A 57,671-nucleotide genomic window follows, 5' to 3' on the forward strand; every position below is an offset into this window, starting at 1 on the left:
AACAATATTGTTTAATTTTTTAATTGCTTCATTATCTTTATATATAATTGGTTCTCCACTAATATTTGCACTAGTCATCACTAAACTATCTAATTCATCATCAAATAACATATAGTGTAATGGTGTATATGGTAACATAACCCCAACTTTTTTATTATTTGGAGCCAATATTTCAGAAAAACTATATTTATCTCTTTTTTCTAAAAGTACAATAGGTCTTTTATTAGATTTTAATAGTTCCTCTTCTTCTTTTTTTATATTACAATATTTTCTTACAGACTCTATATTTTTTATCATTACTGCAAATGGCTTAGTAGGTCTATATTTTTTTTCTCTTAATAATTTAATTGCATCTTCATTACTACTATCACAAACTAAATTAAAACCTCCAATGCCCTTAATAGCAAATATTTTTCCTTGCTTTAATAAAGCTATAGCAGTATCTAAAGGATCATCAGTTATTATTTCATTATTATTCTTATCAACTATATAAGCTCTAGGTCCACATATAGGACAAGCATTTGGCTGAGCATGAAATCTTCTATTTTCAGGATTATTATATTCAGCTTTACAGCTATCACACATTTCAAAGTCATTCATGGTAGTAAAATCTCTATCATATGGTAAGTTTTTAATTATAGAAAATCTTGGTCCGCAATTTGTACAATTAGTGAGTGGATATCTATACCTTCTATTATTTTTATCGAATATTTCCCTTTTACATTCAGAACACAATGAATAATCTGGAGAAATATATGTTGTTGCTTTTAAATCAGAATTGCTTTCTTTTATAAAAAAATCTTTATAATTAATAAGTTCTTTATCCTTTATATCTATTAAAGTAATTTTTGATAATATAGGTGGATTAATTTTAATTTCACTTATAAAATAGTTAAGAGATTTTTTATCTCCTTCAATATCAATCATTACTCCTTGACCGGTATTATTTACCCAGCCTGATAAATTATTCATTTTAGCCAGATTATAAATAAATGGTCTAAATCCAACTCCTTGAACTATTCCTTTTATCTCAATAAATTTCCTGTATTTATCCATACATTTTACCCTCTAAATACATTCTCAATTTTATAATTACAAATCAATTATACCATTTTTTATTTAATTTTACATTTTAAGGTTTAATAATAAAAAAAAAAAAAAAAAAAAAAATAAGACTCTATAAATAACATAATAATTTTTAAGCTTTTATGTTATCTAATAAGTCTTATTATAACTTTAGTTTTCTTTCCACTCTGTCTTATTAATTAAATCATTAACTAATTCATTACTCATAGCTGGATTTATAGTTTCCTCATGAGTAATTGTTATTATTGACATAGCCATTGAATATTTTAATGTATCTTTTATACTTAAGTTATTCATATATCCATATCCAATTCCGGCTACAAAAGAATCTCCAGCTCCAGTTACATTCTTTACATTAATACTTTCACAACAAGCTAATGTTCCTTCTTCACCTTCACTAGTTATATAGTAAATTCCATCTGAATCTAAACTAATAAATACATTTTTCACACCTTGTTCTATGAAAAATCTACCTGCTTTTTTTAAATCATCATCAGTTTCAATTTTAAATCCACATAAAGCTTCTGTTTCGAATCTATTTGGCTTTACAGTATGGAAATATTTAATTAAATGACGAATTTTTCTTGCTTTCTTTGCTGATACTGGATCTAAGATAAATTTACTTTTTCCTTCATATTTTTTTAATATATACTCTAATAAAACTGGATTATCTGAATCAACAATTGTATATTCAGCATTTGCAAAGACTTCATGTTTTCCCTCTATAAATGCTTCGTCCATCTTATTTAAGCTTTCCATATCTACAACTGCAGATTCCATTTCACCTTTGTGATTTAATATTGCCATATATGTAGGAGTACTTTCTCCTTTTAAGAAAAGAGAATTCTCCATATTATATCCGAATCTTCTAGAGTGCTCTAAAATGCTCTTTCCATTCTCATCGTCACCTAATGTAGAAATAAACTCTGTATTTATACCTACTCTTGCTAAGTTTTCAGCAATATTTCTACAAACTCCCCCAAAAGATATTTTTATATGCCCTGGAATTGAATCCCTTTGTGCATAGCTTCTTCCACAGAAACCAAAAATATCAACTATTGATGCCCCTAAAACTAATATATATGGATTGTTTTCATTCATACTATCTCTCCTGCTACAAATCTAACGTAATAAAACATAAATACATTATAGTAAAGACATGAAAAAAAATAAAGAGAAAATTTAAAGATTTTGTCGAATATTTTTATTTCTCTTTATTTTTAACCACTTTTAACCTATATGTTGTTTGTTCTTAATTTATTTATATCTATTTTTATCTCTTTTCTACAATTATATCCTTCTTGAGTTAAATTCATATTTTTAAATGCAACTGACATCATTAATTTAATTCTGTTTAATTGATTAACCTCTGATGCGCCTGGGTCATAATCCACTGCTATAATATTAGCAAATGGATATTTAGCCTTTAATGCTTTTATCATTCCTTTTCCAGTAACATGATTAGGTAAACATGCAAATGGTTGAATGCACACTATATTATTTATATCACTCTCAATTAATTCAACCATCTCTCCTGTTAATAACCAGCCTTCACCAGTTTGATTACCTAATGAAACTACTTTTGAGGCTTTTTCTGCAAGATTACTTATTGAGGTTGGATTACCAAATCTTTCACTTTTTTGTAACTCTCTTATAACACACTTTCTAAATAATTCAATATAAGTAATAGCAATATTACATCCTGTTTTAACAATACTATTTCCTGATAAATATTTTCTTTTAAACTCTGAATTATAACAACAATACAAAAAGAAATCTAATAATTCTGGTACTACAACCTCTGCTCCCTCACCTTCTAAAACCTCAACAATATTATTATTAGCTGTTGGATGATATTTTACAAGTATTTCTCCTACAACTCCAACCTTAGGTTTTTTAATATCTTTTATCTCCAGCTTATCAAATTCTTCAACTATATTCTTTATATTTTCATCCATTTGCCTTTTATTTCCATTGCAGACATTTTCAAGAGCTTTTTCTCTCCAACGGTTATATAATTTATTTGCAGAACCTGGAATCTTTTCATAAGGTCTTACTCTATAAAGCACTCTCATAAATAGATCCCCATATATAATTGACATCATGAGCTTTTTAATAAATAAATAACTAACATTAAATCCTGGCTGTTTCTCCATTCCTAATAAATTTAATGATATTATAGGTACATATTCAAATCCAGCTTCCCTTAATGCCTTTTTTAAAAATCCAATATAATTAGTAGCTCTGCAGCCTCCACCTGTTTGAGTTATTATCATAGCCGTTTTCTTAGGATCATACTTTCCAGATTTTAATGCATTTATCATTTGTCCAATTACTAAAATTGATGGATAACATGCATCATTATTAACATATTTTACACCTTCTTCTATGGCTTCTTTATCATTTTCAGGTAATACATGAAGATTATATCCACATGACCTAGCTGCTTTTTCTATAAACTGAAAATGTATAGGAGACATTTGTGGTGCAAGTATTGTCCAATCTTTTTTCATTTCTCTTGTAAATAAAACTTTTTTATATCTATTATCAATAGCCTTTAATTGTATTTTATTTTTTTCTCTTTCTTCCATAGCAGCTTTTAATGATCTAATTCTTATCTTTACTGCACCTAAATTACTTCCTTCATCTATTTTTATTAAAGTGTACATCTTACCTTTTGATGCAAGTATTTCAGAAACCTCATCACTTGTCACAGCATCTAGTCCACATCCAAAAGAAGTAAGCTGTACCAATTCTAAATCATTTCGCTCTTTAACAAATGCTGCTGCTCTATAAAGTCTTGTATGATACATCCACTGATCAACAACTCTAATAGGTCTATCTAAATCTCCTAAATGTGCAATACTATCTTCAGTAAATACAGCCATATTAAATGAAGTAATTATATCTGTTAATCCATGGTTAACTTCTGGATCGATATGATAAGGTCTTCCACTTAAAACTATTCCCTTAATATTGTTTTCTTCAATATATTTTAATGTTTCTTCACCTTTTTTTCTTATATCATTTATTACACTTGCTCTTTCATCAAAAGCTACATCTACAGCTATTTTAGCCTCTTTCATAGTTATACTATAATCTTTAAATATATCATATATTCTCTTATACAACTTTTCCTTATTATCAAGAGATAAAAATGGTGAAATATATTTTATATTATTAATATTTAATTCATCTATATTATTTTTTATTACTTGTGGATAGGATGTAACTATTGGACAATTATAATGATTATTTGCTTTTTTATCTTCTTTATATTCATAAGGTACACAAGGATAGAATATGGTTTTTATCCCCATATTTATTAGTTCCATTATATGTCCATGACTTAGCTTAGCTGGATAACATACTGATTCTGATGGGATTGTTTCTATTCCTAAGTTAAATATTTTTTTACTTGATAAAGGGGAAATTATAACTCTAAACTTTAATTTTGTTAAAAGAGTAAACCAAAATGGATAATTTTCATAAATATTCAAAACCCTTGGTATTCCAATTTCACCTCTTACTGCTTCCTCTTTTGATAATGGTTTATATTTAAATATTCTACTTAATTTATATTTATATAAATTAGGTACTTTTAATTTATTATCACTATTTCCTAATGGTCTTTCACATCTATTCCCTGTAATAAACCTTTCATCATTTGAAAATTTATTAATTGTTAATAAGCAATTATTTCCACACCCTCCACATCTAGAACAAGTTGTTTCAATCTCGAACTTTTTCAATTCTTCCCTTTTTATTAAGGTAGATACTTCTCCCCCCCTATATCTCTCCTTACTAATCAATGCTGCTCCATAAGCTCCCATTAATCCAGCTATATCAGGTCTTATAACATTTGCTCCTGTTAACTTTTCAAAGCTTCTTAAAACACCATCATTATAAAAGGTTCCACCTTGAACGATTATATTTTTCCCTAACTCATCAAAATTTCTAATTTTTATAACCTTATATAATGCATTTTTTATAACTGAATAACAAAGTCCAGCTGAAATATCTGAAATACTAGCCCCTTCCTTTTGAACCTGTTTTACTTTAGAGTTCATAAATACTGTACATCTAGAACCTAAATCTACAGGCTTCTTAGATTTAACTGAAAGCTTTGCAAATTCATCAATAGAAATATTTAAAGATTTACTAAACCCCTCTATAAAGGAACCACACCCTGATGAACAGGCTTCATTTAATAATATGTTATTTATTACACCATTTTTTATCATTAAAGCTTTCATATCCTGCCCACCAATATCCAAAATAAAATCTACATTAGGCATAAATTCTTTTGCACCCCTAAAATGACAAATAGTTTCTATTTCACCTATATCTACACCTAAAGCAGCTTTTATTAACCCTTCTCCATAGCCCGTTACTGTAGCATTAGCTATAGTTATGTTATCATTAAGTTTTTCATATAATTCTACTAATATTTCTATTGTTTTATTTAATGGACTTCCTTCATTGTTATTATAAATAGAATATAATAACTCATTATCTTCACCTATTACCACTAACTTAGTAGTTGTAGAGCCAGCATCTATTCCAATGAATACATTCCCTTTATACTCTTCTATTTTTCCTCTTTTAGCCTTACTTTCTAAATGTTTATTTATAAACTGAAAATATTCTTCCTCATCATTAAATAATGGCGGTAATTTTTTTTGCATTATCCATGTATCTTTAATCTTATCTAAATCTGATATTAAACTCCCTAAAGTTGTAATACTTCTATTTTCTGATAGTATAGCAGCTCCTATAGCCACATATAATTCTGAATTCTTTGGTATAACATATTCACCTTTCTTCAAATTTAATGTTTCTATAAACCTTTTTGTTAGTCCATCAAGAAAATGTAATGGTCCACCTAAAAATGCAACATTTCCCCTTATTGGTTTACCACATGCTAATCCGCTTATAGTCTGATTTACAACCGCTTGAAAAATTGATGCTGCTATATCACTTTTCTTAGCTCCTTCATTAATAAGTGGTTGAACATCTGTCTTTGCAAATACACCACATCTTGATGCAATTGGATAAATAATAGTAGAATCTTTAGATAACTCATTTAAACCATTAGCATCCGTGTTTAATAGTATTGCCATTTGATCAATAAATGCACCTGTACCCCCTGCACAAGTTCCATTCATTCTTTGATCAACTCCATCTTTCAAGTAAGTTATTTTTGCATCCTCACCACCAAGTTCAATTACAACATCAGTTTTATGTATAAATTCCTCAACGGCTTTTGTACATGATATAACTTCTTGTTCAAAATCAGCCTTTAACCACTCTGCAGCTGCAATTCCTCCTGAACCTGTAACTGTTACTCTTAAACTAATATCTCCTAGTTTTTCGATACATTGTATTAATGCTTGTTTTAAAGTAGTTTTAATATCTGAAAAATGTCTTTTATAATCATTATAGATTACTTTATTATAATAATCTAAAACTACAATTTTTATTGTTGTTGATCCTACATCTATACCTAATTTAAAACATTTCATTTTACCACTCTTCCTAAATATTATTATACAAAATAATTATAGCATAATTTTATTATTTTCCCAAATTTTGTAAATTAATTTAACATAAGAATTTTATATGAATAATATTATATTTTATAGACAATAATTAAAATATCGCAGTAAATACTTAGGAGGGTATTATGAGCTATTTTAATGAAGGAAATAAATATTATAATAACAAAAATTATACTAAGGCTATTGAAAACTACATAGAATCTATTGAAATAGGTGAAAATGAAAGCTGTGCATATTATAACGCTGGTGTATGTTACATAAAGCTTAAAGATTTTAATTCAGCTATTGATATGTTAAAAAAAGCATTAAATATACAAAAGGAAAGTAAGTATTATTTTAATTTAGCCTACTGCTATGCAATGCTTGAAAATACTAACAAAGCATTAATTTATTTTAATAGAGCATGGGCCCTAGATGCTTCTGATAAAGATTGTGAAAAAGCCATTAACTTAATAATGTCAAAAAACAAAAAAGCGCTTTAAAAGCGCTTTTATTTTACCATTCCCCAGCAATACTATCAATAATATGATCTTCATAAAAATCATCATTATTAAAGTAATTACCTGCTAAATAAAAAGTAGTATCTACTGGGATCCATTTTTCTATTTCACTTATATATACTTCATTCCATGCATGGGGCCCATATTGAGTTCCATCATATGCACTTCCAGTTAATAATCTAACCTTTAAATTTACTGCTCTAGCCATTGCTACATAAAGACATGAATAGTCAAAGCAAATTCCACTTCTATCATTAAAGGAACTTATTGCTCCACTATTTTCTAGTTTCTCATTATTTAATGCCTTTTCTGCTCTATCATAATCATACTCTAAATTACTTCCTATCCATGAATATAGTATTCGAGCTTTATCCATATCATTATCAGTATTTTCAGTTAATGCTTTTGCCATAGAGTCAATTTCTTCTGTAGACTTAATACCCTCTTCTAATGTTACTCCATTATAATATATAATTATATTGCTAGCTGGAAGAAAATTCTCAACTATTTCTTCTGTAAGTTCACCTGTATTTTTTGCCAATGCATCTGATAATGCAGAATACATTTTATTTTCATTAAAAATGTTTACTTTATTATAAATTCCAATAGTATTATTATAGCTAATTATTCCTATAAAAATAATTGATAAAAATATAACTCCCTTTGCAATTCCCAAAACAGATGATACCCCTACTAAGAGTACACTATTTTGTCTATTTAAATTTAAAACTATAGGAATTAAAATTACCTTTAAAATCTTATATAAAACAAGTTGAATCAAAAAGAATAAAACAACAAACAATGCAATTTTACAAATATCATTATATATTCCACTTAATTTAAAACTTGTTGCAGCTATTTTAGTAATACTTTCAAGTATTACATCTATTTTTAAAGCTATTAATAAAATACTTACTAATATAGAAAAATAATAAAGTACCCTCTCTAATGAAAAACTCACGCTTCTTCTTTTTAATGCTATTTTAACACTGCCAATAATACATAATACTATTACAAACAAACACATAGCATAAGAGAGTATTTCATTCATAAGATTGCCCCTTTATTCCAAATCTTCTGATTTGACTATAGATTTTACAACATCTTTAATCAAATCGTAATCATACCCCTTCCCCATTAAAAACCTATATAACTTCTGTGACAATTTATATTCATCACTTTCTCTTTTACATAATACCTTATATTTCTTTAATGCCATCTCATGTACTACTTCACTTATTTCATCTTTATCAAGTTTATCTAACTCTTCTTCAATAATATTTTCATCTATTCCCTTTTGTAGAAGTGTATATTTAATCTTCTTTTTTCCTTGATTTTTAGATCTATCTTTTACATACATTTTTGCATAATTGGTATCATTTAATAAATTGTACTCCCTTAAGAAATTAATTGTTCGTTTAATTATATGGTCTTCAAACCCTTTTAATGCTAACTTATCTCTTAATTCCTTTTCACTTTTGTAAGTCCTTTCAATTGTCCTTAATGCTGTATTTTTACACTTTATATAATTATCTTCATCAGCTAGTTTTTTAAAATTTTCTACATTTATTGTATCTTTAACTTTTAAGTTTTCCTTATAAACTAATTCAGCACTTATAGAAAAAGCATATTCATCATCAATATAAATATTAACTCTCTCTTTATTTCTTTTACCTAATTCTATTTTAGTTATTATATTCATAATTATTGCCACCTTATGAAGATTTTAATATATGAATAGTAGGTTTATTTAAAACTTTATTTGCTACTTCGTATATTTCATCTGCAGTTATTGTATTTAAATTTTCCATATCCTTTAAAAATTCAAATATATCTTCACCTTCTAGACTTTGACTTAATATATAGCTACAAAGTTCAACAGAATCTTCTAATGTTGATATAACAGCTGTTTTATGAACTTTTTTCATTATATTTAAATCATTCTCTCCAATAATTATTTTTCTAAACTTAATATTCTTAAAAATTTCCTCAATTGCATTAGCTGCATCATCAATATCTTCTTCATCAACAGCTGTATATACATATAAAGTCTTAACATTTTGTGTAATGTCTAAATGAGAGTATATATCGTATGCTAATCCTCTATTTTCTCTTACTTCTCTAAATAATAACGAGTTAGCACTTTCACCTAGCCTGTGATTTAATATTCTTAGTGGTAATTCATACTTTTTATCTAAATCATAAAATGTAAATAAATAAATTATTGTACAAAGTTCTATATTTTCTTTAGTTGTTACTTTCTTTATATCTCTATTTTTTTCATCTTCTACTTCTACCTTAACAACTTCACTTTGCTCCCACTTACTAAACTGCTCTGATATTTCTTTAATAGCCTCTTCATGAGATAATGATGATACCATTGTTATTAGTGCATTGTTAGGTCTATAATACCTTTTGTAGTACTCGCAGAGTTCATCTCTAGTAAATTTTTTTACATTTTCATCTAAGCCTGCAACATCATATCTTAATGCACTCTTTTTAAATGCTACTTCATTTATCTTTTTAAAACTAAAATCCTCTACACTATCCTTGCTAGATCTTATCTCTGCTAATATTACTCCTCTTTCCTTTTCAACTTCTTCTTTTGGAAATTTAGAGCTAATTAACATATCACTTAATAATTCTATTGCATTTTTTAATTCATCCTCTAAACAACTTATAGAATAAACAGTTTGAGAGTAATCAGTATATGCATTGTACTCTCCACCTAAGGCCTCTAAATCATCATTTAACTTTTGAAACGTTCTGTTTTCAGTTCCTTTAAACAACATATGCTCTATATAATGTGAAATTCCCTTTTCACTTAGAGTTTCATTTAAGGCACCAACCTTTACTCCTATGTTAATTGATGAGATTTGGGTATCTTTATTTATTGTTATCACTTCTAAACCATTATCTAATTTATGCTTTTTCACATCAAAATTTATTTTCACCATTGTAACTACCTTCCCCCATCTGAATAATTTTATCTAGAATTATAATATAATATGTTTACTATATAATTACAACATTTTAATATTTCCACAAACCATATTATACCTTATACTCTAATTCTTATATGAAAATATTGTAGATTATTTTATATGATAGTTTATAATTAAATAATAATGTTTTATAATTTATTTAACAAACTATTTTTAAGGGAGGCATTATGAGTAAAACAATATTAATAATTGAAGATGAATTAAAAATAAGATTTCTTTTAAGAGATTATTTAAAGGCAGAAGGTTTTAATATTTTAGAAGCTTCTGATGGTGATGAAGGATTATTTGTTTTTAAGAACAATAAAGTTGATCTTATACTTTTAGATATAATGATGCCTAAAATTGATGGAATAACAGTTTTAGAAACTATACGAACAGTATCCAATCTTCCAATAATTCTTTTAACAGCTAAAGGTCAAGAAGAGGATAAGCTGTTTGGCTATGAAATGGGGGCAGATGATTATGTAACAAAGCCTTTTTCTCCTAAAATTTTAATTGCTAAAATTAAAGCTTTATTAAAAAGAACTATTTCTGACGATGATGACTTTAATCCTACTCAAGACTATAATGGATTAACTATAAATAAATTAGCTCACGAAGTAAAAATTAATAATGAAGCTTTAACACTTTCTCCAAAGGAATTTGAACTATTAGTTTACTTATCTGATAATATGGGTATATCCTTAAGCAGAGATGTGATTCTAGATAATGTTTGGGGAATTGATTATTATGGTGACTTAAGAACCGTAGATACAAATATTAAAAGATTACGTGAAAAACTCGGCACAAAGTCTAATTATATTGTAACTGTTAGAGGAAGTGGTTATAAATTTGAGGTCCAAAATGAAAAATAGTATTTCAAAAAGAATAACATTAATAACTTTTGGTCTTATATCAGTAGTATTTTTATTAACTTTTTTATTTCAAAATATGTTTTTTGAAGAATTTTATTTATCCAAAAAAACTGAATCATTAATACTTGATGTTAAGAGAATTAACACATTATATTCATATCAAAATTTCGATACTGATGCATTAAAAAATGCTTTATTAAATTGTGAAGAAAAAAATAATTCACGTATTGCTATTTTTTCTTTAGATGGAAAACTTAAATACTTATCATATCTTGATGATAGTAATTTTGATGATATGAAATCTCTTACTGACTTTTGTAATGAGTTATTATCTGAACATGAGTTAATTGAAGAAGTTTTAAGGACTAATAAAATACAAAGTACTATCTTTACTAATAGATATAGCTCATATAAAAAAATAGGAATAATTTCACCAATGTCTCTACAAAGCAAAAACGATTCTATACTTATTTCAGTATCATCAGTTCAGCCAATAAAAGAGGCCGCAACTGTAATTCGTAGCTTTTATTTCTATATATTTATAGGTTTTTTAATTTTAGCAATTTTCTTATCAAGAATTTATTCTAAATTAATAAGCAAACCACTTATTAATTTAAACAATATTGCTAAACGAATGTCAAACCTTGATTTTGATGCTAAATGTGAAGTAACTTCTGATGATGAAATTGGAAGCCTAGCTAATACACTTAACTTTTTATCATCTAATCTTGAAAATTCGTTGCAGACATTACAAGAAAAAAATCTCCAATTAGAAAGAGATATAGAAAAAGAAAGAAATCTTGAAAATATGAGAAAAGACTTTGTATCAAGTGTAAGTCATGATTTAAAAACACCACTTGGAATAATCAGTGGATATGCAGAGGGTTTAAAAGACGGAATAGTGTCTGGTAAAGATGCCGAAGCATATCTTGAAACAATAATAGATGAAGCAACTAAAATGAATCTTTTATTAATAAATATGCTTGATTTATCTAAACTTGAATCAGATACTATTAATCTTAATTTAGAATCATTTAATATAGTAAGATTACTTCAAGGAATGGTGAAGAAGTTTACATTAGAACTGCAAAATAAAGAATTAAAAGTTGCTTTTAATTTACCTCAATATGCATATGTAGAAGGGGATATTATGACATTAGAAAGAGTTGTTCAAAACTTATTATCTAATGCAATAAAATATACTCCTAGGGGAAATACCATTATTATTTCTGTTTTTGAAAGCGAGCTAGTATATTCAATTTCCATTGAAAATCAAGGAATTACTATTCCCGAAAAAGAACTTGATAATGTTTTTGCAAAATTCTATAGGCTTGATAAATCTGGAGATAGAAGTAAGAATAGCTACGGTCTTGGTTTAGCAACAGTTAAAAGAATTTTAACTCTTCATAACAGTGATTTTTCAATAAATAATGGTCAAAATAGCGTTATATTTAAATTCACACTAAAAAAACAAGACCTAATAATAACTGAAGATTTTGAATAAAATTTCAAACTAATTTAAGTAAAAAGAAGAGATAAAAGTTAAGGTTGAAACCTCTAAGAAAGTTTCAACCTTAACTTTTAACCACTAACTGTAAAAATACTTTTCACCTTTATTTAAATATAGACACGATCTATTTTTTTAAATATTATTTCTTTCTTCACTTCTAAGGTTTCTTTATCAACTTCTACCTTAAAAATATTAGGACATCCTTCTTCTCTCCACTTTTTCATAAACTTTGCATTAGCTTCTAAAATATAGTAATAATTTTCATCAAAATCATCTGAAAACTCTAAATATGCTAATTTACTATATCTATCTATTTTTATATTCTTTTTATCTAGATTTTTAATTATTGGAATGAAATATTTTAATGGAATCTCATATTTATATGTACCCTTTATTTCCTTTCCATCTATTAAGGCTCTCTTTAAAAATCTACTCTCTTTTTCATCTAATTCTTTAAATCCAAGTTTAAATATTGGTTCATTAGATCTATTTTTATCTATTTTTATTTTTATCACATTAACCACCACTTTTACTATAGCTTTACATATTATAGAAATCCACCATCAACTCTAATAATCTGTCCTGTTAGATATTTACAATCATCATTACATAAAAATAGAACTGTTTTTGCAATTTCACTTACATCTCCAAATCTATTCATTGGAATTTCATCTACTAATTGATTTTTTTCTTCTTCACTTAAAAAATTATTCATTTCTGTATTTATAACACCTGGTGCTATTGAATTTACTCTTATTCCAAAGGGTGCAACTTCCTTAGATAATGATTTTGTAAATAAATTTAATCCACCCTTTGTAGTTGAATATACAACTTCACAAGATGCACCTGCTTCACCCCAAATAGATGAAATATTAATTATATTACCATATCCTTTTGATATCATATGATTTAATGCATATTTTGATAAATACATAGGTGCTAAAAGATTAGTATTTATTAACATATCAAAATTATCATCCTCAACATCTATAAATAATCCAATTTCTGATTTTGCTGCATTATTAATTAAAATATCAATTTTTCCAAATGTATCAATAACCTCTTTTATAAGCTCTTTACATTCCATTTTAATTGATATATTCTTTTTTATTATTTTAGCATAACCAGCTAATTCCTTTATTTCTTTTAAAGTCGAATTAGCTCCTTCATCATCTTTAGAGTAATTTATAATAACACTAGCTCCATTTTGTGCTAGCTCTTTTGCTATTGCTTTTCCTATTCCACGTGATGCACCAGTAACAAGTGCAACTTTTCCTGTTAAATTGCTCATCATTTTCTCCTCTCTAGTTTTATTTATATTATAATTTAAATTTACATTTATATCAAAATAATATATTATTTATTTCTTCTTACTCTTTCCTCCTTAGCATATTGTAAATATGCTGAAATATCTGCAGGACCTGCAATAATTTTTCTAGTTACCCAAAGAGAGCCTGTATCTTGTGCATCTATTATCCACTTTACTAATTTTATTTTTCCTTTTTCTATTTCAATAGCTGTAATAGACACTGGATAAACACAACATCCATCATTGAAATATGGTGGATCATATAAATCTGGAAATCTACTATTATGGGTATGTCCGCAAATAATCATTGTACAATTGTCTCTAGCCCAATTTTGTAACTTTATATCTACCCTGCTTCTTTTAGTTTTACTTTTTGCTGATCTTGTTGGATCTTTAAATCCAGCTACACCATTTAAAAATCTCCATATATATCTAACTAAAAATTCGTTTACCTTCCATATTTCATTATTACAAAAATCTATTTGATGCCCATGAGTAACTAATATCTTTTCTTCAAGAGGTTTATACAATAAATTTATTCCTGCATAATACTGATTATTATTTATAAATTTAATAAACTCTTTACCATAATTAGCACCTATTTTTCTTAAAGATTTTTCTTGTTTTTTAATGAAATTTTTTTGTTTTTTTATAAAATCATGATTACCATAAATACAGTAAATATCATTTTTACTCTTAAATTTATTAAATAATTTATATATATCATCATAAAAATATGCTATTTCATTAAAATTTTTATTTTTCCATAATTCATCTCCATCACCAACTTCTATATAAGTATAATTGTTTTTTAAATAATATTTTAGTGCTGTTATATATATATTTCTATTTGGTAAAAGAGAATCTGCATATGTTCCATCACCTCTATGAACATCTGAAATTAATACAATTTTACTATCATTATTAAACTCTAAAGTAAATCCATTATCATAAATATCTTTTAATTCTTTCTCTGACATATAATCCCCATTTTTCAATATTATATGGTTATATTATGAATTTAATTTACTATTTGATAATTTTTATAATTATTTATATAAATTTTGAACTGATAGCACAAACTATAGTAAGACTTATTTGTATATTAAATTTCTGAATTAACAAAAGAAAAATAAGGAGTAATGAAAATGAATAACTTATTACTAAAAAGAAATCAATTTTTATATAAGATAACTTCATTTATTTTAATTTTATCAAATTTAAGCTGTCTTACTGTAAAAGCATTAGAATCTCCTGAAAATAGTATTAATACATTTCAGCAAGAATTAACTAATATTTCTATTGAAACTGATGATAATAATGAATTAAAACAACAATTTCAACCTTTAATAGAAAATATTTTTTTAAATAGAAATTCAGCTATATTAACTAGAGATTGTGAAGGTTTAAAAGAATTTTATGATTTAGATAAAAAGGTTGGAAAATGGGCTTATGAAAATGAAGTTACTAAAACTAAATATTTTACTAACTGGTGTGAGAAACAATCTGTTTCATTTACAAGAATAAACTCAATAATTAAAGTTTCAAAAGTTAACGAAATAGAAAAGGATACCTATAATGTTATTTGTTATGCATGCACAAAGTTTTGTTACAGCTACGAGGATGAACCTAATATTGAAAACTACTTTAAGCTTGGAACATGTCATTATATAAATCTAAAAAAAGATAATGATAAATATATAATTATAAAAGAATGGTATACTGATCCATTAGCTGATTCACTTGAACTTGACAATATAAATTGTTCTGAAATTAAAACTACTATTTTATCTCACACAAAACCTGATTTTACAATAGATGAAAGAACTCAAAAAGCTATTGACTACGCTCATGAATACTGTGGTATTAGCGATAATGAAGAACATCTATTTAAATATAATAAAGAATATAAAAATTTTAATCCAGATGGTGGAGATTGTGCTAATTTTGCATCTCAAATTATGTTTGAAGGTGGAGGATTTAAAAAAAATGATATATGGAATTACTGTAATAAAAGTGCTACAAAGGCATGGATTAATGCACAAGGCTTTAAAAACTATTTAATAAATAGTGGCCGAGGCTCATATATTGCAAAAGGCTACTATTGTGAAACATATAAAGATTCTTTTAATCTTAGACCTGGAGATATTGTTGCTTATGAAAAGAAAGGAAGAATAACTCATGTTTCTACTGTTACTGGATTAGATTCTAAAGGTTATCCTTTAGTAACTTGTCATAATACTGATAGAATGCTAGTACCTTATGATTTAGGTTGGAGCAATAGTAATATTAAATTCCATTTTATAGATGTACATTATTAATTATAAATTTAATAAATGGATAATTAAGGTTGGAACTACTATGGCAGTTCCTTCAAAATATATATTTTTTAGAAACTCCCTAAGTAGTTCATTCCCTTAATTATCCATTTTCCATTACTTATTAATAAATTACTTTGTAATTTATTTAAAAGATGTGGAAACTTAAAATTACCATACCAAATACAATAGAAACTATAGACATTAATTTAATCAATATATTAATAGCTGGTCCTGACGTATCTTTAAATGGATCTCCAACTGTATCTCCAACAACAGCACCTTTATGACATTCTGAACCTTTACCTCCAAAATTGCCAGCTTCTATATGCTTTTTAGCATTATCCCAAGCTCCACCTGAATTAGACATCATAACCGCTAAAACAAATCCAGAAATAGTTGCTCCAGCTAATAATCCTGCAACACCATTAGGCCCTAAAATTATACCAACTGCTAATGGACTTATAATTGCTATTGCAGCAATTACAAGAAGTTCTTTTTGAGATGATTTTGTACAAATATCAACGCAAGAAGCATAATCTGGTTCTGCTTTTCCTTCCATTAAACCTTTTATTTCTTTAAATTGTCTTCTTACTTCTACAACTATTTTACTTGCAGCCCTTCCAACAGCACTCATAGTGCAAGATGAAAATGCGAAAGTAACCATTGCTCCAATAAATGCCCCAATTAAAACTTGAGGATTTAATATTGATAAATCAAATTCAAATGCTAAATTATTAGTTATAGCCATTTGTTCAATTGAATTTTTGTATGCTGCTATAAATGCTAATGCTGTTAATGCAGCTGATCCAATTGCAAATCCCTTTCCTGTTGCTGCAGTTGTATTTCCTAAAGAATCTAATGCATCAGTTCTATCTCTTACTTCATGAGGTAATCCAGCCATTTCTGCTATCCCCCCTGCATTATCTGCAACAGGTCCATAAGCATCAGTAGCTAAAGTTATTCCTAAAGTAGATAACATTCCTACTGATGATATTGCTATCCCAAAAAGACCCATATTAAAATTATTAAATCCTCCTGATGCAACAAAACTAATTAAGATAGAACAACCTATAATAATAACAGGTGCTGCAGTAGACTTCATACCTACTGATAAACCAGTAATTATTACAGTTGCAGGTCCTGTTTTTGATGACTCTGCAATACTCTTTGTAGGATTATAATTATCGCTAGTATAATATTCAGTAAAGAATCCAATTAATAATCCAGCAATAAGACCACATAAAATTGAGAAATAAACACCAATATTTTCTCTTCCTAAAATGTTATTTACTATAAAGTAAGATGCTATAGCAATAACTATTGCAGAAAAATATGTGCCTCTTCTTAATGCACTTAACAACGCTTTTTGTGATACATCTTCTTTAGACTTAACAAAGAAACTACCAACTATTGAAGCCATTACTCCAATAGAAGCAATAACTATAGGAATTGCAGCACCATTTACTGATAAACCTGCAGCTACAGCTAATGCACAAGATGATAAAATTGAACCAACATATGACTCATAAAGATCTGCTCCCATACCAGCTACATCACCTACGTTATCACCTACATTATCTGCTATAACAGCTGGATTTCTTGGATCATCTTCTGGAATACCAATTTCAACTTTTCCTACTAAATCAGCCCCTACATCAGCTGCCTTTGTAAATATACCACCACCAACTCTTGCAAAAAGAGCCATTGATGATGCACCCATACTAAACGTTAACATTGTTGTTGTTATTATAGTAATTCTTTGATCTACTGGAATTGCTCCATAATACCAATTTAAAATAAAATACCAAATACTTAAATCAGTTAATGCTAATCCAACAACAATTAATCCCATTACTGCTCCACTTGAAAATGCTACTCTTAATCCACTATTTAAGCTTTTAGTACATGCATTTGCAGTTCTACTATTAGAGTTTGTAGCAATTTTCATTCCCAAATATCCACTTAATCCTGAAAAAATACCTCCAGTTAAAAATGCAAATGGCATAAAAATACTAACAAATTTAAATTGAGCTAATATAAATAAAATAATAAACATAATTGCAAAAAATATTCCAACACCTTTATACTGACGCCTTAAAAATGCATTGGCCCCTTTTCTTATGCTACTTGCAATGTACTTCATCCTATCGGTACCTTCATCAACTTTAAATATTGTGTAAGTATAAAATGCAGCAAAAATTAATGCCAAACTTGCTCCTACTGGTGCAAAAACTATTAAGTTCATAATTTCTCTCCCCCTCTTTTAAAATAATTTTTATACTTTATTATAATCATTCTATTTACATAATAGAATTTAAATAATAATCAATATTCCTGATATTATGACATTAATTTAACAAATAAAATTTAAATAGACCTTTGTTTTTAAAATATTAAAAAGCAATACAAAATATACCATTATCATAAAAATAATATATTTTATATTGCTTACAATTTTTATTATTATCTATATTTTAAAAGCCCTTTTTCTTGGCTTCAATACCACTTTCATTAAGAGCAGGTTCTTCTATTGTTGTAATATATTGATTTTTAGGATTATTATTTTGAGTTTTTACTCCATTCTTTAAATAATTTTCTTTAGTATATTCTCTCTTATTTTTCATATTATCTCCTTACACACTATATAAAATCAATTAAAATCTAGGATCTATCTCATCTCTTTGTATACGTTTTAAATCTTTTAATCTTAAATGTGTTGTATCCATTATTTTTTCCCAAGACTCACCATCAATAATCATTCTTTTCGCTACGTCTCTACTTAAAAGTGTATCTAACTTCTTCATCATTACAACCTCCTTTTATCTTTTGATACTATTATTTTATGGCTTTTTATAAAACTTATTCGAGTTATTAATTTCAAAAACTTACATTAAATTAATTTTATTTTTAGTAATAAAAAAAAATTTTATTAATATAATTTAACATAATGAAAGGAGAGATGAAAAATGAGTAAACAAAAACGTGGAAAATACATTAAAACACTTCCTAACTGGAGAGGAACTTGTCCTATATGTGGTAGAAAAAGAGTAAAATTAGTTTGGACTAAAAAAGACGAAGAGGGTAATACAATTAATATTTGTAAAAAATGCTCCCTTACTTAAATATTTTAAATATTTATTTATAAAAGGTATAGTAAAAAAATATTTACTATACCTTTTTTGCATTATTTATTAACGTGTTCTACTATTTTTCCCTTTAGAACTTCTATTATTTTTAAAATTTCTAGAATCTTTATTTTGCTTAAAGTTATTTCTTCTTTCTTTATTTGAAGAATTTTTATTACTTTGTTTTCCATTGTTTCTTGAAGAATTTTTGCCTTTTGAATTCCACTTAGATTTTGGTCTAACTAATCCATGTGATTCTTTATATCTTTGCTCCTTAGATTTTATTAAACACTTAGGTCCATTACCTATTAAATCCTCTCTTCCAGCCTTCATTAAAGCATCATAAACTATATTATAATTCTTTGGATTACTAAACTGTAAAAGTGCTCTTTGCATAGCTTTTTCTTCTTTAGTCTTAGGAACATATACAGGCTTCATTGTTATAGGATCTAAACCAGTATAGAAAATTGTAGTTGATAAAGTCCCTGGTGTTGGATAGAAATCTTGTACTTGTTCTGGTTGGTATTTTATATCTCTTAAGTATTCTGCAAGTTCTATTGCTTCCTTTAATGTACTTCCTGGATGACTTGACATTAAGTATGGAATAATATATTGTTTTTTTCCAGCTTTTTCAGTTAATTTAAAGAACTTTTGTCTAAATTGCTCATAAGTTTTTCCTGCTGGTTTTCCCATATGCTTTAATACTTCTTCAGATACATGCTCTGGTGCAACTTTTAATTGACCACTTACATGATGTTCAACTAATTCTTTAAAGAATGTATCATCCTTATCAGCCATTACGTAATCATATCTTATTCCTGAACGTACAAATACCTTTTTTATTTTAGGTAAACTTCTTACACTTCTTAGTACATCTATAAATTCCTTATGATCTACCTCCATATTCTTACATACGCCTGGACTTAAACATTGTTTAGTTTTACATGCACCTATAGTTAATTGATGTTTGCATGCTGGTTTTCTAAAGTTTGCTGTAGGTCCACCAACATCATGAATATATCCTTTGAAATCCTTCATTTCTGTCATTTCTTTTGCTTCTTTTACTATTGATTCTTTACTTCTACTTTGAACAGCTCTTCCTTGGTGGAATGTTATTGCACAGAATGAACAGTTTCCAAAGCATCCTCTTGATCCTACTATACTAAACTTAACTTCTTCTAATGCAGGAATTCCACCCATTGATTCGTAAATAGGGTGATATTCTTTTGTAAATGGTAAATCATAAACAGCATCTAATTCTTCTCTGTTTAAAATAACTTCTGGTTTGTTTACTACTAAGAATTTATCACCTTGATCCTGAACTATGGTTCTTCCTCTCATAGGATCTTGCTCTTGATATGTAACCTTAAAAGCTTCGCAATATTTAATTTTATCGCTAGAAACCTCTTTATATGAAGGAATGACAATATGATCTTCATATATTTCATCTAAGCTATCAGCTAAATAACATGTTCCAGGTATATGTCTTATGTACTTTGCCTCAAATCCTTCATTTAAATAATTAGCAACTTCTACAATTTGCTTCTCACTCATTCCATATATTAAAAGATCAGCTCCACTATCTGTTAATATTGACTTTCTAACTTTATCAGACCAGTAATCATAATGAGCAAATCTTCTAAGACTTGCTTCTACTCCACCAATACAAATATTTATATTTTTATATGCTTCTCTAATCTTATTACAGTATACTATAGTCGCTCTATCAGGTCTAAGGCCCATTTTTCCGCCTGGAGAATATAAATCTTTCTCTCTTACTCTCTTACTTACAGTGTAATGATTAACCATAGAATCCATATTCCCCGCATTAACTAAAAAGGCAAGTCTAGGTCTTCCAAGCTTCATAAAATCATCTGTACTATGCCAATCTGGTTGAGCTATAATACCTACCTTATATCCTGCATGTTCTAGTACTCTAGAAATAACTGCAGTACCAAAACTATGATGGTCAACATATGCATCTCCTGTTACTATTATGAAGTCACATTGTTCCCAATTTCTTTCCTCCATATCAACCTTACTTATCGGTAAAAATTTATTATTCATTTAATCACATCTTTCATTATTTTCTTTTCGCATCTATTTAAAATACTTTTTTCTTATAATTCGACATCTATTAATATACCATCTAATTTTATTCTTGTTAATACTTCATGTGAAATTACCATAATATTTATTTATAACTTAATTATTTCCTAATATATAATTTTAAATCTTTTAATTCTTTTTAAATAAAAAAAAATAAAACTTGATTTAACTTTTCTTATTATTATTATTATAAGAAATTTTTATCAAGGTTTATTTTTTATAAATTTATGTTATTTTAAAAAGATAATGTATTACTTAAATAGGTTCCCAATCTTTTCAGCATAAATGGATTTTTGTCTATACCATCAAATAATGCTAATATTTGATTCTTATTTAAATCCATATGATTTTCTAATTCGTCAAGCATATTATCATCCTCAAATTCTCGTACTAGTTCCTTTCCTATATCATTTACATTTTTAAAGAATTCTAATTTGCTAAATATTCCAAAGTTTTTATTTCCTCTTGAATTTGTTATATTAATAAATTTTTTAAATTTATCTAAAGTAAAATTATTTTTTAAATTATTTATTATTTCATAATCATGTCTTATTTCTCTTAAAATATCACACTTTTCATTATTATCAGTTTCTTCAATAAGATCTATAGTCTCATAATCATCTAATGCATCTAAAAATATTGTATCTTCTTCTCTTCCAAAAGCTTTAGTTATATAAGTTGATGGTATTACAACAAACTTAATAAATCCAATAAGCTCTTGTGTTGATTTAAATGAATACCAGTTACAAAAGAAATCTCTACTATAAGAATTTATTAAAGAAAACTTTAGTACATATGCATTAGGTTTAATATCTGCATTATCCTGATTCACTAAATAATTTTGCCAATAATAAATTAAATCATACTTTTTCAAGACTACACCTCCCAACACTATACATTATTGTTTCTTTTAGCTTGTACATTTGTATATATAAAACTTCTTTTTATATTTTATGATTATGATTTATAACATTATTTTATCCATAATTTATATTTTTATTACTAATTCCCAATCTCCCTCCCCCTAAAACTTAAATTTAAAGCTACAAAAAATTATGTAGCTTTAGATTTAATCAACTTTTGAAAGTTCTTCACAATATTTATCTACAGATTGTGAAACACATTCCATTAAAAGTTTTTGATATGATGGATCTGATAACATCTTATCTTCGTTATAATTACTCATAAATCCCATTTCTAATATAACTACCGGTACTCTAGACCAATTAAATCCTGTTATATCACTTCTTTCAAATATTCCATTAACTTTAACATTATTATCTTGTAATTTTTGTTTTAAAATCTCAGCATATCTATTACTTTCACAATAAATATTTTTAGTATGCTGACCATCTTTTGATGGCACTAAAATTGTTGCTCCAGTTTTTCCACCATCATTAATGCTATCACAATGAATTCTAATTGTAATATTAGCATTTGCATTATTAGCAATTTCAGCCCTCTCCGCGTTACTAATATTAACATCCTCTGTTTCTCTAGTCATAATCACATTATAGTTTTTTTGAATTAATAACTCTTTTAATATCATTGCTGCTTCTAAATTAACAACATGTTCTGCTTTCTTTGTTGCAACTCCAGCAGTTCCCGATGATACTCTTGGTTTTTTATTACTAGAACCAGGTGCAACAGGTTCACCTTTACTATCTCCCTTCCCTTGATGACCTGGATCTATACATACCGTAAAACTCTCACTTTTTTCACCTAATTTATAAGCTTTTATAGTAATTGGTGTAATTAAATTAAATATAATTAATATACATATTAAAGATATAAAAATTTTTTTTCTCATTATTCCTCCATTTATTTTAATTAATTAAGAGGCCAATACTTAAGTATTTAGCCTCTTATATTTTTTTATTTAGGGTACATATTTATTAGTAATAAGAATCCTGGAATCCAAGCAGTAAATATTCCATCAAATACTGATAGATATCCTACAAACTTTCCTAAATTCTTTTTCATTACAAGTTCTATAAATCCAGTTAGCCATAATAATCCCCATAATAACCATATAAAGATCCAATATATATTTCCAACTGTAAAGTCTATAAATTTTAAAGTACTACCATCGATAAATGCTAAAGGTATAGTATTTATTGCAACAAATAAGCAATACCAGCCATATAACCTTCCATCCAAATTAAAAATACTTCTTGCTGCAATATAGAGATAAGTAAAGCCAAATAATAATCCTGTTCCTGCAGCAAAATAATTACCTTGTATTACTGCTACTATATTTAAAATGAAGGACAACATACCAGTAAATACATTAAATACAGCACTTGATTTGGCATCTACATCAGAAAGCCTTCCTATTCCATTTAAAATAAGAACTACTCCAACATAGATTAAAACTACGCCTAACATATTTCTCCTCCTTTGTGTTTTCTATAAAATATCTTATTAATCCACTTTAGTTTCATAACTTTCACCAAAGAATTCTTGATCTAATCCTTTTCTTTGGATTTCTTCACTTACTTTAATTGATTTAGTCATATCAACTACTTTGAATATTATAAATGTTACTAAAATAGAATAAACTCCTATTATTGCAGCTCCTAAAGCTTGAATTAAGAATTGATGTAATCCTGCACTAACTCCATTTATACGTGGATCTGCAAATATTCCAATTAATAAAATACCTAATAATCCACCCATTCCGTGTACTCCCCAAACATCTAGTGCATCATCCCACATTTTTCTTTCAAACTCAACACAGAAGAAACATACTAATGCACCTAGTGCACCTATAATTAATGCACTTAAAGGAGTAATATATCCTGATGCTGGTGTTACAGTTGCAAGACCTGCAATAGCTCCAATTATTGCTTCAAGAAATGATGCTTTCTTAGCATACATTACATGTAAAATTAACCATACTATCATTCCTGATGCTGAAGCTACACCTGTGTTTGTAAAAACGATTGCTGCTATATCTGCTGCAGCTATTGTTCCGCCTGCATTAAATCCGAACCATCCAAATAGCAATAAACCTGCACCTATTGCAACTAATCCTAAATTGAAAGGTCCTTTTTCATTTTTAACTTTTCTTTCTCCAAGAACATAAATACCACCTAAACATCCAAATCCAGACGTTATATGTATTACAGCTCCACCAGCAAAATCAACAAATCCTAGTTTACTTAGGAATCCACCACCCCAAACCCAATGTGCAACTGGGAAGTATATTAAAATCATCCATAGTATCAAAATTTTAACCCATCCACTAACAGTTAATCTATTTGCAAATGCACCTGTCATTAAAGGTGCTGTAATAATTGCAAACATCATTTGATACATAAAAAATAGTATAAATGGTATTGTTTCGCTATATCTTAAATCTACTGTAAATGTTACATCATTAAATGCAAAAAATTGCAATGGATTTCCTATAACTCCACCAATGTCATCACCAAATACTAGACTAAATCCTCCAAATATCCATAATAAAGCTACTATACCTATTGCAATAAATATTTGAAACATTATAGTTAGGGCATTTTTTCGTTCAACTAAACCACCATAAAAAAATGCTAATCCTGGTGTCATAATTAAAACAAGTGTTGTAGCTAATATCATAAATGCTACGTCACCATGAATAATCATAGAATCACTCCCTTAATTTTTCATTTGATTGACTCTTAAATAAAATTTTTAGTACTTTCTTATAATTAAATCTTTAGATCCTAAAAAGTTTTTTCTAATATAATTATGACAAGCCCCTGTTACTTGCTCTATATGTTGTGTCAAATTTCCTAATACTCTGAGAACAAATCCATTAACCTCTAATTTTGATATTCCAAAATCTACAGGTAGATTTAATTTTCTAATTATTCCTCTTAATTCTTCTATTAATTTATCATCCACATTATTATTAATAACTAATAATGTTCCAAAATTTAGATATTTCTCAAAAAAACCTAACTGTGTTACATCATTATTATTAGGATTAACAATTAAATTATCTAATAATACCAACTTATTATTTACAAATACATTGCTTTTTAACTGTACACTATTATACTTAAAGTTTTCTCCTTCTGGAGACCATCCGGCCGTAATTCCATCACTATAAATTAATGTTGAAGTTTCATCTAAATATATATTATTAACCTGTTTATATATAGCATCCTTATATAAAATAACATTATCAGTTATATATTCTAAGACACTATTTTTTCCTAATTCTATTTCAGTTTCTTGTTGTGTCTTAATATTATTTAAACACTTATATACCTTTGCTGCTGCTTGAGTTGTTATAATAGCTCTTGCATCATCTTTTAATTTGAATACATTCTTATACTTTTCTCCTTCAATATACCCTCCACCAAGTTGTAATAAATAAAATGTAGGTATATTTTCTCTATCCATTTTGATAGTTGGAGACACCTTTACTAATCCTTCATAAAACTTTTTAGTTGCAATTGTTTTATTATCTTTTTTTTCTAATACTAAGTCTATTACTCCAGAATATTCACTTTTAATTTTAGCTTCCTTAAACATATTATGAAATTCCTTCTAATAAGCAGTTTTTCTTAATCCAACTAATTACACTTTGAATTCCTTCATCAGTTTTAAGGTTAGTAAAAATAAAACTATTCTCATCTCTAAAAGCTAATGTATCTTGTCTCATAATTTCTAAATTTGCTCCAACATATGGTGCTAAATCAATTTTATTTATAATGAATAAATCACTCTTTATCATACCTTGACCTGCTTTTCTAGGAATTTTTTCTCCTTGTGCAACGTCAATAATATATATTGAAAAATCTACTAAATCTGGACTAAATGTTGCAGCTAAATTATCTCCACCACTTTCTAAGAAAATAATATCTAAATCATCAAATCTTCTTTTCAACTCTTCTAATGCTTCAAAGTTCATTGATGCATCTTCTCTTATTGCAGTGTGTGGGCATCCTCCTGTTTCGACTCCAATAACATGATCTTCACTTAAAACAGAATTTTTAACCATGAACTTAGCATCTTCTTTAGTATAAATATCATTAGTTATAACAGCGCATTTATATTCACTATTCATTACTCTCGTTAATCTTTCTATAAGTAATGTTTTTCCACTACCTACTGGTCCTCCTACCCCTATTACTACTGGTTTCATATACAACACCCTTTCATAATTCAATATAAAGCTTTATTGCAAAAATATTTTTCAAATTTAAAGCTACTTAAGACATAAACAATCTAAACTCCATAATTTCATGCTTAATTTGAGACAATTCTAATCCTGGACTATTAGCTCCAAAATAATCATCATCTAAATTCATAATAGTCTTATATAGACTTTCAAAATTTTCACTAAACTCTTTTAGTAATAACTGACCATCTTTTTGCCCTAAAGGAATAGTTCTGACAGCATTACTAATAAGTGTAGAAACTGTACTATACATATGATAAATTATAGCTTCCTTTAAATTAAAACCTAGAGAATACATTAACATTCCAAATACAATTGCTGGATGTCCAAAGGCTTCTTTATTAGTCATTTTTCTATTATATTCCTTTAATAAATCAAAATCATATAAATCCAAGAATAGTTTAACCATTCTACTTGCAACTAATTTCCCACCATTTCTACTTTCTATAGCTATAGTTTGAACAGTAATACGATTATCTAGATTCCATATACCTTCTATATCACCATTATCTAAATATTCATATAACATTTTTATTGCCAACCCATCACTAAATATAAATTGTTCATTTAAATAAACCTTTAACCATTCTCTAAAAGTTTCTGTATTATAAATCTTTTTTAATCTTAAATACGTTTCCATACCATATGAATGATTAAATGAACCAACTGGGAAATTTGAATCACATATTTGAATTACCTTTAAAACATCTGCAACGTTATTATTAATTGGCATGTGTATGAGTGTGCCCAAATTCCACGTGCCTAAAAGCTTTTTTAAGTTTTAAGTTTTCTCTAGAATAATTTATTTTATCTCGCTTTAATTCACCTTCTACTAATGCATCATATTGAATTATCATTTTTCCATCTTCAAATTGTGCTTGTAAATGTCTATTTCCAAGGCTATGTGCTATAATACCCATTTCTGTAATATTAGTTGGTCTTATAACTAAAACATCATCACTCTTAATTTTAACTATTATCATATTCTTATCATCATGATAAAGTATATCTCCGTCTTTTAATTCAACATTTTCAGATAATGCTATTCCATATTCATGATTATGATCTGAATTAACTCTCATTATCCTTTTTAATGCATCTTCACTATTTATATATATTTTTTCAATATGTAAATTGTTTAAATCATTTATATCATCTATATTTCCTAATACTTGATTAAAAATCATATAAACCTCTCCTTATTATTAGAATAAGAAATATCTTTGTGCTAATGGTAATTCACTTGCTGGTTCACAAGTTACTAATTCTCCATCAACTGTAACATCATAAGTTTGAGGATCTACTCTAATTTCTGGAGTAGCATCGTTAAGCTTCATATCTTTCTTAGTCAAATTTCTAATTCCACTTACTGGTAAAACTGTCTTTTCTAATCCTAATTCTTCTTTTACTCCGTGTTCATAAGCATATTTAGAAACGAAAGTTATACAAGTTGTTTCTTGTGCCTTTCCAAATGCTCCATAACAATCTCTATACACTACTGGTTGACATGTTGGGATAGAAGCATTAGCATCACCAATTATTCCTCTAATTGCCATTCCACCTTTAATAATTAAATGTGGTTTAACTCCAAAGTATGGTGGTTCCCAAAGTACTAAGTCAGCAAGTTTTCCAACTTCTACTGAACCTATATATTTAGACATACCTTGTGCTATTGCAGGATTTATTGTATATTTAGCAATATATCTTCTAACTCTATTATTATCGCTATATTCACTATCATCTGGGAATGTTCCTCTTTGTTTCTTCATTTTTGAAGCTGTTTGCCAAGTTCTTGTTACGACTTCCCCAATTCTTCCCATTGCTAATGTATCAGAACTCATAATACTAAAAATACCCATATCTTGGAATATATCTTCAGCTGCTATTGTTTGATGTCTAATTCTTGAATCAGCAAAAGCTATATCTTCTGGTACTTTTGCATCTAAATGGTGACAAACCATAAGCATATCTAAATGTTCTGCTATTGTATTAATAGTATACGGCTTTGTTGGATTTGTTGATGCAGGTAAAATATTTATTTGTGATGCTACTTTCATTAAGTCTGGTGCGTGACCGCCTCCTGCACCTTCAGTATGATATGTATGAATTACTCTACCAGCAATTGCTTGAATAGTATGTTCTACAAATCCACCTTCATTTAAAGTATCACTATGTAAAGCAACTTGAGTATCATATTTTTCGGCTGTTTCTAATGCATAATTTATAGCTGATCTTGTTGCACCCCAGTCTTCATGAACTTTAAGTCCAATTGCACCTGCTTCTATTTGTTCAGCATTAACATCAATATTAGCTCCGCTACCTTTTCCTAAAATACCTACATTTACTGGCCATCCGTCTGCTGATTGAAGCATTTTTCCTATATTCCATGGTCCAGGAGTAGAAGTAACAGCATTTGTACCATCAATTGGACCTGTTCCTCCACCTACTAATGTAGTAATACCATTTTCTAATGCAACTTGAGCACATTCTGGATGAATATAGTGAACGTGAGTATCTATTCCACCAGCTGTTAAAATTCTTCCTTCACCTGCTAAGGCTTCAGTTCCAACCCCTACTACAAAGTCAACATTATCCATTGTGTCAGGGTTACCGCCTTTACCTATAGCAATAATTTTTCCATCTTTAATACCTACATCTGCTTTATATATTCCAGTGTAGTCTACTATAGTTGCACCTGTTATAATTAAATCAACAACTTCTGGATTTTTGCTAGTTTGAGTAGCATTTTGACCCATACCATCTCTAAGAGTTTTACCTCCACCAAACTTACACTCGTTTCCATATCCTGTATAGTCTTTTTCAATTTTTATGAAAAGGTCAGTATCTGCAAGTCTGATACTATCCCCTTCTGTTGGCCCAAATAATTCTGCATATCTATGTCTATCAATTTCAAAACTCATTACTTTTCACCGCTCCCTTTTGACATTCCATCTAAGAATCCATCGCACATATTTCTAATTCCATAAACTCTTCTATATCCACCAATATTAATTAAGTTTACTTCCTTCTTATCTCCAGGTTCAAATCTAACAGCTGTTCCTGAAGGGATATCTAATCTTTTTCCCCAAGCTGCATTTCTATCAAAATCTAAAGCATCATTTACTTCATAAAAATGATAATGTGATCCTATTTGTACTGGTCTATCCCCAGTATTAAGAACTTGTAACTTTATGGCTTCTTTCCCTTCATTATATTGAATTGTTCCTTCTTGTATTTTTAATTCACCTGGTACCATACTTCAGCCCTCCTTATTTAATTGGTTCATGTACTGTTACTAATTTAGTTCCATCAGGGAACGTACACTCAACTTGAACTGCATGAATCATTTCTGGAACACCTTCCATAACTTCATCTTTAGATAAAATTTTTGTTCCATAGTCCATTAAATATTCAACTGTTTTTCCTTCTCTAGCACCCTCTAGCATTTCATCTGTTATTATTGCCATAGCTTCAGGATAATTTAGTTTTAGTCCTTTGCCTTTTCTTTTACGGGCTACATCAGCTGCAACAGCAACCATCAATTTTTCTTGTTCTCTAATTGTTAAATGCAAAATAAATTCCTCCTTTTTTTCTTATAATAAACATAAAAAATTGTTACATATTTGTTATTTTTCCTACATTTTTATATTTTATTCTTTTTGGTTAGCTTTTTTTCTTATTCGTTAAAAGTTACCTTTCCACCCAAGTCATAATAAGCTCCAACAACCTTAAGTTTACCTTGATTTATAAGAGCCTTAACTGCATCATCTTCTGATACTTCTTTAACTACAGCATCTACATTTGCGTGAATTGCATCATCTATTGTTCCATCTTTATTTATACTAGGTGTTATTTTTTCAACAAATGATTCCATATTTCCAGTTACTTTCTCGCCCTTAACTACTTCGTTGTATGTTGCAGTTACAGCTCCACAGCTTTGATGTCCCATGACAACTACTAAAGGCGTATTTAATTCCTCCACTGCATATTCAATAGAACCCAAAGCATCATCATCAACTACATTTCCAGCTAATCTGACATCAAATATTTCACCAAGCCCTGCATTAAAAACAGTTGTAGGCGTCACTCTTGAATCAGAACAAGATATAATTACTGCATAAGGACTTTGACCATCTTTTAATGCATCTCTTCTTTGCTGTCCTACATTTCTTAATATTGAAGTATCAGTAACAAATCTTTCATTACCCTCTTTCAACATTTGTAGTGCCTCATCTGCTGATGATACTTTTGTATCTACAACTACAATTTCAGCAATACTTTGGTTAGGTGTATTATTTGTTGTATTATCTCCGCATCCTACTAATAACAAAGAACTAATAAGTAAAACTGTTATTAAACTTTTATTCATTTTTCTTTCCTCCTTCTTATATAAATAAAATTACATATATTTTTTATTACATATGCTAAATATAATATGAACGAAAATTTAATAACATATTCATAAATTTATTTTTCTATTAAAATTATGAATATTTCCCTTGGCTTAGTTATTATATTTATTTTAAAATTTTGCATTTAACATTTTAATTTTTTATTTTTAAATTTATTCTAATTCCCATTCTTCTACATTCCAAAATATCCCTACGCCATGGTGCCCTAATATTGTTTCTGTTGATATTCCTTTTATATTACTCTTAGCTATATAAATTGCATCTATATATGCTAAGAATGTATATGGCATATCTTTTGTCATTTCTTCTTGAAATTCTTTATAGTATTTCAATCTTTCTTCAAATACATCTATATGCCTTGCTTCAGTAAGTAATTTATCTATTTTACTATTTGAATATGCATTAAAATTATCACCACCATTGGTTGTAAATACTTTATATGTATGATTATCAGGATCAAATGGACTTCCCCATCCTACTAAAAAGGCCCCTTGATTTTTCCAATCAATATTTGCATTTACAACAACTTTCACATCAACTCCAACCTTTTTTAACTCTTGTGATAAAAAATTTGAAATATCTAATCTTTCTTGGTCACCCTCCATAGAAACTAATTCAAAACTTAATTTTGTTCCATCTTTTTCATATATTCCATCATTACCAATTTTCCATCCTGCATCTTCTAATAACTCTTTAGTCTTATTAGGATTATAGTCGAATTTTTCTATATCAGGATTATTGTATTTTCCCATTTGTAGAGGTGAATATGCAACTTCACCATATCCTAATAAAATGTTATCTACTATTTCCTTTCTATTTACTGCATAACTTAAAGCATTTGGTAACTCTCTATTTTCTTTAAATAATGGATAATTAAAATTGTACATTATTCCTCGATAATCAGAAGTCTTCATAACATCTATTACAAATTCATTATTTCCTTTAAATGTATCAATATCTTTTGGTGTAACTTGTGCTAAATCTAATTCCCCACTTTTTAATTGAACTACTCTAGCTTTTGTATCATCCACTATCTTAAAAATTATTTTATCTATCTTAGGGTCACTTTTGAAATATTCCTCATTTTTTATAAGTGTTATACTTTGACCTTCATCCCAATTGCTAAACTTATATGGCCCAGTACCTATAGGATTTCTATTAAATTCAGAAGTAGTAATATCTTGACCTTCCCAAATATGCTTAGGTAATATTCCTACCGTTAAGTAATCTAATAAAGCAACATTTTCATTTTTTAAAACAATTTTTAAAGTATTGTTATCAATTATTTGGATTTCATCTATATCTATATAATTAGATACTATTTCTGATCCTACCTCTGGATTTAAGATAGTCTCATAAGTAAATTTCACATCTTCTGATGTAAATGCTTTTCCATCATGCCATTTAACATCATTCCTTAAATAAAATGTATATGTTAAATTTTCTTTATCATATTCCCATTTTTCTGCTAAAGAAGGTACTATATTATTATCTTTATCATGAGATGTTAATCCATTAAACAATAATAAATTAATTTCTCCATGCTCATACAAAGCTGGATTTATACTTGTATAATCATTGCTTCCATATACTAATACATTTTCATTTTTTACATTTTCTTCACCTTTACAGCCTATACTCACCATTAAAGTAATAATTAATATAATACTCACTAATCCTTTTAACTTCATAAATGTCCCTCCAAATAATTTAAAAATAAAAACCACGAAAAAGATAACGAAAAAACTTTCTTCGTTAACCTTCGTGGTTAATATAATTACATTTTATTATTTTATTACTAAATATAAGCCCTCGTGACTTATATAATTTTAAAATTATATAAACTATAAATATTAGAGTTCATAACTTATATTATGGTGAAATCTAATATAATAAATCAAAAAATACTATAATTAGTTTTATTTTTTAAAAACTAATTATAGTATTGACTAAAATTTATTTGAGTATTCACTTATTTTAAAACAAAATTAAAAACTTCTCTACAACTACTAATTTAAATAGCCCTAGAGAAGTCAAAATAATATTATTACATTATAGTATTCTAATCTAACCCATAAACAAAATGTCCTTTTTTAATTTCTTTCCATTTCATTTCTTTTCCTAAATATTCTTCATCTTCATACTTATAATCTGATACCATTTCTAAATCATTAGATTTTAAAGTTGGTACTAAAATTGCTTCTAATAGTGACTTTGTATAAGGATGAATAGGATTATTACAAAGTTCTTCTGTTTCTGCAAGTTCTACTATCTTTCCTTTATATATTACTGCTATTCTATCACTAATATATCTAACCATTGATAAATCATGTGAAATAAATAAACATGTTAATTCTCCATTATTTTTTAACATTTTAAATAGATTAATTATTTGTGCTTGCATAGATACATCAAGGGAAGCTATTGGCTCATCTGCAATAATAAATTTAGGATTAACAGAAAGTGCTCTTGCTATAGCTACTCTCTGTCTTTGTCCACCTGAAAAATCATATGGATATTTATCTATAAATTCTTTATTTAAACCCACTAACTTCATCATTTCATAAACTTTTTCATTTTGTTCACTTTTATTTTTATATATTTTTTTTATTTTTAAAGGCTCTGAAATTATATTTCCTATAGTCATTCTTGAATTTAATGATGAGGTTGAATCTTGAAATATAAATTGCACACTATTACTTATTAGTTTTTTTCTCAATTTATTATTTTTACTTATATTAATACCATCATAAATAATTTCACCATCTGTAATTTTATTAATTCCAACAATACTTTTTCCTAAAGTAGATTTACCAGATCCAGATTCACCAACTAATCCTAATACTTCACCTTTATATACATCTAAAGAAATACCATCTAAAGCTTTTATTACCTTATTCTTATTTAATCTAAAGTATTGTTTAAGATTTTTTATCTCCAATATTTTTTCTTTATTCATTACTAATTAGCCTGCTCCTCATTAATCTTAATTTCTTCTCTAATTTTACTTGCTTTTGGATGAAGTAACCATGTTGCTGCATAATGACTTTCACTCACTTTAAACATCGGTGGTTCCTCTAAAAAATCTATAATTAAAGGCTTCTTATTTCTTATTGCAAAAGCATCTCCCTTAGGAGGATTTAAAAGATTAGGGGGCATTCCTTCAATAGTTTCTAAATATTCTTTATTATTGTTTAATATTGGTAAACATGACATAAGCCCTATTGTATATGGATGTATTGGATTTAAAAATATCTCTTCCTTCTTACCTATTTCAACTATTTTTCCAGCATACATTACAGCTATTCTATCAGCAATTTCTGAAACAACTCCAAAATCATGAGTAATAAAAATTATTGATATATTAGTTTTTCTTTGAATTGACTTTAATAAATCTAAAATTTGACGTTGAACTCTAACATCTAATGCTGTTGTAGGTTCATCAGCTATTAATAATTTGGGATTACATGCTAAACTTATAGCAATTACAATTCTTTGTCTCATTCCACCTGAAAAATGATATGGATATTGATTATATCTATATTCTGCATTATCTATACCAACTAACTCCATTAATTCTATAGCTCTCTTTTTTGCTTCAGCTTTACCTATATTATTATGAATTTTTAAAACTTCTACTATTTGTTTACCTACAGAAATAGTTGGATTTAATGAAGTCATAGGGTCTTGAAATATCATTGAAATATCCTTTCCCCTAACCTTAGTCATATCTTTTTCTTTGATATTAATTAAATTTTTTCCCTCTAAATTTACTTCTCCACCTTTTATATATCCATTTGTAGGCAATAATTTTAGTATACTTCTACATAGCATAGACTTACCACATCCTGATTCTCCTACTATAGCTAAAATTTCACCATTATATAAATCAAAAGATACTTTTCTTATAGCTTTTACTTCACCATAATCTGTTTTAAAATTAACTTCTAAATCCTTCACTTCTAATAATTTATTCATTTTAAATTTTCTCCTGTAATAATATTATTACGTCTATATACCCTTTAAAATCTACTCTAAATCCCACTCTTCAACATTCCAGAATATTCCTACCCCATGATGCCCTAGAACTGTCTCTCTAGTTATTCCTTTTAAATTACTATTTGCTACATAAACTGAATCTATATATGCAAAAAATGTATAAGGCATATCCTTTGTCATTTCCTCTTGAAATTCTTTATAATAATTTAATCTTTCTTCATACACATCAGTTTCTCTTGCTTTAATTAATAATTCATCTATTTTACTATTAGAGTATGCATTATAATTAGCACCACCATTAGTAGAAAAAACCTTATAAGTATGGTCATCCGGATCAAATGGACTTCCCCATCCAATTAAGAATGTATCTTGGTTTTCCCAGTCTATTTTAGAATTAACAGCTACCTTAACATCTGCTCCAACTGCCTTAAGCTCTTGTGCTGCAAAGTTTGCCATATCAATTCTAACCTGATCTCCCTCACTACAAACTATTTCAAAACTTAACTTTGTACCATTCTTTTCATATATACCATCACTACCAAGAATCCAACCTGCCTCTTCTAATAACTCCTTAGTCTTATCTGGGTTATAATCAAACTTTTCAATATCTGGATTATTATAATCGCCCATTTGAATTGGTGAATAAGCAACTTCCCCATATCCTAATAAAATACTATCTACCATTGCCTGTCTATTAATTGCATAACTTAATGCGTTAGGTAATTCTCTATTTTCTGCAAAAAGCGGATTATTAAAATTATACATTATACCTCTATAATCAGCAGTCTTCATTATATCTACTACATAATTATCATTATTTTTAAAAGTTTCTATATCTTTTGGAGTAACTTGAGCTAAATCTAATTCTCCACTTTTAAGTTGTATTACTCTTGCCTTTGAATCATCAACAATTTTAAATATTATCTTATCTATTTTAGGATTATTTCTAAAATACTCTTCATTTTTTACAAGGGTAATACTTTGCCCTTCATCCCATGCACTCAACTTATATGGACCAGTTCCTATTGGATTTCTATTAAAATCACTAGTTGTAATATCTTGACCATCTAATATATGTTTTGGTATAACACCTACAGTTAAATAATCTAATAATGCAACATTTTCATTTTTCAGAATAATTTTTACTACATAATCATCTACTATTTCTATGTCTTTTATATCTTCATAATTTGTTGCTATTTCTGAACCTATTTCTGGATCTTTTATAACTTCATAAGTATACTTAACATCTTCTGCTGTAAAAGGTTCTCCATCATGCCACTTTATATCTTTTCTTAGATAAAATGTATAAGTTAAGTTATCTTTATCATATTCCCAACGTTCTGCAAGCGCTGGTTCAATATTGTTATCTTTATCATGGGCTGTAAGTCCATTAAATAAAAGTGAGTTTATTTCTCCATGCTCATATAATGCTGGATTAATACTTGTATAATCGCCACTTCCATAAACTAATACTTTTTCATCACTTTTTTCTGCCGTAATATTCTCACTTCCTGTAGATTTATCCTCCACCTTTGAATTAGTTCCACATCCAACAAGCAATGCTAATCCTAATGATAATATTATTGCTTTTACCCCTCTAAATTTCATGATACCCCTCCATTTTTATAAGTTATTATATTTTTTAATATTTTTTCTTCTTAAATAATTACCTATATTAGCAATAGAAACAAGTGTTACTACTAAGAATAAACCTGGAATTAAAATTATCCACCAATAATTAGATAGTAATGCATCTTGAGCTAATGAAAGCATACTACCCCAAGATATTATCTCAATAGGTAATCCAATTCCTAAAAAGCTTAATGTTGATTCTGTTGCAATGGCAGAACCTATATTACTAACTACCATAAACATTATTGAAGATATAAAATTAGGTACTAAATGTTGTTTTACTATATAAAAAAATTTTCCTCCCATTATTTTTGCAGCCAATATATACTCGCTATTTCTTATTTGCCTTACTTCACTTCTTACTATCTTTGATATACTCATCCAACTTACTAAACCAATTACTATTGATATTGAAACTGGATTACTTCCACCTATAATTGCTTGAACAAAAATTATTATTAATATTGATGGTATGCTAAGTAATATTTCAGTTGCCTTCATCATTAAATCATCAATCCACTCTGGTGCCATTCCACTAATACTTCCATATACAATTGCAAAAGTTGTTGATATTATTGTTGAAAATATACCTATAAATAAAGAAATTCTTCCACCATACCATATATCTGAAAAAATATCTCTTCCCATTGAATCCGTCCCAAAATAAAAAATGCTATTTGGTGAAACATTTGAATTTGCTAAATCTATAAATTTAGGATTATGAGTCATTATAATATTTGAAAATAAACATCCTAAAATTATTATTGTTAATACTACCATAGACATAATAGGGAATTTTTTTGGTAATTTAAAATTCTTTTTAATATCTTTATGTTCTATAAAACTCTCCTTATCTTTAACAATTTCAAAGTTATTAATATCAAGGTTCAAATATCTCACCCCTTTCATACTTCATTCTTGGATCTATCTTAGTATTGATTATTTGAGCTACCATATTTGAAACTAATACTAATATTCCTGTAATAAGAGTTAATATCATAAGCATATTATAATCATGATATTTTGCACTTTCAAAAATTAAGGTCCCTATTCCAGGATAGGAAAATACCTTTTCAACAACATAAGTCCCTGCTAATATATGTGGAACAGAAACTGCCATTATAGTTATAAAAGATGGTGCAATATTTCTTAAGCAATGCCTATAAATAATTTGACTCTTATTTAAGCCTTTAACTTTTGCAAGCAATACATAATCTTCTCTCATTTCCTCTAATATTTTGTTTCTTACCATATAAGCGTAATACCATAAATGTCCTAATATTAATACTATTAAAGGTAAAATTAAGTGTATAATTCTATCACCTATATTATCTGACATTCCAATTGAATATGCCCCGCTAGTTGGTAAAATAGCTAAGTTTACTCCGAAAATTAAAATAAGTATTAATGATATCCAAAATGACGGTATACAGGATGTTATATTACCAATAGTAATTATTATCCTATCTAGTATTCTATCTTCATGTAAAGCACAATATATTCCTAAAAGTAATGCTAATAAAAAAGTAGAAATATATGCAATTCCTCCTAAAATAATTGTATTTAAACATACATCTCCAATAACTGCCTTTACATCTCTTTTATATTTATATGAAATTCCAAAATCACCTTTTGTTATTCCTTTTATCCACTTACCATACTGAACATGAATAGGGGAATTAAGTCCTAATTTCTCCATAGCACTTTCTTTTTGCTCCTTATTCATTCTTTCAATAGCATTTCCATAATAAGCTTCAAGAGGATCTCCTGGAGATAATCTTGCCATATAAAATACAACTATTGATAGCAAGAATACCGCAATTAAACACTGTAAAAATTTTTTCAATATAATTTTAATCATTTCTATCTCCTTTAATTACTAAACAAAAAAACCACGAAAAAAGATAACGAATTTTTATCGTTAACCTTCGTGGTTATTATAAATACTATCATATTAAGTTTAATTTACTGAATATAAGCCTTCGTGACTTACATTATATATATTACCCCTTTAACCATTTATTGTCAATCTATTTTTCTTTCATTTTATCTTCTATGTGTTTAACTAATGAATCAATTTCTCTTCCTGTTCTACTAGAAACTTTAAATATACTGCAATCACTATTAATACTTCTTGTATCTTTTTCTACTTTATTTTCATTAAAATCAAAATGTTCCATCATATCGTATTTATTTAATACAAGTATATTACTTTCTGCAAATAATAATGGATACTTTTCAACTTTATCATCACCTTCTGGAATACTTAATATTGCTATTTTTAAATTTTCTCCAATATCAAATTCTGCAGGACAAATTAAATTACCTATGTTTTCAACAAAAATAATATCTATTTCATCTAAATCAAAATATCCTAATATTTCTTTAATAGATAATGGTGCTATGTGACATGCTCCATTTAAATTTAATTGTACTACTGCAATACCTAACTTATCAATTTTTTCAGCATCTACTTGGCCGGCAATATCGCCTTCAATAACAGCTATATTATATTTTTCTTTCAAAGCTTTTATTAATTCAATTATTAACGTTGTTTTTCCTGTTCCAGGAGATCCCATTACATTTATTAAAAATATATTCTTTTCTTTTAGTATTTCCTTTATTTCATTACCACATTCATCTCTATAATCAATTTCTTGTTTTATCACCTTTATATTCATAAATTTCTCCTTAATAGTTAATAATAATTTTATTGTAATAATTTACTTTATTTAAATAATATTATATATTATTATTATATATTTTACCATTATTAAAACAATATTATTCTAAAAAGGAATATTTTTCATATAAAACATCTTCATGGAGGAAGTGTAATGATTATAGCTATTTTTGATACTAACGGAGCTGGTCTTGGTCAAAACATCATTAAAAGATTAAAAAAAGATTTATCTAATGATATTAATATAATTGCACTTGGTACTAATACATTTGCAACTTCAAAAATGGTTAAGGCTGGAGCTCATGTTGGTGTAAGTGGTGAAAAGGCTATTAGTTCTTTTTGTAAAAAAAACAAAGTAGATTGTATCATTGCTCCTATTGGTATATTATGCAATGGTGAAAAGGATATGGAGTTATGCCCTAGTATATGCAAATCAATTATAAATATGGACTGCACTAAATATATACTTCCACTACAAAAATATGATATATATATACCCGGTACAAGAAATTTTCAAATTAAGGATTTTATAGAAGAAATACTTTCTGATATTAAAAATAAAATGGTGACAAGTTAAATAACCTTTATTTTAACTTATCACCATTTTTTATTTTAAAATTAATTCAACAGGACAATGATCTGAACCTAAAATTTCAGTATGTATTTTAGCATCTTCTAATCTATCTTTTAAATTTTCTGATACTATAAAATAGTCTATTCTCCATCCTGCATTATTCTTTCTTGCATTAAATCTATATGACCACCAAGAATATATATCCTTTAAATCAGGATAAAAATATCTAAAGGTATCTATAAACCCGTCTTCTAATAAAGCAGTAAACTTTTCTCTTTCTTCATCAGTAAATCCTGCATTTTTTCTATTAGTTTTAGGATTCTTTAAGTCTATTTCTTTATGTGCAACATTTAAATCTCCACAAACTATTACAGGCTTACTTTCTTCTAATGCTTTTAAATAACATTTAAAGTCATCTTCCCATTTCATTCTATAATCTAATCTTGCAAGCTCATTTTGTGAATTAGGTGTATAAACTGTAATCATAAAAAAATCTTCAAATTCTAATGTAATTACTCTTCCTTCTTTATCATGCTCTTCAATTCCTAATCCATATCTAACTGATAATGGCTCTTTCTTTGTGAATATAGCCGTACCGCTATATCCTTTCTTTTCAGCATAATTCCAATATTGATGATATCCTTCAAGTTCAAGATTTATTTGTCCTTCTTGTAGTTTACTTTCTTGTATACAAAAAATATCTGCATCAACTTCATTGAAAAAATCAACAAAACCTTTTTGTACACAAGCTCTTATTCCGTTTACATTCCATGATATTAATTTCATTCTTTTCCTCCAAAGATTCTTCATTAAAGTTAAAACTTAAATGTTTAGTTAAATTACTATTTAATAATTTAACTAAATTGCGAAGTAATTTATAGTTAAGGGCCTTTGGCCAGTTAAGTTTTTTGAACATTGCTTCTCTAGTTTAAAAAGGTTAAAAATTGACTACGTCAATGGTAAGAGCCTTACGGCTAGTTAAGTAAGAAACTTCTTAGGAAGTTTACAAAATATATACTCAAAAAAATTATGAAGTAATTTCCTCCTTAGCTTTTTACCCTTTACTTTAGCAAATACTTACCTGTGATTAATTAGCTAAAGCTATATTAATTACTTTAACTTGGCCGTTACGCCCTTAGCCTTCATTTTTCTTCACAATATTATTCGATTATTTAACAAATAATCTTATCTATATAAAGGATATTTAGCACAAAGTGTTTTTACCCTTTCTCTTAGTCCATTTAAATCACTATTTCTATTTTCTATAACATCATTTATTATTGTTGCTATTTCCTTCATTGCTTCTGTATCAAAGCCTCTTGTAGTAACTGCAGCAGTTCCTATTCTTACTCCTGATGTAACAAAAGGACTTCTTGTTTCATTTGGAACTGTGTTTTTATTAACAGTAATTCCAATAGAATCTAAAAGATTTTCTGCTTCTTTACCTGTGATATCTTTATTAGTTAAATCTACAAGAATTAAATGATTATCTGTTCCATTAGAAACTAATTTAAATCCATACTTAACTAACTCTTCTCCTAAAACCTTACAATTTAAAACTACATTTTTCATATATGTCTTAAAATTAGGCTCTAATGCTTCTTTAAAGCATACAGCTTTAGCAGCAATTACATGCATAAGAGGTCCACCTTGCATTCCTGGGAATATATTCTTATCTAATGCTTTAGCATATTTTTCTTTACAAAGAATTAATCCACCTCTTGGTCCTCTTAAAGTTTTATGTGTTGTAGAAGTTACAAAATCAGCATATGGTACTGGTGAAGGATGCTCACCTGCAGCTACTAATCCAGCTATATGTGCCATATCAACCATGAAATATGCTCCAACTTCATCGCAAATTTCCTTAAATTTTTCAAAATCTATAATTCTTGAATATGCACTAGCCCCTGCAACTATTAATTTAGGTTTATGCTTTAATGCAAGCTCTCTTACCTTTTCATAATTAATTGTTTCAGTTTCACTATCAACTCCATATGAAACAAAATTAAATAATTTTCCTGAGAAATTTACTGGTGAACCATGAGTTAAGTGACCACCATGACTTAAGTCCATTCCAAGCACTGTATCTCCAGGTTCTAATATTGTAAAGTACACAGCCATATTTGCTTGTGATCCTGAATGTGGTTGTACATTAACATGTTCAGCCCCAAAAAGCTCCTTAGCTCTATTTCTAGCTATTTCTTCAACCTCGTCAACTATTTCACAGCCTCCATAATAACGCTTACTTGGATATCCTTCTGCATACTTATTAGTTAAATGAGAACCCATAGCTTCCATTACAGCTTCTGATGCAAAATTCTCAGATGCAATAAGCTCTATCCCTTCTCTTTGTCTTTTTAATTCTTTTTCCATTAAGTCACAAATTTCTTTGTCCTCAATATTTAAATTTTTAAAATTCATTTAATCACCCCAATTATCTTTTTATAAAATTATAAATATAAACTCTAATTAATTCAACTACTTTTTAATATAAATATACATTTTTCTTATATGTTATGGTATAATACATAAAAAATTAAAAAAATATAGGAGTTTTGTATTATGAATGAAATACTTCAAGTTGCAATGATTGCCGGACAAATGATTTTGGAAAATGGTGGCGAAACTTATAGAGTAGAAGAAACTATCTGGCGTATTTGCAAAATATATGGTGCTGAAGAAGCTGAAAGTTTTGCTACCCCAACAGGAATTATGGCTTCAATTTGTCATGAAGGTAAAATATACTCATTGACACGTCGTGTTTCTAATAGAACTGTTAATTTAGATAAAATTGATAAAGTAAATGATTTATCTAGAAGTATATTGTCAAAAAAACTATCTGTGACTGATTTTAAAAAAGAATTAATTAAAATAAATAAGGAGGATATCTATCCACTTCCTGTTATTATAATATTTTCAGCCTTAGGTGCTGGTTCATTCTCCGTTCTATTTGGAGGAACTCTTAAAGATGTTTTTGCAGCATTTTTAATAGGTTTAATAATTAAATATCTTACTGTAAAATGGTCTGAAATAGGTATAAACTTATTCTTTGTAAATAGTATATGTAGTGGAATTGCAGCTCTTTTAGCAATAATTCTTTATAAACTAGGAATTGCAAGTCAAGTTAATCAAACTATTATTGGAGCTATAATGCTGTTAGTTCCAGGGCTGGCTATAACAAATGCCATTAGAGATACTATATCTGGAGATTTACTTTCAGGTATAATTAGAGCTGCTGAAGCATTTTTAGTTGCAATATCCATAGCTGTGGGTACTGGTGCAGTCTTAAGCTTCTGGATATCAAACTTTGGAGGTATTTAAAATGATTATTTTAGTTACACTTGTATCTTTTTTTGCTACATTTGGATTTTGTATTGCTTTTAATATACGTGGAAAGAAAATATTCTTTGCAGCACTTGGTGGCGCTATAAGTTGGTTTTTTTACTCATTACCTTTACAAATGGGGTTATCTGAAATATCATCATTACTTCTTTCATCTATAATTTTTAGCATATATAGTGAAGTTTTAGCCAGAATTTTCAAAACACCAGTTACAACATTCGTAGTATGTGCATTAATTCCATTAGTTCCTGGTAGTGGTATGTATTATACTATGAGAGAAGCAATTTCAGGAAATATCTCTAAATCATTAGAATTAGGATTAAATACAATAGCAAGTGCTGGAACTTTAGCATTAGGAGTCTTATTTGTTTCTACACTAACAAGATTAATTCTTAGCGCTAAACGAAAAAAAGAAATGAAAAAATATGCCCAAAAGTAACTTTACATAAAAAAATAATCTCAACATATTTGGTTGAGATTATTTTTTATGTTATTAAATCTTTTTATTTCTTACCCTTTAATTTCTTATACGCTTTTGCATTTTTAATTAAATCTTTCAAATCCTCTGCCATTTCCACTAACATGCCATTCTTAATCTTAGCCTTATGCATCTTTCTATTCATTTTTTTCATCATTTTGTTTTTCATAGTGACTCCTCCTTAGTAAAAATATATAGAGTACTTACATTATTATTTTAATCAAAATGAGGTTTTTTATCCTGTCAAATATTCTTTAAAAACATTCCATAATATTCAAAAAAAGAAGCTAGCTTTTGCTAACTTCTTTATATAATAATATTATTCTTTATCTTCAGTCTTAACAACTAATCCTAATTCATCAATTTGTTTTTGGTCTACAACATTTGGTGCTTCACTTAAATAGCAGTAAGCATTTTGGTTTTTAGGGAATGCAATAACATCCTTAATATTTTCAGTTCCAGCTAAGAACATTACCATTCTATCTAAACCAAATGCTAATCCTCCATGTGGTGGTGGTCCAAATTTGAATGCATCTATTAAGAAGCCAAATCTTTCTTGTGCTGACTCTTCAGTAAAGCCTAATGCTTTAAACATTCTTGTTTGAAGTGCAGAGTCATGTATTCTTATAGATCCTCCACCTAATTCTTCACCATTTAATACTAAGTCATAAGCCTTAGATCTAACTGCTCCAGGATTGCTTTCAATCATATCTAAATCTTCATCCATTGGTGATGTAAATGGATGGTGAGCTGCATGGTATCTATCTTCTTCTTCATTATATTCGAATAATGGGAATTCAGTAATCCATGTAAAGTTAAATTCATTTTTATCTTTAATTAAATCAAATTGCTTAGCAAGCTCTAATCTTAAAGCACCTAAACTTTGGAATACTACTGAATTTTTATCTGCAACTATAAGTATTGCATCTCCAGTTTCAGCTCCCATAGTTTTAATTATATTATCTGTAACATCATCAGTTAAGAACTTAGCAATTGAAGATTTAACACCATCTTCTTTAATTTGAATCCAAGCAAGACCTTTTGCTTTGTATCCTTTAACAAAATCAACTAATTTATCAAGTGGTTTTCTACCTAAATCAGCTCCACCTTTTAAGCATAACGCTCTTACGCTTCCACCGATTTCTAATGCAGATTTAAATACTACAAAATCCATATCCTTAACACATTCTGTAATATTAGTAATTTCCATACCAAATCTTAAATCTGGTTTGTCAGAACCGTACTTTTCCATAGCTTCTTTAAATGGCATTCTCTTAATTGGAAGCTTTACTTCATGACCTAAAACTTCTTTAAATACATGAGCAATTAATCCTTCATTTAAAGCCATAATATCATCTTGCTCTACAAAGCTCATTTCTAAGTCGATTTGAGTAAATTCTGGTTGTCTATTAGCTCTTAAATCTTCATCTCTGAAACATTTGGCAACTTGATAGTATTTATCAAATCCTGATACCATTAATAATTGTTTAAATATTTGTGGTGATTGTGGAAGTGCATAGAACATTCCAGGATAGTTTCTTGATGGAACTAAGTAATCTCTAGCACCTTCTGGAGTACTCTTATTTAATATAGGAGTTTCTATTTCTAAGAATCCATTATTATCAAGGTAATCTCTAACAGCCTTTGTAGCTCTATTTCTTATCATAAAGATTTTTTGCATATCTGGTCTTCTAAGATCTAAATATCTATATTTTAATCTTATATTTTCAGCAGCATCTAATCCTTCTTTAATGTATATTGGTGGAGTTTCTGATTCTGATAAAACTTTTATGCTTTCACACTTTAATTCTACCATACCAGTTTCCATTGAATTATTTGGAGCTTCTCTTAAAACAACTTCTCCAGTTACAGCAATACAGTATTCTGGTCTTACAGCTTTAGCTTTTTCAAAGCTTTCTGCATTAATCTCTTCACCAAAAACTATTTGCATAATTCCTGTTCTATCTCTAAGATCTATAAATTGAAGACCTCCAAGTTTTCTATTTCTTTGAACCCATCCCATAAGAGTTATTTTTTCTCCTACGTTTGCTTCTCTAGGTTCACCACACATCATGGTTCTTTTTAATCCATTTAAAGCCTCACCCATTGGTAAACTTCCTCCTAACTATTTAATAGCATTAGCTATTTCTTGTATATTATCTAAACTTACTTCAAATACTTCTCCATCGCTCATTCTCTTAAGCTTTATTGATTTATTTTGAAGTTCGTCATCACCTAAAATTGTTGTAAATGCTGCACCAATCTTATTAGCATATTTCATTTCAGCCTTTACGCTTCTTCCCATATGATTAACTTCTGTTTTAATTCCAGCTTCTCTTAATTTATTAGCTAAAGTAACTGCTTCAAATTTAGCATCATCTCCTCTAGCTCCAATATATAAATCAAAAAGATTTTCATTTGGAATTTCTATTCCTTCTTTTTCTAATATCATGATAAGTCTTTCAATTCCCATACCAAATCCAACTGCTGGCATTTCAGGACCACCTAATTGTTCGATAAGCTTATCATATCTTCCACCACCACAAACAGTAAATTCATCATTTAAGATTTCAAATATTGTTTTAGTATAATAATCTAATCCTCTCACTATTCCTGGATCTACTGTGAATGGAATATTTAAAGCAGTTAAATACTTTTTAACAGCATCAAAATGAGTATCGCACTCTTCACACATATAATCAAGTATTATAGGAGCATTTTTAGTAATTTCATTACATTTTCTTTCTTTACAATCTAAAATTCTCATAGGATTTTTTTCAAATCTTGATTGACATAAAGAACATAAATTATCATAATTTTCTTTTAAGTAATTTTTTAAAGCTTCATTATAATTTGGTCTGCAACTTGGACATCCTAAATTATTTATATTTAAGCTTAAGCTTTGAAGTCCTAAAGTTTTTAAAACTTGCATTGCTAAAGCAATTACTTCTGCATCCATAGAAGGTTCTTTTGAACCGTATACTTCCGTTCCAAATTGATGGAATTGTCTAAATCTACCTTTTTGTACATTTTCATATCTAAAACATGGAGTTATGTAATAAAGCTTAGTTGGTTGTGCTTCATTAAATAATCTACTTTCAATAAAAGCTCTTCCAGCTCCTGCTGTTCCTTCTGGCTTTAATGTAATACTTCTATTACCTTTGTCATTGAAAGTATACATTTCTTTTTGAACTATGTCAGTTGTATCACCAACACCTCTTGCAAATAATTCAGTATGTTCAAACATAGGAGTCCTAATTTCTCTCATCCCATAATATTTTGCAACATCTCTAAATGTTTGTTCAACAAAATGCCATTTATAAGCATCTTGTGGTAGCATATCCTTCGTTCCCTTTGGAGCTTGCATTTCCATTTAATTATTCCTCCTCTTTTAAGTAAAGGGTATCTAATAGTTTTTTCTTTCCCTCTACCATTTCTTCTATTCTACTACAGTATTCTCTAATATCCTTTATATTTGCAAATCTTTCTATTCTTCCTTCTTCTAAGAAAACAACTTTAGAAACAGCATCTGCACCTAAAGCAATAATAGTTTGCTTATCTTCTATCATTTGAATATTATAAATACATTCTGCACCTTTTCTAGAATAACCTAAGTTCTCCATATTTCCAACCATATTTTTTTGACGATACATATAATATGGATGTAATCCTAACTCTTTAGCTAAATTTCTGCTTTCTTCATACATCCCTGCTAATTCGCTTTGTTTCTTTACTTGAATACCCTTTTTAAGAATAAAATTCTCATAAAGAATTGATGCTCTTTTTAAAGATAACCCATGAACAGTTAAGCTATCTGGATGTAACTTTAATATTTCTTCCTTTGTATGAAGAACTTCTTTTATTCCTTCACCAGGAAGACCTATAATCATATCCATATTAATATCATTAAAGCCCATACTTCTTGCTAAATTAAATTTCTCTATTACATCAAAAGAATTATGGCCTCTTCCTATCATTTTTAAAGTATTATCATTCATACTTTGAGGATTTATACTAATTCTTGTTACATCAAATTTCTTCATTGTTTCAAGTTTTTCTTTAGTTATACTATCAGGTCTTCCACATTCTACAGTAAATTCCTTTAAGTCTTTCCCTTTAACAAATGCATCATAAGCTTCTTGCATAACAATTTCAAATTCTTCATTACTAACAGCTGTAGGTGTTCCTCCACCAAAATATACAGTTTCAATATTTAAATTTCTTTCATTAACATACTTTTTCATTTCTCTAATTTCATATATTAATGCTTCTAAATATGGACTAACTAATTTTTTATTTCCCATTATTGGATTAGCTGCAAAGGAACAATAAAAACATCTTGTAGGACAAAATGCCATTCCAATGTAAATAGCTATATTTTTAGAAGTATTATTTACAAAGCTTACTTCTGTTTTAGCAATCTCTATACAAAGTTTTGCCTTTTCTTCAGATGCTAAATGCTTTTTGTCAAATATTTCTATAATTTCTTCTTCAGTTTTTCCTTCTTGTAAATATTTAAGTGCAATTTTAGATGGTCTAATGCCAACTAAAATTCCCCATGGATATTCTTCTTTTGTAATATCTTTTAATGAAGAAAATACTAATCTTTTAATGTCTTCTTTAATATTTTCAGATATTTTAGCTTCTTTATGATAAGTATTATTAATAAACTCTACTTTATTATCTAAAATATTAACAATATAATCTCCATCATCTAAAAATTTAATTTCATCTAATGGAAAATAAATATTAAACATTTGATATACGTCATATCTGTATTTCATGTCATTTAATTTAATTTTTATTTCCATGACTTCTCCTTTTATTAAAAAATCTCAAACTCATCTTGTAAGAATGGATTTCTTAGTTTTTCATATCCAATAGTAGATGATTCCATATGTCCAGGATATATTTTTATATCCTTATCTAAAATCATCAATTTTGTTTTTATTGATTGTATTAATTCATTGAAATCTCCACCTATAAAATCACTTCTACCTACTGACCCCTTAAATAAAGTATCTCCAGTAAACATAGCATCTTTATAAAGATAGCACATTCCACCCTTAGTATGACCTGGTGTATGAATACATTTTATTTCACCATCACCAAATGATAAAGTATCCCCGTCTTTTACAAGGTTATATTCTTTTGGTAAATTTCCAAAAACTGTTCTATCAGTTTTCATAAAATGAACCTCATTTTCATTCATATATATAGGAGCTTTAAACTTCTCTACAACTTCATTCAAAGCTTCCACATGATCAAAGTGACCATGAGTTAGTAAAATATATTTAATATTACATCCTAACTCTTCTATATTTTTAATTAATAAATTACCATTTCCACCTGGATCTACAATACAAGCATCTTTTGATTTTTCATCTATTAAAACATAAATATTTTCTTCATAAATTCCTATAGGATACGTTTTTATAATCATATTTTCACCTCACAAATTTATCTCATAACTATCTAAAAGTTTTTACTGCTATCTAATAATATAGTTACTGGACCATCATTTTTAATATCAACCTTCATGTCAGCTCCGAAAATACCTGTTTCAACTTTTAATCCAGTTTCCTTCATTATTTCAACAAACTTATCATAAAAGCTTTTAGCTTCTTCGCCACCTAAAGCATTCATAAAATTAGGTCTTCTACCTTTTCTTGCATCTCCATATAGTGTAAATTGTGATATTAACAATAACTCACCTTGAATATCTAATAAAGATAAATTCATTTTATCATTTTCATCACTAAAAATTCTTAGATTAATTATTTTATCTTTAATATACTTCATATCTTCCTCAGTATCTTCTTTTGAAATACCTAAAAGAACATTAAATCCTTTGTTAATTTCACCTACAATAACACCATCAACTTCAACGCTAGAATAAGTTACTCTTTGTACTACTGCCCTCATTTTATATCCATCCTTTAATACAAACTTCAACTTTAAACTTGGAAGTTATAATTTAGTTATTCATTCTATAAACATCCATAACACCATTTAATTTTCTTACTTTTCTCATTAATTCTTTTAATTGCTCTATGGTGTCTATTTTAACTTTTATATTAATATATGCTAAATTACTCTTAGCACTTTTTGCATTTAATGCATTAAGAGGTAACTTACTTTCCATTATAACATTCATTATATCAGAAAGCACTCCTGATCTATCTTCTGCTTTAACTTGAATCTCTGCCATATAAGCAACACCCTTAGCAGTTCCCCAAGCCACATCAACAACCTTTTGCGGATCTTCTTCAATTAAAGTTTGTAAATTACTACAATCTTTTCTATGAATAGATACTCCACGTCCCTTTGTTATATATCCTAAAATATCATCTCCTGGCACTGGATTACAACATTTAGCAAATCTAACCATTAAATTATCTTCACCTTTAACGGTAACACCATAATTATTTTCTTTTTTTCGTTTTTCAGTTTTAGATATATTTTCTTCAATAGCCTTATTTAAAGTTTCTTCTTTAACTTTTTCATCTTTAGATAGATTTTCTTCTTTCAGTTTAGAAATAAATGAAGATGCTACAATAGATCCAAATCCAATTAAAGCATATAAATCATCCATACAATTTATATTATATCTTTTTATAACCTTATCATAAGCTTCACCCTTAGCAATATCAGCATAGTGAACCCCTTGTTTTTTTAACTCTCTTTCAAAGACTTCTTTTCCTTTTGTAATATTTTCTTCTTTTTTAGCCTTTTTAAACCAAGCTCTTATTTTACTTTTTGCTTGATTACTTTTAGCAATGCTAAGCCAATCCATATTAGGCCCCTTTGAATTATTAGATGTTAATATTTCAACTATTTGCCCAGTTTTAAGTTGATAATCAAGTGGAACTATCTTACCATTAACCTTAGCACCAACACATTTATTTCCAATATCAGTATGTATTCTATAAGCAAAATCTATAGGGGTTGCACCATTTGGTAAATCTATAACCACACCTTTTGGAGTGAATAGGAAAATTTCATCTGTAAAAAGATTAATTTTGAAGCCTTCCATAAACTCTTCTGCATCAGAAGTTTCCTTTTGCCATTCAAGCATATCTCTAAGCCATACTAATTTATTCTCAAATGACTTTTCTTTATTATCAGAAGTATCTCCTTCTTTATATTTCCAGTGCGCAGCTATACCATATTCTGCAGTTTTATGCATCTCAAAAGTTCTTATTTGAATTTCAAATGTCTTTCCTTGTGGACCTATAACTGTTGTATGTAAAGATTGGTACATATTAGGTTTCGGCATTGCAATATAATCTTTAAATCTTCCTGGTATAGGTTTATATATAGTATGGACTATCCCTAATACTTCATAACAGTCTTTTACTGAGTTCACAAGTATTCTTATAGCAGTTAAGTCAAATATTTGTTCTATACTCTTATTTTTAGTAACCATTTTTCTATAAATGCTATAAAAATGCTTAGGACGACCATCTATATCTGAATCAATTCCAGCATCTTCAAGTTTTCCATATAAATCTTCAATTATTTTTGCAATATAAGTTTCTCTTTCAACTCTCTTTTCTGCTATTTGATTTACTAAATCATAATATTCTTCTTCATGTAAATATCTAAAGCATAAATCTTCAAGCTCCCACTTTACCTTCGAAATCCCTAATCTATGTGCAAGTGGTGCATATATGTCTAAAGTTTCTTTTGAAATTCTTTTTTGTTTTTCTTTTGGCATATATTTTAGAGTTCTCATATTATGTAGTCTATCAGCTAATTTAATTATAATTACTCTTATATCATTTGCCATAGCCAATAACATTTTTCTAAAATTATCTGCTTGTTGCTCTTCCTTAGACTTATATTCCATTTTAGTAATTTTAGTAACTCCGCTAACTAGATTAGCTATTTCTTCATTAAAAATATTTTTAATATCTTCATATGTATAGTCAGTATCTTCTATAACATCATGGAGTAATCCTGCAACTATGGTACTTGTATCCATACCTAATTCAGCCAAAATTGTAGCTACATCAATGGGATGAATTATATAAGGTTCTCCAGATTCTCTTTTTTGTTCCTTATGAGCTTCAAACGCTAGGTTAAATGCCTTATTGACAACATTTAGGTCAACATTTGTGCAATTTTCCTTTATTTTTTGTATCAATACCTCAACCATTCAGATCCTCCCTTTAAATTTTCAAATATTATACTTTTTTTATAATCTAAGTTAAAATCAATGGCTGGTTAAATCAACCAGCCACCTTACACTAATTATATATTAAAATTTTAGGTATTTCAATAAATTAAATATCGTATTGAACAAGTGACATTACTTCGTATCCCTTTAATTTATCTCTTCCGTTTAATTCAGTTAATTCAATTGCAAAATCTAAAGCAACAACTTCACCACCTGCAGCTTCTACAAGTCTAGTTACAGCTTCAATAGTTCCCCCTGTAGCAAGTAAATCATCAACTATAGCTACTCTTTGGCCTTTCTTAATTGCATCTTTATGAATTTCTAATACATCTGTACCGTATTCTAAATCATAACTAACTGATACTGTTTCAAAAGGTAATTTTCCTTTCTTTCTAACTGGTACAAATCCAACTCCTAAAGCATATGCAACAGGTACTCCAAATATAAATCCTCTTGCTTCAGGTCCTAATATAATATCTACATTTTTATCTTTAAGATGTTCAACAATTGCATCTATTGAGTACTTAAAAGCTTCTCCATCTGCTACTAAAGTAGTTATATCCTTAAAACTAATTCCCTTCTTCGGAAAATCTTCCACTATTCTTATGCTTTTTTTTAGATCCATAACAAATCCTCCATATCAACTTATTCTTGTATTTATTATAGTCAAATACCTCTGTAATTATATTATACATTTTCTTTAGACTTATTTAAATACTTTGTTATTTGTTCTGCTCTTTCTTTTCTATTTGTTATTAATAGTTCAATTATAATTCTAGCATTATCTGTCATAGTTACAACATTAATAGTTGGAGTAATAACATCTATGATTTTATCAACACTATCATCATTTATATTAATCATGCTATAAGCATCCATGATAGATCTTAACCCATGATTATTTGTATTAATTAAAAACCTCATACCCTCTTTTATAATAACACTATTCTCACCCTTTTTAGGTGATTTAGTCCATTTTTCACCTATTAATATTAAGTCCAAATACTTATTTATACTTTTAACATTATAGTAAATTGCAATTGCTTGCATTAGCTTAAATGTTAATCCACTTATTGATAAGTTTTTGTATCTATATTGACATCCCTTTTGATTAGGATTTATGTATATGTACTCATAATCATAATTTACGTCTCTATTTTCTATAACTATCAAATCTATCCCAAGACTTTTACAAAGCTTTTCTTCTTCTTTTGATTTTAAATCTATTCCTAAAGTTATAAGTATCTCGCCGCCTAAAAAATGAACATTGTTTATTATATCCTTAGATGAAATTTTAGATTTATTTGAAGAATCATCATGGACTACGTATTCAATATCTGCATTTAAGTATTTCAAAACCAGTATAAGGGATGAAATAGCACATAATCCATCTACATTTGGTATCCCGTAAACAACAATCTTTTTTCTATTATTAATTGCTGATACCATACGTTCTATTGCTTTATTCATATCTTTAAGTATAAAGGGATTATATCCAGTTATGTAATTAGGACTATATATACTTTCCCAAAACTTACGCATGACAAACTCCTCCACAATAATAAGAAAACATATATATTATAATAGATAAATTGATATAATACAAATGTTTTCTGCAATTACTTGCAAATTATCCTGTAAAACTTTTATTTTTATATAATTGTCCACTTTTTTTATCATTTTTTGTATATTATGCATAAAAAAAGAAGCAGCAATTTCTTACTACTCCTCTAAAATCTCTAAATATTAAGCTGTTTTTACTTTTTTGCTTTTTGTATTTCTTTTCTTTAATAATACCCAAATAGGAGATGCTATAAATATTGATGAATAAGCACCAGCAGCTATACCTATTAATAATGGGAAAGAGAACTCTCTTACTGTTGGTACAAATATATTTACTGCTCCAATAATTATTAAAGTAGTTAATGAAGTATTTATAGATCTAGCTAAAGTCTTGTTTATACTTACATTAGCTATTTCAGCCGGAGTACTTCTTCTCATACTATGGCTATTTTCTCTTATTCTATCAAATACAACTATAGTATCATTTATTGAATACCCTACAATTGTTAACATTGCAGCTATAAATGAACTATTTACAGGAATATTGAATATTGCATAAACTGCTAAAGTTATTAAAACATCATGTAATAATGCTGTTAACGCAGCTACACCAAAGTTAAATTCAAATCTAATTACTATATATATAAGCATTGCTACACAAGCAATTAAAACAGCAACTACTGCATTTCTTGTTAATTCTTTACCTACTGATGGTCCTATTTGACTTTGAGAAATTAAAGCTGAATCCTCTAATGAATACTTTTCTTTTAATGCATCAAATAGTTCTGCAGTCTTAGTTTCATCTAAGTCTTTTGACTTAATTTCATACTGAGTACTTTCAACAGTTTTTGTTACTGCATCTGTTGCATATTCTTTTACTATTCCATCAGCTTCTACTTTATCAAAACTATTACCAAAATCGACAACTATTTTAGTACCACCTTTAAAGTCTATACCAAAATTTAATCCTCTAGTTGCCATTAAAACTACACCAATTAATATAATTGCTAGGGATATTGAGAACCAAATTTTTGACTTTTCTATTATTTTAAACATCTCATTACCCCCTCTTCACTCTAAACTGCCAATTAGAGTTTAACATTCCCATATTAACAGCCCACTTCATTAATGTCTTTGTTACAACTACTGCTGTAAACATACTTACTGCTATACCTATCATTAATGTAACAGCAAATCCTTTAACACTACCTGTACCCATAAAATAAAGTACAAGTGCAGCAATTACAGTGGTTACATTTGAGTCAACAATTGAAGATAATGCATTACTAAATCCTTTGTCAACTGCTGCCTTTACAGACATTCCATTTTTTAACTCTTCTCTTATTCTTTCAAATATAAGTACATTAGCATCAACCGCCATACCTACAGTTAAAAGGAATGCCGCGATTCCTGGAAGTGTTAACGCTACATCCGCTTCAACGAATACTAATAAGACTAAACATACATATAAAGTTAATGCTATACTTGCAATAAATCCTGGTACTCTATAGTAAAGAATCATAAATACAAATATAATAGCAATACCTATAAAACCTGCTTTAACTGCATTTGGAAGTGCTTCAGCACCTAATTGTGCTCCAACATTTTCTATTTGTATAGCTTTAACGGTTACAGGCAATGCCCCTGCATTAATTAAACCAGCTAAATTTTTAGCTTCATCTAAACTACCGCTTCCTTCTATAATAGCATTACCGTCAGTTATAACAGCATTTACTGTTGGACTTGATATTTCTTCATCATCCATATAGATAGAAATTTTCTTATAAAGGTTAGCTTCTGTAGCTTCAGCAAACTTTTTAGCACCTTCATCTGTTAATTTTAATGATACTACTGGTGAGTTGCTGTTGTTATCAATAACAACACTAGCTTCAGCAACATCTGTACCATTTAAAACTTCATTTCCATCAGCATCCTTAAATATTAAGTTACCAGTTTTTGATAAACTATCAACTAAATCTTTTGAATCGTATTCACCTGGAATCTCAACTCTAATTCTTCTTTCTCCTTCAGCTGTTACTGAAGTTTCAGCAACCCCTAACTTATTAACTCTTAAATCAATAAGTTGTCTTGTCTTTTCTAAATCCTCTTTTGTTACATTTTCATCTTGTATCTCCATTAATACTGAAACTCCACCTTGCAGGTCAAGTCCCTTAGTAATAGCTTTATTGAATGATTTAAATTCCCATCCCGCTACTTCAACACCTCTACCACCAGCATAGGCAAATGCAACTATAACAACTAAGGTTAGAATAAATAATATAGCGCTTCTAACTTTTGTGCGTCCTTTTTTCATGGTTTTCCCCCTTCTGTACTTTTTATATCACTTTAATTATATTATGTATACTTTCCAATATCAAGTAAGATTAATATTTTCTCCATTTTTCCATATATTTTTTACACATAATATCATAAATATTCACATAAATACATTTTTCGAATAATTCTTAATTAATTCATTATAATTAACCCCACTTTTGTTGGTCGTTTATATGGGCAAAAGATGAAACTGTCTTTTATACAGTCCATCCTCTGTTTTCAAATTCTCATTACTTATTAAAATTCTTTAATAAATCTGCAAATGGATTATCATTAAACTCTTCTGCTTCCTTTTGCATTTTTTTCATTATTCTTTGAGTTTCTCTTTTATCAACTTTTCCCTTTTTATCAAATCTTTTTTCAAAGACAGATGCTTTTTCTCTAAAATTACAATTAGCTCCAGTACAAATATATATTTTACCTTCTCCTTGCCCTCTAACTTCTAATTTCTTTTTACATTCAGGACATCTTGCATTTGTAATTCTAGCAACATTTTCTCTATATCCACATTCTCTATCTTGGCATACGTTCATAGTTCCGTTTTTACCTTTTACTTCTAAAAGATATTTGCCACAATTAGGACATTTCTTTCCTGTTTTATTATCATGAACAAATTTACTATTTGCTCCTTTTACATCTTCAACAAGAGCTACAGAGTAGTTTTTCATTTCTTTAATAAAACTATTCCATTCTCTTTTTCCCTTTGCAATTTCATCTAATTGACTTTCCCATTTAGCAGTTAATAATGGAGATTTTAATTCTTTAGGAACTAATTCTATAAGCTGTCTTCCCTTTGAAGTAGGAATTATATCCTTTCCTTTCTTTTCTATAACAAAGGAATTGAATAATTTTTCTATTATATCAGCTCTAGTTGCAACTGTACCAAGACCTCCAGTTTCTCCTAAAGTCTTTGCTGCTTCTTTTCCTACATTAATATACTTATGTGGATTTTCCATTGCAGATAAAAGAGTACCTTCATTAAATCTTGCTGGTGGTTTTGTTTCTCCCTTATTTAAAGAAATATTTTCTACAGTAAATTTATCACCTTTTTTAACATTTGGTAATACTTGTTCTTTAATATCCTCTTCAGAAGAATCATCATCTAACTTGTCATAAAGTTTTTTCCAACCTTTAGATGAAATAACCTTTCCCTTAGCAATAAATCTTTCATTTTCTACTTTGCCTTCTATTGTAGTTTGAACATATTCAAAAGGAGGTAATAAAACACTTAAAAATCTCTTAACAACTAAATCATAAATTTTTCTTTCTTCAGAACTTAAGTTAGAAAGATTAGGCTTTTCTTCTGTTGGAATAATTGCATGGTGATCACTAACCTTTGAATTGTCTACAAATGATTTATTTCCATTTATTTTACCTTTTAATAATCCATCTGCTGTAATTCTATACTCACCTATTGCAATAGCCTTAAGTCTATCTGGAATTGTAGCTACTATATCAGTAGTTATATATCTTGAGTCTGTTCTAGGATAAGTTAAAATCTTATGATTTTCATAAAGTCTTTGCATAATATTTAATGTTTGCTTTGCTGAATATCCAAAAATCTTATTTGCATCTCTTTGAAGCTCCGTTAAATCATAAAGAGCTGGTGAAAAATTTTTTTTATTTACAGAGTGAATATTAACTATTTCCCCTTCTGCTCCCTTTACTTTAGAAGTAATTTTATTTGCAAATTCTTCATCAAAAATTCTACTATTATTATCTTTATTTATCCAAGATAAGTTATATCCCTTTGTTTTTGCATTTATTGTATAATATGTCTTAGGCTTAAAGTTTTTAATTTCTTCTTCCCTTTGCACTATCATTGCAAGAGTTGGAGATTGAACTCTTCCTGCAGATAACTGAGCATTATATTTACAAGTTAAAGCTCTAGTAACATTAAGTCCAACTAGCCA

Annotated in this window: 54 protein-coding genes (2 of these 54 cut by a window edge); 8 read left to right on the plus strand and 46 right to left on the minus strand. The window is 28.0% G+C overall.

Going from position 1 to position 57,671, the window contains the following annotated elements; translation table 11 throughout:
* The 3 genes from hypF to HCG76_RS05640 all read right to left on the minus strand — a co-directional run.
* Positions 1-1,056, minus strand: partial view of a carbamoyltransferase HypF gene (hypF, locus tag HCG76_RS05630; RefSeq protein WP_221699253.1) — the 5' end (the start) only. The gene continues 1,269 nt to the left of window position 1, outside the view; 1,056 of the gene's 2,325 nt are visible here — the first part of the coding sequence; it begins with the start codon at positions 1,054-1,056; its stop codon lies off the left edge, out of view.
* A 180-nt stretch (positions 1,057-1,236) separates the two neighbouring features.
* Positions 1,237-2,187 carry a carbohydrate kinase family protein gene (locus HCG76_RS05635; protein ID WP_221699254.1) on the minus strand — a complete coding sequence of 317 codons (951 nt, stop codon included), beginning with the start codon at positions 2,185-2,187 and terminating at the stop codon, positions 1,237-1,239.
* Between the two features lie 134 nt (positions 2,188-2,321).
* Positions 2,322-6,611 carry a 2-hydroxyacyl-CoA dehydratase gene (locus HCG76_RS05640; protein WP_221699255.1) on the minus strand — a complete coding sequence of 1,430 codons (4,290 nt, stop codon included), beginning with the start codon at positions 6,609-6,611 and terminating at the stop codon, positions 2,322-2,324.
* Between the two features lie 161 nt (positions 6,612-6,772).
* Here HCG76_RS05640 and HCG76_RS05645 point away from each other — a divergent pair, with 161 nt between their 5' ends.
* On the plus strand, positions 6,773-7,129 hold the full coding sequence (locus HCG76_RS05645; protein ID WP_221699256.1) for a tetratricopeptide repeat protein: 357 nt from the start codon (positions 6,773-6,775) through the stop codon (positions 7,127-7,129).
* Between the two features lie 13 nt (positions 7,130-7,142).
* Here HCG76_RS05645 and HCG76_RS05650 read toward each other — a convergent pair whose 3' ends face one another.
* The 3 genes from HCG76_RS05650 to HCG76_RS05660 are packed head-to-tail and all read right to left on the minus strand — an operon-like array spanning position 7,143 to position 10,104.
* A complete protein-coding gene (locus HCG76_RS05650) occupies positions 7,143-8,198 on the minus strand; it encodes a transglutaminase-like domain-containing protein (protein ID WP_221699257.1) in 1,056 nt (351 codons plus the stop codon).
* A 12-nt stretch (positions 8,199-8,210) separates the two neighbouring features.
* Entirely contained in the window at positions 8,211-8,849 is a 639-nt protein-coding gene (gene recX, locus HCG76_RS05655) for a recombination regulator RecX (protein WP_221699259.1), read from the minus strand.
* Positions 8,850-8,862: 13 nt separating this feature from the next.
* Positions 8,863-10,104, minus strand: a complete 1,242-nt coding sequence (locus HCG76_RS05660) for a M16 family metallopeptidase (RefSeq protein ID WP_221699260.1) — start codon at positions 10,102-10,104, stop codon at positions 8,863-8,865.
* A 215-nt stretch (positions 10,105-10,319) separates the two neighbouring features.
* Here HCG76_RS05660 and HCG76_RS05665 point away from each other — a divergent pair, with 215 nt between their 5' ends.
* Positions 10,320-11,006: a response regulator transcription factor gene (locus HCG76_RS05665; protein WP_221699261.1), complete on the plus strand. Its 687-nt coding sequence runs from the start codon at positions 10,320-10,322 to the stop codon at positions 11,004-11,006.
* The gene (locus tag HCG76_RS05670; protein WP_221699263.1) at positions 10,996-12,510 is read left to right on the plus strand and encodes a sensor histidine kinase; all 1,515 of its coding nucleotides are present in this window, start codon (positions 10,996-10,998) and stop codon (positions 12,508-12,510) included. The genes HCG76_RS05665 and HCG76_RS05670 overlap by 11 nt, the downstream gene beginning before the upstream one ends.
* 113 nt (positions 12,511-12,623) lie before the next feature.
* Here the strand turns inward: HCG76_RS05670 and HCG76_RS05675 are convergent, their stop codons facing one another.
* The 3 genes from HCG76_RS05675 to HCG76_RS05685 all read right to left on the minus strand — a co-directional run bounded on the left by HCG76_RS05675 (position 12,624) and on the right by HCG76_RS05685 (position 14,805).
* The gene (locus tag HCG76_RS05675; protein WP_221699264.1) at positions 12,624-13,031 is read right to left on the minus strand and encodes a hypothetical protein; all 408 of its coding nucleotides are present in this window, start codon (positions 13,029-13,031) and stop codon (positions 12,624-12,626) included.
* Positions 13,032-13,063: 32 nt separating this feature from the next.
* Complete coding sequence (gene ymfI, locus HCG76_RS05680) at positions 13,064-13,807, minus strand: elongation factor P 5-aminopentanone reductase (RefSeq protein WP_221699346.1); 744 nt, start codon at positions 13,805-13,807, stop codon at positions 13,064-13,066.
* Between the two features lie 65 nt (positions 13,808-13,872).
* Positions 13,873-14,805 carry a metallophosphoesterase gene (locus HCG76_RS05685; RefSeq protein WP_221699265.1) on the minus strand — a complete coding sequence of 311 codons (933 nt, stop codon included), beginning with the start codon at positions 14,803-14,805 and terminating at the stop codon, positions 13,873-13,875.
* A 162-nt stretch (positions 14,806-14,967) separates the two neighbouring features.
* Between HCG76_RS05685 and HCG76_RS05690 the strand changes: the two genes are divergently transcribed.
* Positions 14,968-16,146 carry an amidase domain-containing protein gene (locus HCG76_RS05690; protein WP_370778436.1) on the plus strand — a complete coding sequence of 393 codons (1,179 nt, stop codon included), beginning with the start codon at positions 14,968-14,970 and terminating at the stop codon, positions 16,144-16,146.
* 145 nt (positions 16,147-16,291) lie between these two features.
* On the opposite strand, the gene HCG76_RS05695 is transcribed toward HCG76_RS05690, so the two are convergent.
* The 3 genes from HCG76_RS05695 to HCG76_RS05705 form a co-directional block, all read right to left on the minus strand.
* Complete coding sequence (locus tag HCG76_RS05695; protein WP_221699268.1) at positions 16,292-18,391, minus strand: sodium-translocating pyrophosphatase; 2,100 nt, start codon at positions 18,389-18,391, stop codon at positions 16,292-16,294.
* Between the two features lie 229 nt (positions 18,392-18,620).
* A complete protein-coding gene (locus HCG76_RS05700) occupies positions 18,621-18,770 on the minus strand; it encodes a hypothetical protein (RefSeq protein WP_221699269.1) in 150 nt (49 codons plus the stop codon).
* Positions 18,771-18,800: 30 nt separating this feature from the next.
* The gene (locus tag HCG76_RS05705) at positions 18,801-18,953 is read right to left on the minus strand and encodes a hypothetical protein (RefSeq protein ID WP_221699349.1); all 153 of its coding nucleotides are present in this window, start codon (positions 18,951-18,953) and stop codon (positions 18,801-18,803) included.
* Positions 18,954-19,112: 159 nt separating this feature from the next.
* On the opposite strand from HCG76_RS05705, the gene HCG76_RS05710 reads away from it, so the two are divergent.
* Positions 19,113-19,268 (plus strand): hypothetical protein, encoded by a 156-nt coding sequence (locus HCG76_RS05710; protein WP_195989473.1) that lies wholly within the window; start codon positions 19,113-19,115, stop codon positions 19,266-19,268.
* Positions 19,269-19,337: 69 nt separating this feature from the next.
* Here HCG76_RS05710 and HCG76_RS05715 read toward each other — a convergent pair whose 3' ends face one another.
* The 20 genes from HCG76_RS05715 to hypB all read right to left on the minus strand — a co-directional run bounded on the left by HCG76_RS05715 (position 19,338) and on the right by hypB (position 39,280).
* Positions 19,338-21,338, minus strand: a complete 2,001-nt coding sequence (locus HCG76_RS05715) for a YgiQ family radical SAM protein (protein WP_221699270.1) — start codon at positions 21,336-21,338, stop codon at positions 19,338-19,340.
* 277 nt (positions 21,339-21,615) lie between these two features.
* Positions 21,616-22,254: a hypothetical protein gene (locus HCG76_RS05720; protein ID WP_221699271.1), complete on the minus strand. Its 639-nt coding sequence runs from the start codon at positions 22,252-22,254 to the stop codon at positions 21,616-21,618.
* 195 nt (positions 22,255-22,449) lie between these two features.
* Positions 22,450-23,190 carry an N-acetylmuramoyl-L-alanine amidase gene (locus HCG76_RS05725; RefSeq protein WP_221699272.1) on the minus strand — a complete coding sequence of 247 codons (741 nt, stop codon included), beginning with the start codon at positions 23,188-23,190 and terminating at the stop codon, positions 22,450-22,452.
* Positions 23,191-23,255: 65 nt separating this feature from the next.
* Complete coding sequence (locus HCG76_RS05730) at positions 23,256-23,768, minus strand: AmiS/UreI family transporter (RefSeq protein ID WP_221699273.1); 513 nt, start codon at positions 23,766-23,768, stop codon at positions 23,256-23,258.
* A 36-nt stretch (positions 23,769-23,804) separates the two neighbouring features.
* Positions 23,805-25,007 carry an ammonium transporter gene (locus HCG76_RS05735; protein WP_221699274.1) on the minus strand — a complete coding sequence of 401 codons (1,203 nt, stop codon included), beginning with the start codon at positions 25,005-25,007 and terminating at the stop codon, positions 23,805-23,807.
* Between the two features lie 48 nt (positions 25,008-25,055).
* A complete protein-coding gene (locus tag HCG76_RS05740; protein WP_221699277.1) occupies positions 25,056-25,904 on the minus strand; it encodes an urease accessory protein UreD in 849 nt (282 codons plus the stop codon).
* Between the two features lies 1 nt (position 25,905).
* Positions 25,906-26,517: an urease accessory protein UreG gene (ureG, locus tag HCG76_RS05745; RefSeq protein WP_221699279.1), complete on the minus strand. Its 612-nt coding sequence runs from the start codon at positions 26,515-26,517 to the stop codon at positions 25,906-25,908.
* Positions 26,518-26,584: 67 nt separating this feature from the next.
* Positions 26,585-27,286, minus strand: coding sequence for an urease accessory protein UreF (locus HCG76_RS05750; RefSeq protein WP_221699281.1), 702 nt, complete (start codon positions 27,284-27,286; stop codon positions 26,585-26,587).
* Positions 27,276-27,740: an urease accessory protein UreE gene (locus tag HCG76_RS05755; protein ID WP_221699283.1), complete on the minus strand. Its 465-nt coding sequence runs from the start codon at positions 27,738-27,740 to the stop codon at positions 27,276-27,278. Before HCG76_RS05755 ends, HCG76_RS05750 begins: the two co-directional genes overlap by 11 nt.
* An 18-nt stretch (positions 27,741-27,758) precedes the next feature.
* Complete coding sequence (ureC, locus tag HCG76_RS05760; protein ID WP_221699284.1) at positions 27,759-29,474, minus strand: urease subunit alpha; 1,716 nt, start codon at positions 29,472-29,474, stop codon at positions 27,759-27,761.
* Complete coding sequence (gene ureB, locus HCG76_RS05765) at positions 29,474-29,809, minus strand: urease subunit beta (RefSeq protein ID WP_221699286.1); 336 nt, start codon at positions 29,807-29,809, stop codon at positions 29,474-29,476. The genes ureC and ureB overlap by 1 nt, the downstream gene beginning before the upstream one ends.
* A gap of 13 nt (positions 29,810-29,822) precedes the next feature.
* The gene (locus tag HCG76_RS05770; RefSeq protein ID WP_221699287.1) at positions 29,823-30,125 is read right to left on the minus strand and encodes an urease subunit gamma; all 303 of its coding nucleotides are present in this window, start codon (positions 30,123-30,125) and stop codon (positions 29,823-29,825) included.
* A gap of 104 nt (positions 30,126-30,229) precedes the next feature.
* Complete coding sequence (locus HCG76_RS05775) at positions 30,230-30,922, minus strand: carbonic anhydrase (RefSeq protein ID WP_221699288.1); 693 nt, start codon at positions 30,920-30,922, stop codon at positions 30,230-30,232.
* 195 nt (positions 30,923-31,117) lie between these two features.
* Positions 31,118-32,656, minus strand: coding sequence for an ABC transporter substrate-binding protein (locus HCG76_RS05780; RefSeq protein WP_221699289.1), 1,539 nt, complete (start codon positions 32,654-32,656; stop codon positions 31,118-31,120).
* 371 nt (positions 32,657-33,027) lie between these two features.
* Positions 33,028-33,924 carry an ATP-binding cassette domain-containing protein gene (locus HCG76_RS05785; protein WP_221699290.1) on the minus strand — a complete coding sequence of 299 codons (897 nt, stop codon included), beginning with the start codon at positions 33,922-33,924 and terminating at the stop codon, positions 33,028-33,030.
* A gap of 2 nt (positions 33,925-33,926) precedes the next feature.
* A complete protein-coding gene (locus tag HCG76_RS05790) occupies positions 33,927-34,943 on the minus strand; it encodes an ABC transporter ATP-binding protein (protein WP_221699292.1) in 1,017 nt (338 codons plus the stop codon).
* Positions 34,944-34,994: 51 nt separating this feature from the next.
* Positions 34,995-36,575, minus strand: a complete 1,581-nt coding sequence (locus HCG76_RS05795; protein WP_221699293.1) for an ABC transporter substrate-binding protein — start codon at positions 36,573-36,575, stop codon at positions 34,995-34,997.
* 15 nt (positions 36,576-36,590) lie between these two features.
* Complete coding sequence (locus tag HCG76_RS05800; RefSeq protein WP_370778443.1) at positions 36,591-37,499, minus strand: ABC transporter permease; 909 nt, start codon at positions 37,497-37,499, stop codon at positions 36,591-36,593.
* Positions 37,480-38,460, minus strand: coding sequence for an ABC transporter permease (locus tag HCG76_RS05805; RefSeq protein WP_221699295.1), 981 nt, complete (start codon positions 38,458-38,460; stop codon positions 37,480-37,482). Before HCG76_RS05805 ends, HCG76_RS05800 begins: the two co-directional genes overlap by 20 nt.
* Before the next feature lie 169 nt (positions 38,461-38,629).
* Positions 38,630-39,280: a hydrogenase nickel incorporation protein HypB gene (gene hypB / locus HCG76_RS05810; RefSeq protein WP_221699296.1), complete on the minus strand. Its 651-nt coding sequence runs from the start codon at positions 39,278-39,280 to the stop codon at positions 38,630-38,632.
* A 156-nt stretch (positions 39,281-39,436) separates the two neighbouring features.
* On the opposite strand from hypB, the gene HCG76_RS05815 reads away from it, so the two are divergent.
* Positions 39,437-39,859, plus strand: a complete 423-nt coding sequence (locus HCG76_RS05815; protein ID WP_221699297.1) for a DUF3842 family protein — start codon at positions 39,437-39,439, stop codon at positions 39,857-39,859.
* 30 nt (positions 39,860-39,889) lie between these two features.
* On the opposite strand, the gene xth is transcribed toward HCG76_RS05815, so the two are convergent.
* On the minus strand, positions 39,890-40,642 hold the full coding sequence (gene xth / locus HCG76_RS05820; RefSeq protein ID WP_221699299.1) for an exodeoxyribonuclease III: 753 nt from the start codon (positions 40,640-40,642) through the stop codon (positions 39,890-39,892).
* Between the two features lie 399 nt (positions 40,643-41,041).
* A complete protein-coding gene (glyA, locus tag HCG76_RS05825) occupies positions 41,042-42,277 on the minus strand; it encodes a serine hydroxymethyltransferase (protein ID WP_221699300.1) in 1,236 nt (411 codons plus the stop codon).
* A 141-nt stretch (positions 42,278-42,418) separates the two neighbouring features.
* Between glyA and HCG76_RS05830 the strand changes: the two genes are divergently transcribed.
* A complete protein-coding gene (locus HCG76_RS05830) occupies positions 42,419-43,177 on the plus strand; it encodes a threonine/serine exporter family protein (RefSeq protein ID WP_221699301.1) in 759 nt (252 codons plus the stop codon).
* Position 43,178: 1 nt separating this feature from the next.
* The gene (locus HCG76_RS05835; RefSeq protein WP_221699302.1) at positions 43,179-43,637 is read left to right on the plus strand and encodes a threonine/serine exporter family protein; all 459 of its coding nucleotides are present in this window, start codon (positions 43,179-43,181) and stop codon (positions 43,635-43,637) included.
* Positions 43,638-43,701: 64 nt separating this feature from the next.
* On the opposite strand, the gene HCG76_RS05840 is transcribed toward HCG76_RS05835, so the two are convergent.
* The 12 genes from HCG76_RS05840 to HCG76_RS05895 form a co-directional block, all read right to left on the minus strand.
* Complete coding sequence (locus tag HCG76_RS05840) at positions 43,702-43,845, minus strand: hypothetical protein (RefSeq protein ID WP_221699350.1); 144 nt, start codon at positions 43,843-43,845, stop codon at positions 43,702-43,704.
* A gap of 150 nt (positions 43,846-43,995) precedes the next feature.
* Complete coding sequence (gene aspS / locus HCG76_RS05845) at positions 43,996-45,783, minus strand: aspartate--tRNA ligase (protein WP_221699303.1); 1,788 nt, start codon at positions 45,781-45,783, stop codon at positions 43,996-43,998.
* A gap of 18 nt (positions 45,784-45,801) precedes the next feature.
* A complete protein-coding gene (gene hisS, locus HCG76_RS05850) occupies positions 45,802-47,049 on the minus strand; it encodes a histidine--tRNA ligase (RefSeq protein WP_221699304.1) in 1,248 nt (415 codons plus the stop codon).
* Positions 47,050-47,053: 4 nt separating this feature from the next.
* The gene (locus tag HCG76_RS05855; protein WP_221699305.1) at positions 47,054-48,487 is read right to left on the minus strand and encodes a coproporphyrinogen III oxidase; all 1,434 of its coding nucleotides are present in this window, start codon (positions 48,485-48,487) and stop codon (positions 47,054-47,056) included.
* A gap of 14 nt (positions 48,488-48,501) precedes the next feature.
* Complete coding sequence (locus HCG76_RS05860) at positions 48,502-49,119, minus strand: MBL fold metallo-hydrolase (protein ID WP_221699306.1); 618 nt, start codon at positions 49,117-49,119, stop codon at positions 48,502-48,504.
* A gap of 32 nt (positions 49,120-49,151) precedes the next feature.
* Positions 49,152-49,601, minus strand: coding sequence for a D-aminoacyl-tRNA deacylase (gene dtd, locus HCG76_RS05865; RefSeq protein ID WP_221699312.1), 450 nt, complete (start codon positions 49,599-49,601; stop codon positions 49,152-49,154).
* A 52-nt stretch (positions 49,602-49,653) separates the two neighbouring features.
* Positions 49,654-51,837: a RelA/SpoT family protein gene (locus HCG76_RS05870; RefSeq protein ID WP_221699314.1), complete on the minus strand. Its 2,184-nt coding sequence runs from the start codon at positions 51,835-51,837 to the stop codon at positions 49,654-49,656.
* A 127-nt stretch (positions 51,838-51,964) separates the two neighbouring features.
* Entirely contained in the window at positions 51,965-52,483 is a 519-nt protein-coding gene (locus HCG76_RS05875; RefSeq protein ID WP_221699315.1) for an adenine phosphoribosyltransferase, read from the minus strand.
* A 62-nt stretch (positions 52,484-52,545) separates the two neighbouring features.
* On the minus strand, positions 52,546-53,400 hold the full coding sequence (locus HCG76_RS05880; protein WP_221699316.1) for a DHH family phosphoesterase: 855 nt from the start codon (positions 53,398-53,400) through the stop codon (positions 52,546-52,548).
* Between the two features lie 204 nt (positions 53,401-53,604).
* Entirely contained in the window at positions 53,605-54,477 is an 873-nt protein-coding gene (gene secF, locus HCG76_RS05885) for a protein translocase subunit SecF (protein WP_221699318.1), read from the minus strand.
* A gap of 4 nt (positions 54,478-54,481) precedes the next feature.
* The gene (secD, locus tag HCG76_RS05890; protein WP_221699319.1) at positions 54,482-55,735 is read right to left on the minus strand and encodes a protein translocase subunit SecD; all 1,254 of its coding nucleotides are present in this window, start codon (positions 55,733-55,735) and stop codon (positions 54,482-54,484) included.
* A gap of 253 nt (positions 55,736-55,988) precedes the next feature.
* On the minus strand, positions 55,989-57,671 hold the 3' portion of the coding sequence (locus HCG76_RS05895; RefSeq protein ID WP_221699320.1) for a DNA topoisomerase III. The gene runs 501 nt beyond the window's last position; the window shows 1,683 of its 2,184 coding nt (coding positions 502-2,184); its start codon lies off the right edge, out of view; the stop codon is at positions 55,989-55,991.

Origin of the sequence: Clostridium sp. K13 (genome assembly GCF_019734195.1) — a bacterium.
GTDB lineage: Bacteria > Bacillota > Clostridia > Clostridiales > Clostridiaceae > Clostridium.

Bases quoted from the DNA above. Each gene is read 5' to 3' on its own strand.
- HCG76_RS05665 (WP_221699261.1), top strand. From the start codon at position 10,320: ATGAGTAAAACAATATTAATAATTGAAGATGAATTAAAAATAAGATTT.
- HCG76_RS05640 (WP_221699255.1), bottom strand. From the start codon at position 6,611: ATGAAATGTTTTAAATTAGGTATAGATGTAGGATCAACAACAATAAAA.
- HCG76_RS05830 (WP_221699301.1), top strand. From the start codon at position 42,419: ATGAATGAAATACTTCAAGTTGCAATGATTGCCGGACAAATGATTTTG.
- xth (WP_221699299.1), bottom strand. From the start codon at position 40,642: ATGAAATTAATATCATGGAATGTAAACGGAATAAGAGCTTGTGTACAA.
- HCG76_RS05740 (WP_221699277.1), bottom strand. From the start codon at position 25,904: ATGTTTAAGGAAGCTAAAATTAAAAGTGAATATTCTGGAGTAATAGAC.
- ureG (WP_221699279.1), bottom strand. From the start codon at position 26,517: ATGAAACCAGTAGTAATAGGGGTAGGAGGACCAGTAGGTAGTGGAAAA.
- HCG76_RS05725 (WP_221699272.1), bottom strand. From the start codon at position 23,190: ATGAGAAAAAAAATTTTTATATCTTTAATATGTATATTAATTATATTT.
- HCG76_RS05870 (WP_221699314.1), bottom strand. From the start codon at position 51,837: ATGGTTGAGGTATTGATACAAAAAATAAAGGAAAATTGCACAAATGTT.
- HCG76_RS05650 (WP_221699257.1), bottom strand. From the start codon at position 8,198: ATGAATGAAATACTCTCTTATGCTATGTGTTTGTTTGTAATAGTATTA.
- HCG76_RS05710 (WP_195989473.1), top strand. From the start codon at position 19,113: ATGAGTAAACAAAAACGTGGAAAATACATTAAAACACTTCCTAACTGG.
- HCG76_RS05775 (WP_221699288.1), bottom strand. From the start codon at position 30,922: ATGAATAAAAGTTTAATAACAGTTTTACTTATTAGTTCTTTGTTATTA.
- hypB (WP_221699296.1), bottom strand. From the start codon at position 39,280: ATGAATATAAAGGTGATAAAACAAGAAATTGATTATAGAGATGAATGT.
- aspS (WP_221699303.1), bottom strand. From the start codon at position 45,783: ATGGGTGAGGCTTTAAATGGATTAAAAAGAACCATGATGTGTGGTGAA.
- HCG76_RS05730 (WP_221699273.1), bottom strand. From the start codon at position 23,768: ATGTTAGGCGTAGTTTTAATCTATGTTGGAGTAGTTCTTATTTTAAAT.
- HCG76_RS05635 (WP_221699254.1), bottom strand. From the start codon at position 2,187: ATGAATGAAAACAATCCATATATATTAGTTTTAGGGGCATCAATAGTT.
- HCG76_RS05880 (WP_221699316.1), bottom strand. From the start codon at position 53,400: ATGCGTAAGTTTTGGGAAAGTATATATAGTCCTAATTACATAACTGGA.
- HCG76_RS05785 (WP_221699290.1), bottom strand. From the start codon at position 33,924: ATGAATAAAGAAAAAATATTGGAGATAAAAAATCTTAAACAATACTTT.
- HCG76_RS05755 (WP_221699283.1), bottom strand. From the start codon at position 27,740: ATGATTTTTAATCAAGTATTAGGAAATATAGATGATATAAATGATTTA.
- ureC (WP_221699284.1), bottom strand. From the start codon at position 29,474: ATGAGTTTTGAAATTGATAGACATAGATATGCAGAATTATTTGGGCCA.
- HCG76_RS05805 (WP_221699295.1), bottom strand. From the start codon at position 38,460: ATGATTAAAATTATATTGAAAAAATTTTTACAGTGTTTAATTGCGGTA.
- HCG76_RS05860 (WP_221699306.1), bottom strand. From the start codon at position 49,119: ATGATTATAAAAACGTATCCTATAGGAATTTATGAAGAAAATATTTAT.
- HCG76_RS05690 (WP_370778436.1), top strand. From the start codon at position 14,968: ATGAAAATGAATAACTTATTACTAAAAAGAAATCAATTTTTATATAAG.
- HCG76_RS05685 (WP_221699265.1), bottom strand. From the start codon at position 14,805: ATGTCAGAGAAAGAATTAAAAGATATTTATGATAATGGATTTACTTTA.
- HCG76_RS05735 (WP_221699274.1), bottom strand. From the start codon at position 25,007: ATGATTATTCATGGTGACGTAGCATTTATGATATTAGCTACAACACTT.
- glyA (WP_221699300.1), bottom strand. From the start codon at position 42,277: ATGAATTTTAAAAATTTAAATATTGAGGACAAAGAAATTTGTGACTTA.
- dtd (WP_221699312.1), bottom strand. From the start codon at position 49,601: ATGAGGGCAGTAGTACAAAGAGTAACTTATTCTAGCGTTGAAGTTGAT.
- HCG76_RS05705 (WP_221699349.1), bottom strand. From the start codon at position 18,953: ATGATGAAGAAGTTAGATACACTTTTAAGTAGAGACGTAGCGAAAAGA.
- HCG76_RS05645 (WP_221699256.1), top strand. From the start codon at position 6,773: ATGAGCTATTTTAATGAAGGAAATAAATATTATAATAACAAAAATTAT.
- HCG76_RS05795 (WP_221699293.1), bottom strand. From the start codon at position 36,575: ATGAAATTTAGAGGGGTAAAAGCAATAATATTATCATTAGGATTAGCA.
- recX (WP_221699259.1), bottom strand. From the start codon at position 8,849: ATGAATATAATAACTAAAATAGAATTAGGTAAAAGAAATAAAGAGAGA.
- HCG76_RS05835 (WP_221699302.1), top strand. From the start codon at position 43,179: ATGATTATTTTAGTTACACTTGTATCTTTTTTTGCTACATTTGGATTT.
- HCG76_RS05780 (WP_221699289.1), bottom strand. From the start codon at position 32,656: ATGAAGTTAAAAGGATTAGTGAGTATTATATTAATTATTACTTTAATG.
- ymfI (WP_221699346.1), bottom strand. From the start codon at position 13,807: ATGAGCAATTTAACAGGAAAAGTTGCACTTGTTACTGGTGCATCACGT.
- HCG76_RS05855 (WP_221699305.1), bottom strand. From the start codon at position 48,487: ATGGAAATAAAAATTAAATTAAATGACATGAAATACAGATATGACGTA.
- HCG76_RS05660 (WP_221699260.1), bottom strand. From the start codon at position 10,104: ATGGTGAAAATAAATTTTGATGTGAAAAAGCATAAATTAGATAATGGT.
- HCG76_RS05815 (WP_221699297.1), top strand. From the start codon at position 39,437: ATGATTATAGCTATTTTTGATACTAACGGAGCTGGTCTTGGTCAAAAC.
- HCG76_RS05715 (WP_221699270.1), bottom strand. From the start codon at position 21,338: ATGAATAATAAATTTTTACCGATAAGTAAGGTTGATATGGAGGAAAGA.
- secF (WP_221699318.1), bottom strand. From the start codon at position 54,477: ATGTTTAAAATAATAGAAAAGTCAAAAATTTGGTTCTCAATATCCCTA.
- HCG76_RS05840 (WP_221699350.1), bottom strand. From the start codon at position 43,845: ATGAAAAACAAAATGATGAAAAAAATGAATAGAAAGATGCATAAGGCT.
- HCG76_RS05695 (WP_221699268.1), bottom strand. From the start codon at position 18,391: ATGAACTTAATAGTTTTTGCACCAGTAGGAGCAAGTTTGGCATTAATT.
- HCG76_RS05790 (WP_221699292.1), bottom strand. From the start codon at position 34,943: ATGAATAAATTATTAGAAGTGAAGGATTTAGAAGTTAATTTTAAAACA.
- HCG76_RS05750 (WP_221699281.1), bottom strand. From the start codon at position 27,286: ATGCCAATTAATAATAACGTTGCAGATGTTTTAAAGGTAATTCAAATA.
- ureB (WP_221699286.1), bottom strand. From the start codon at position 29,809: ATGGTACCAGGTGAATTAAAAATACAAGAAGGAACAATTCAATATAAT.
- hisS (WP_221699304.1), bottom strand. From the start codon at position 47,049: ATGGAAATGCAAGCTCCAAAGGGAACGAAGGATATGCTACCACAAGAT.
- secD (WP_221699319.1), bottom strand. From the start codon at position 55,735: ATGAAAAAAGGACGCACAAAAGTTAGAAGCGCTATATTATTTATTCTA.
- HCG76_RS05670 (WP_221699263.1), top strand. From the start codon at position 10,996: ATGAAAAATAGTATTTCAAAAAGAATAACATTAATAACTTTTGGTCTT.
- HCG76_RS05700 (WP_221699269.1), bottom strand. From the start codon at position 18,770: ATGAAAAATAAGAGAGAATATACTAAAGAAAATTATTTAAAGAATGGA.
- HCG76_RS05875 (WP_221699315.1), bottom strand. From the start codon at position 52,483: ATGGATCTAAAAAAAAGCATAAGAATAGTGGAAGATTTTCCGAAGAAG.